35 protein-coding genes (2 of these 35 running past the window's edge) are annotated in these 57,671 nt (G+C 41.1%); 3 read left to right on the top strand and 32 right to left on the bottom strand.

The genetic code is table 11. From position 1 onward, the window contains the following. The 3 genes in view from pdxA to ACTB00_RS02210 are tightly spaced (at most 3 nt apart) and all read right to left on the bottom strand, a layout consistent with a single transcriptional unit that may run on beyond the window. Positions 1–139 carry the start of a 4-hydroxythreonine-4-phosphate dehydrogenase PdxA gene (gene pdxA / locus ACTB00_RS02220; protein WP_463298321.1) on the bottom strand. The gene continues 899 nt to the left of window position 1, outside the view, so the window shows 139 of its 1,038 coding nt (coding positions 1–139); its start codon is at positions 137–139; its stop codon lies beyond the left edge, outside the window. Then, positions 132–1,055, bottom strand: a complete 924-nt coding sequence (locus tag ACTB00_RS02215; RefSeq protein WP_463298320.1) for a dihydrodipicolinate synthase family protein — start codon at positions 1,053–1,055, stop codon at positions 132–134. Before ACTB00_RS02215 ends, pdxA begins: the two co-directional genes overlap by 8 nt. A gap of 3 nt (positions 1,056–1,058) precedes the next feature. Continuing rightward, a complete protein-coding gene (locus ACTB00_RS02210) occupies positions 1,059–2,204 on the bottom strand; it encodes an iron-containing alcohol dehydrogenase (protein ID WP_463298319.1) in 1,146 nt (381 codons plus the stop codon). Between the two features lie 735 nt (positions 2,205–2,939). Between ACTB00_RS02210 and ACTB00_RS02205 the strand changes: the two genes are divergently transcribed. The 3 genes from ACTB00_RS02205 to ACTB00_RS02195 all read left to right on the top strand — a co-directional run bounded on the left by ACTB00_RS02205 (position 2,940) and on the right by ACTB00_RS02195 (position 8,717). Continuing rightward, positions 2,940–4,511 (top strand): glycoside hydrolase family 28 protein, encoded by a 1,572-nt coding sequence (locus ACTB00_RS02205; protein ID WP_463298318.1) that lies wholly within the window; start codon positions 2,940–2,942, stop codon positions 4,509–4,511. 21 nt (positions 4,512–4,532) lie between these two features. Then, the gene (locus ACTB00_RS02200) at positions 4,533–5,714 is read left to right on the top strand and encodes a glycoside hydrolase family 88/105 protein (protein WP_463298317.1); all 1,182 of its coding nucleotides are present in this window, start codon (positions 4,533–4,535) and stop codon (positions 5,712–5,714) included. 162 nt (positions 5,715–5,876) lie between these two features. Beyond that, positions 5,877–8,717, top strand: a complete 2,841-nt coding sequence (locus tag ACTB00_RS02195) for a glycoside hydrolase family 95 protein (protein WP_463298316.1) — start codon at positions 5,877–5,879, stop codon at positions 8,715–8,717. A 69-nt stretch (positions 8,718–8,786) separates the two neighbouring features. On the opposite strand, the gene ACTB00_RS02190 is transcribed toward ACTB00_RS02195, so the two are convergent. From ACTB00_RS02190 to ACTB00_RS02050, 29 genes are all read right to left on the bottom strand, one after another. After that, positions 8,787–9,551, bottom strand: a complete 765-nt coding sequence (locus ACTB00_RS02190; protein ID WP_463298315.1) for a hypothetical protein — start codon at positions 9,549–9,551, stop codon at positions 8,787–8,789. 95 nt (positions 9,552–9,646) lie between these two features. Beyond that, positions 9,647–10,264, bottom strand: a complete 618-nt coding sequence (locus ACTB00_RS02185) for a hypothetical protein (protein ID WP_463298314.1) — start codon at positions 10,262–10,264, stop codon at positions 9,647–9,649. 138 nt (positions 10,265–10,402) lie between these two features. Continuing rightward, the gene (locus tag ACTB00_RS02180) at positions 10,403–11,398 is read right to left on the bottom strand and encodes a LacI family DNA-binding transcriptional regulator (protein ID WP_463298313.1); all 996 of its coding nucleotides are present in this window, start codon (positions 11,396–11,398) and stop codon (positions 10,403–10,405) included. 192 nt (positions 11,399–11,590) lie between these two features. Next, the gene (locus tag ACTB00_RS02175) at positions 11,591–14,326 is read right to left on the bottom strand and encodes a CotH kinase family protein (protein WP_463298312.1); all 2,736 of its coding nucleotides are present in this window, start codon (positions 14,324–14,326) and stop codon (positions 11,591–11,593) included. Positions 14,327–14,359: 33 nt separating this feature from the next. Beyond that, complete coding sequence (locus ACTB00_RS02170; protein ID WP_463298311.1) at positions 14,360–14,995, bottom strand: DUF2490 domain-containing protein; 636 nt, start codon at positions 14,993–14,995, stop codon at positions 14,360–14,362. Continuing rightward, positions 14,995–15,666 carry a DUF4956 domain-containing protein gene (locus tag ACTB00_RS02165; RefSeq protein ID WP_463298310.1) on the bottom strand — a complete coding sequence of 224 codons (672 nt, stop codon included), beginning with the start codon at positions 15,664–15,666 and terminating at the stop codon, positions 14,995–14,997. Before ACTB00_RS02165 ends, ACTB00_RS02170 begins: the two co-directional genes overlap by 1 nt. A gap of 12 nt (positions 15,667–15,678) precedes the next feature. Then, positions 15,679–16,356, bottom strand: a complete 678-nt coding sequence (locus ACTB00_RS02160) for a polyphosphate polymerase domain-containing protein (RefSeq protein ID WP_463298309.1) — start codon at positions 16,354–16,356, stop codon at positions 15,679–15,681. Between the two features lie 389 nt (positions 16,357–16,745). Continuing rightward, positions 16,746–20,282 (bottom strand): malectin domain-containing carbohydrate-binding protein, encoded by a 3,537-nt coding sequence (locus tag ACTB00_RS02155; RefSeq protein WP_463298308.1) that lies wholly within the window; start codon positions 20,280–20,282, stop codon positions 16,746–16,748. Positions 20,283–20,452: 170 nt separating this feature from the next. Further along, positions 20,453–21,919: a hypothetical protein gene (locus ACTB00_RS02150; RefSeq protein ID WP_463298307.1), complete on the bottom strand. Its 1,467-nt coding sequence runs from the start codon at positions 21,917–21,919 to the stop codon at positions 20,453–20,455. 39 nt (positions 21,920–21,958) lie between these two features. Continuing rightward, positions 21,959–23,479, bottom strand: coding sequence for an alpha-L-fucosidase (locus ACTB00_RS02145; RefSeq protein WP_463298306.1), 1,521 nt, complete (start codon positions 23,477–23,479; stop codon positions 21,959–21,961). A 299-nt stretch (positions 23,480–23,778) separates the two neighbouring features. After that, the gene (locus ACTB00_RS02140) at positions 23,779–25,365 is read right to left on the bottom strand and encodes a RagB/SusD family nutrient uptake outer membrane protein (RefSeq protein ID WP_463298305.1); all 1,587 of its coding nucleotides are present in this window, start codon (positions 25,363–25,365) and stop codon (positions 23,779–23,781) included. A 19-nt stretch (positions 25,366–25,384) separates the two neighbouring features. Further along, positions 25,385–28,621 carry a SusC/RagA family TonB-linked outer membrane protein gene (locus tag ACTB00_RS02135; RefSeq protein WP_463298304.1) on the bottom strand — a complete coding sequence of 1,079 codons (3,237 nt, stop codon included), beginning with the start codon at positions 28,619–28,621 and terminating at the stop codon, positions 25,385–25,387. Positions 28,622–28,810: 189 nt separating this feature from the next. Further along, positions 28,811–29,806 (bottom strand): FecR family protein, encoded by a 996-nt coding sequence (locus ACTB00_RS02130; protein WP_463298303.1) that lies wholly within the window; start codon positions 29,804–29,806, stop codon positions 28,811–28,813. Between the two features lie 63 nt (positions 29,807–29,869). Beyond that, the gene (locus tag ACTB00_RS02125) at positions 29,870–30,451 is read right to left on the bottom strand and encodes an RNA polymerase sigma-70 factor (protein WP_463298302.1); all 582 of its coding nucleotides are present in this window, start codon (positions 30,449–30,451) and stop codon (positions 29,870–29,872) included. A gap of 106 nt (positions 30,452–30,557) precedes the next feature. Beyond that, a complete protein-coding gene (locus ACTB00_RS02120) occupies positions 30,558–32,600 on the bottom strand; it encodes an aceric acid hydrolase (protein ID WP_463298301.1) in 2,043 nt (680 codons plus the stop codon). A gap of 12 nt (positions 32,601–32,612) precedes the next feature. Next, the gene (locus tag ACTB00_RS02115) at positions 32,613–35,321 is read right to left on the bottom strand and encodes a family 78 glycoside hydrolase catalytic domain (RefSeq protein WP_463298300.1); all 2,709 of its coding nucleotides are present in this window, start codon (positions 35,319–35,321) and stop codon (positions 32,613–32,615) included. Positions 35,322–35,391: 70 nt separating this feature from the next. Next, positions 35,392–36,684, bottom strand: coding sequence for an MFS transporter (locus ACTB00_RS02110; protein ID WP_463298299.1), 1,293 nt, complete (start codon positions 36,682–36,684; stop codon positions 35,392–35,394). Positions 36,685–37,133: 449 nt separating this feature from the next. Next, on the bottom strand, positions 37,134–38,180 hold the full coding sequence (locus tag ACTB00_RS02105) for an L-rhamnose/proton symporter RhaT (RefSeq protein WP_463298298.1): 1,047 nt from the start codon (positions 38,178–38,180) through the stop codon (positions 37,134–37,136). A gap of 32 nt (positions 38,181–38,212) precedes the next feature. Then, on the bottom strand, positions 38,213–38,539 hold the full coding sequence (locus ACTB00_RS02100; RefSeq protein ID WP_463298297.1) for an L-rhamnose mutarotase: 327 nt from the start codon (positions 38,537–38,539) through the stop codon (positions 38,213–38,215). After that, on the bottom strand, positions 38,536–39,582 hold the full coding sequence (locus ACTB00_RS02095) for a uroporphyrinogen decarboxylase family protein (protein ID WP_463298296.1): 1,047 nt from the start codon (positions 39,580–39,582) through the stop codon (positions 38,536–38,538). The genes ACTB00_RS02100 and ACTB00_RS02095 overlap by 4 nt, the downstream gene beginning before the upstream one ends. A gap of 8 nt (positions 39,583–39,590) precedes the next feature. Beyond that, positions 39,591–41,918, bottom strand: a complete 2,328-nt coding sequence (locus ACTB00_RS02090) for a DUF5703 domain-containing protein (protein ID WP_463298295.1) — start codon at positions 41,916–41,918, stop codon at positions 39,591–39,593. A gap of 96 nt (positions 41,919–42,014) precedes the next feature. After that, positions 42,015–43,214: a sialate O-acetylesterase gene (locus tag ACTB00_RS02085; protein WP_463298294.1), complete on the bottom strand. Its 1,200-nt coding sequence runs from the start codon at positions 43,212–43,214 to the stop codon at positions 42,015–42,017. Then, positions 43,214–43,450, bottom strand: coding sequence for a hypothetical protein (locus ACTB00_RS02080; RefSeq protein ID WP_463298293.1), 237 nt, complete (start codon positions 43,448–43,450; stop codon positions 43,214–43,216). The genes ACTB00_RS02085 and ACTB00_RS02080 overlap by 1 nt, the downstream gene beginning before the upstream one ends. Beyond that, the gene (locus tag ACTB00_RS02075) at positions 43,447–46,941 is read right to left on the bottom strand and encodes a glycosyl hydrolase (RefSeq protein ID WP_463298292.1); all 3,495 of its coding nucleotides are present in this window, start codon (positions 46,939–46,941) and stop codon (positions 43,447–43,449) included. The genes ACTB00_RS02080 and ACTB00_RS02075 overlap by 4 nt, the downstream gene beginning before the upstream one ends. Positions 46,942–46,961: 20 nt before the next feature. Further along, positions 46,962–50,255: a glycoside hydrolase family 2 TIM barrel-domain containing protein gene (locus tag ACTB00_RS02070; RefSeq protein ID WP_463298291.1), complete on the bottom strand. Its 3,294-nt coding sequence runs from the start codon at positions 50,253–50,255 to the stop codon at positions 46,962–46,964. A gap of 86 nt (positions 50,256–50,341) precedes the next feature. Next, positions 50,342–51,418 (bottom strand): mandelate racemase/muconate lactonizing enzyme family protein, encoded by a 1,077-nt coding sequence (locus tag ACTB00_RS02065; protein WP_463298290.1) that lies wholly within the window; start codon positions 51,416–51,418, stop codon positions 50,342–50,344. A gap of 16 nt (positions 51,419–51,434) precedes the next feature. Then, entirely contained in the window at positions 51,435–53,864 is a 2,430-nt protein-coding gene (gene galB, locus ACTB00_RS02060; RefSeq protein WP_463298289.1) for a beta-galactosidase GalB, read from the bottom strand. 13 nt (positions 53,865–53,877) lie between these two features. Continuing rightward, complete coding sequence (locus ACTB00_RS02055) at positions 53,878–55,002, bottom strand: glycoside hydrolase family protein (RefSeq protein WP_463298288.1); 1,125 nt, start codon at positions 55,000–55,002, stop codon at positions 53,878–53,880. 37 nt (positions 55,003–55,039) lie between these two features. Continuing rightward, positions 55,040–57,671 carry the 3' portion of a family 78 glycoside hydrolase catalytic domain gene (locus ACTB00_RS02050; RefSeq protein ID WP_463298287.1) on the bottom strand. Its footprint extends 167 nt past the window's final position, so 2,632 of the gene's 2,799 nt are visible here — the last part of the coding sequence; its start codon lies beyond the right edge, outside the window; its stop codon occupies positions 55,040–55,042.

Genomic DNA, 57,671 nt, shown 5'->3' with positions numbered 1-57,671 from the left:
TGGTATTTCCAACCAACAAAGGCTTGCAAATTTCATAGGTTTGCGGATTCGCAAAGGTTTTAACGGCAATCTCAGGACCTACCCCTGCGGGGTCGCCCATTGTAATTGCCAAAATGGGTAAATTATTTGAGTTACTCATTGAGCTGAATAATTTCTAATTTTTGTAATTCTTCTTTTATATTATTCTGAAATACTGCTTCATCGTGTAAACGATACATTGGTGGCAAAACCTTAGTTCCGCAAATTCCCATTACAGCCAGAATTGACTTTAACGCTGGAATAGATTGGCTTAGAATCCGGTCTTTTTGATAAAGCAATGATAAATCGTTTGTCTGCCGTTGCAGTTCGTCTGCTCGTTCAAACTTGCCCTCCAAATTCGACAGGTATAGATCTTGATAAAGTTCCGGCACAAAATTGCCGGTGCTTGGTACAATGCCATCGGATCCTTTTTTTAAAGCGCAAGCCGATTGAGCAGCCCAGCCTAAAAGGTGCACAAAATCAGGCCGATCTTTCCACAATTCGATAGAACGATCTAAACGATCCATATCTCGCTCCGAATCCTTGGTTCCAACAATATTTGAATGATGACTTAATTGATCCAGCACTTCAAGAGGAATTGATTGTTTAACTGTAGCCGGCATATTATAAATAATCAACGGGCAGGGCACCTGATCAGCCAAGTCGTTGAAATATTTTAGCATTTGCTCGTTGTTCATCGGGTAGTAGGCCGGAAGTGTTGCAACAACGACATGGACTCCCATTTCATAATATTTCCGAGCCATTGTTACCGACTCTTCAAAGCAGTTGGAGGAAATACCCGCATACACCGGGCAGTCTGCTCCGGCATATCTTACAGTCTCAGCAACCATTCGGTCTTTCTGCTCATCCGAAATAGACGGAGCCTCTCCGGTAGTTCCTAAAATAAATGGATACACGCCAGCATTCTTGAGTAGCCCAACAATGCGCTCAACCGATTCTCCGTCAATCGTATTATCTTCTTTAAATGGAGTAATCATTGGCACAATTACTCCATGGTATTCTTTTTCGGGTTTCATTCGTTAGTATGCTTTTTTGTAGATCGAAACAATGTCCTCTTTTGTTAATTTCTTTACGTTATTATTCAAAAGGCGTTGAACCAAAATAGCTGCATCTGCCATCTTTTCAATGTCTTCCTTTTTGATGTCGATTTCAGACAAACGACTTGGCAAACCGCAGGCAGCAATCAATTCTTTAATCTTTAATACTCCGGCCAAGGCCAGCTCCGAATCAGCTCCGGATTGAGTAACACCTAACGCTTTTGCGACTCCGGCCAAACGTTCGTTACCCTCAGGCATGTTGTACTCCATCACATAAGGCAACAGCAGGGCATTCGACAATCCGTGTGGAACTTCGTAAATACTTCCCAACGGATACGCCAACGCATGCACTGCAGCCGTATTAACCGGCCCCAGGCACATTCCGCCATATACACTTCCTAAAGCAACTGCCGTGCGAGCGTCTATATCGTTACCGTCTTTACAGGCTTTCTCTAAATTTTGACTGATTAACCGGATTCCTTCCAACGCCCACAAATCAACCATGGGATGAGCAAACCGATTAACGTATGCCTCTAAACAGTGTGTCAAAGCATCGATACCAGTTGCTGCAGTAACTGCTGCCGGAACTCCAACTGTTAAGGCTGGATCTATATATGCGCCATCGGGCACAAGGAACGGACTGATTACGCCCTTTTTGCCACCATCTTTTTCATCAAGAAATATCGCATTTGGAGAAACTTCGCTTCCAGTGCCACTGGTGGTTGGCAAACAGGCCAAATAAGTTCTTCGCTCCTTGAGCAAGCCTATTCCTATAACGTCTGATATATTTTGGTCATTTTTCAGCATTGCTGCTAAAAACTTTGCGACATCCAAAACACTTCCACCACCAATTCCGACCACGCTATCGGCTCCGAAGTTTCGAGCTTCTAATAGAACCTTTTCAAAATCACTAAACGAAGGTTCTCCTTCTATTCCGGTATTAATTTCAACCCGGATTCCTTCTTTTTCAAACGTCTTTAATAAACCGCCCAGCAAAGGTAATACCGGACTAATTGTCAACAGGTATAACGATTTATGTTTCATATTTAAATAGTCTTCCGTAAATTTTACAAGACTATCTTCGCCAAACACAATGCTTGACGGTTGTTGAAGTAAAATTCTATTCATTTTAATTTATGTTCGAAGATGAATAAGCACACCTACGATTAACGCCTCTACTCAATTGTTAACCTTTTTTTTAAAAAATCACAAGCAAGCAACGTCCACAGCGCCAAACCCCTGAAATAGCTACAGTTAAAAAAGTTTGCAATCACGCCATGTAAACGTTTACAGCGCAATTTATACCTTTTTTTAATTTTATGCAAATCCAACTATTGGCAAGCATAGCAAGCTCAACACATGTATCTCAAAAACTGGATGTTAACATCACATCTAAATTTCAACGATTAATTAGTGGTAACTAAATCAATCCTGAACAAATTGTCAGCTTTTACCTGTGAGTTCACCATCTGGATTCTTAACCTTTAAGAAATAGCATGTGAAGAATACTACTCAACGCGCTTTTATTTCCACTTCAATAAAATAAACATAGTCACACACAAAACACTGACTACACGTACATTAATCAAATTCCAGATATTGACTCAATTAAACTAAAAATAAGCTTCTGGGTATTATATTAACATCACTCCGCCAACAACAGCCAACCACGACTTCGTAACAATCAACACACACAGCATCAATAAATGTGTAATCGTTTTCATTGTTTTTATATTTTTTACATTTATATTTGTCTAATAAAATCAGTCTGAACGACAAAACGAAGTCTTATGAATCCTTCTATCTCCTTCTCAGGCTGCTAAAATCAGGCCAATTAATATTGATAAAACGAATCGACAAACTATGATCGCAAATCAAGCAAAGCACAAACTATTACTGACCTTATTTACCCTTGCCATAGGATTCTCAGCTATTGCTCAAAACAGCTTCAACATTCTTGATCATGGGGCGACCAATCAAGGGAAACAAAAAATAACTGATATCATTGAACACACAATTGAACTTGCCAGTAAAGCAGGTGGAGGAACAATCTATTTCCCGGCAGGCGAATATCTAACCGGTCCAATTGTGTTAAAAAGCAATATTACGATCCATTTAGATGCGGGTGCAATATTGAAATTTTCTGACGATTTCAATGATTATTTACCCATGGTACAATCTCGTTGGGAAGGTATCGATGTCGTTAATTTCTCACCTCTTTTTTACGCATTCGAAGCCGAAAATATTGCAATTACCGGACGAGGTAAAATCGATGGTCAAGGAAAAAAATGGTGGGACTATCACCACTGGCTTTATTCGCAACCCAAAGACTTCAAATCGGAGTGGCAGCAAGAGTTTGCCAAACAAAATAAAGAAATATTGTACCCCGATGAACCAGGAATGATCGAACGTGGTTTTCTTCGTCCTCCATTTATCCAGCCTATGTACTGTAAAAATGTGCTGATTGAAGGAATCACCATTACCAACTCCCCTTTTTGGACGGTAAATCCACAGTTTTGTGATAATGTAACCGTAACAAATGTAACCATCAACAATCCGGATTCTCCGAATACAGATGGCATCAATCCGGAATCATGCCGAAATGTTCATATATCTGACTGTCACATTTCAGTGGGTGATGACTGTATTACCATAAAATCGGGCAAAGATCGGGCAGGGAGAAAAATGAATACGCCCTGTGAAAATATTACCATTACGAACTGTACGATGCTCAATGGACATGGAGCAGTCGTCATTGGTAGTGAAATGTCAGGCGGAGTAAAAAAAGTAACAATTTCCAACTGTGTGTTCGAAGGTACAGACCGGGGCATCCGAATCAAATCGACTCGCGGACGTGGCGGAGTGGTTGAAGACATCAGGGTAAGCAATATCATCATGAAAGGAATTCGCAAAGAAGCGATTAAACTCAATATGTTTTACTCAAAAACGGCGGCTGAACCGGTGTCAGAAAGAACACCCTCATTCCGGAACATTCATTTTAGTAACATCACCGGTGAAGCCTACCAGGCTGGATTTTTACTAGGTCTTGAAGAGCTAAAAATTAAAGACATAACATTCAATGACATTCAACTAAAAGGAGAAAAAGGATTCTCAATTGAAGATGCGGAGAATATTGAATTTCATAATGTAAAAGTTGACACAAAGGATGGGCCATCGGTAATGGCAACAGATTCGAAAAATCTGATTATCGATAATGTAAAAACCGAAACTCCTAAAAATGGAATCCCTGTCATTAAATTGACTGACGTTCAGAATTCATTTATTTATAATTGCTTCCAGACATATCCGACTGATATTTTTCTTCAATTAGATGGAGAAAAGACAAAAGCTATATACTTAAAAAACAACGAGCTGGTTAACGTGAAGAATCAAGTTGTAAAATCAACAGACGTGAACCTAAATATAACTGAATAATCAAGCTAAAAGACAGAATAGATGAAACATTTAATTTTTATTGCCATCGTTGCTATTTTAAGCAGCTGTAGTTCAAAAACAAATAAGCAACAAACAGAAGTCACTCAAGAAAAATGGAGCCTAAAAATGGCTGATGCCATTATGCAGAGAAACGATAGTTTAGGCTATTACAATGGTCGTACCCGAATGGGCTGGTCGTATGACGTAGCCTTGCTTGGAATGGCCATCAACAAACTTGGAGATGTTGACCCTAAGTATTCTGACTACATGGAAGCCTACATTGACCAAATGGTAGAAGAAGATGGGACTGTTCCACGATACAGCATGGAAAAATACAACATTGACTTAATCAATCCGGCCAAAAACCTGATCATTCTTTACAAAAAGACTGGCGAAGAAAAATACAAGAAAGCATTGGGGCAATTTGTCACCCAAATGGAAAACCATCCAAAAACAGAGAGTGGTGGCTATTGGCATAAAAAGCGCTATCCGTCACAAATATGGTTGGACGGAGTTTACATGGGCATGCCCTTCTTAAGCATGTATGCTCGTGAATTTGATGCTCCTAAGTGGTATGATGTTGCCACGCACGAAATTAAGCTGGTCTATGAAAAAACACGCGACCCAATAACCGGATTGCTTTATCATGCCTGGGATGAAAGTAAAGAGCAAAAATGGGCTGATCCGGAAACGGGCCTTTCACCTCACTTTTGGAGTCGCGCCATGGGATGGTATGTTATGGCCATTGTTGATGTTTTGGACGACCTACCTGAAGATCATGCAGATCGGGCTGACCTGATCGAGATATTGAAAAATACAATCGATGCCCTGCTCCAGGTTCGAGATGAGGAAAGCGGCGTGTGGTATCAGGTACTCGACCAAGGAAATCGCGAAGGAAATTATTTGGAAGGCTCGGGAACTGCCATGTATATTTATGCAATGGCAAAAGGTGCCAACAAAGGTTATTTGGATAAAGAGTACTTCGATATTGCCAGCGAAGCTTTTGACGATATGGTTGACACTTTTATCATCGAGGATGAAGACGGACTGCCCAGCATGGTAAACATTTGCGGCAGTTGTGGGCTGGGCGGCAATCCCTATCGCGATGGAAGTTACGAGTATTACACCACCGAAACCATTGTTAAAAACGACTGCAAAGGAGTTGGTCCATTTATTTTAGCAGCAGTTGAATTAGATAAATAAGAAAATCTAACAATTCGGTTCGGGGATGCGCCCTCTTGATTGTTTATTTTATAGTATCCATTAAATGAGGCTTCAAAATCAAAGCTCATACACCAAATAAAAATAAGCTTTTAGCAATTCATCCGATTGTTAAAAGCTTATTCGTTTATTAACCCAAGAACCATGAAAAACGTAACATTCAATTATTCTCTTATTTTTATTCTCTGTGGAGCTTTTATTTTTCCGGCCTGTAGGCAACAAGAACAGGAAGAAACACTGGAGCTATGGTATAACAAGCCTGCGCAAATATGGGAGGAAGCTCTTCCTATTGGCAATGGACGTCTTGGTGCAATGGTTTATGGAATCCCTTCCGAAGAGCACATCCAGTTCAACGAGGAAACGCTTTGGGATTGCATGCCCAGAACCTACTACCGGGAAGATGCCAACAAGTATCTGGGTGAAATTCGCCAATTGCTATTCGACGGAAAACAAGACGAAGCGGAAAAACTCGCCAACAATGTTTTTATGGGAAAACGAGCTTATGAAGAAGATTTCCCTGAGAAAAAGAAACTTTGGGCGGATAGCCTGCTCAACCTCCCGAAAGTACAAACAGCTTTTCAAGCTACTTTTGATGATTCGGAATGGGAAACCATGCTGATTGACTACAAAAGTGTTTGGGAACGAAAGGGCTTGCCCGACATGAACGGCTCAGTACTTTTCAGAAAGACAATTGATGTTCCGGAAAATTGGAAAGGGAAAAAGCTATTCATTAATCTTGGAAAAATCAAGGATCAGGATTTCACCTATTTTAATGGTCAGCAGATTGGCTCAATGGATGAAAGTAATACCAACCGTACTTATACGATTCCGGGTAATCTGGTCAAAAAAGGCAAAAATGTTATTGCTGTTTTAATCAACAACTACGTCTCAACAGGTGGTTTTAATGCCGTCCGAACCGGCTCAAAAAAAATGCACCTGCTGCCAAAAGAGCTAAAGGGCGATACAATTTTTATTGAAGGCGATTGGAAATACTACGTAATTGATGAAGATCCTCCATTCTACCCACAATATCAGGCCGACTATCAACCATTTGGAGATATCAAAATCGCATTTGACGGACATGACCAGTTTACAAATTTTAGGCGGAATCTGGATCTTGAGAGTGCTCTTGCAAATGTTACTTATGAAGTAGAAGGAGTTACTTACAAACGTGAATTCCTCGCCAGTCATCCTGACGAATTGATCGCGGTTAAACTTTCGGCTGATCAGAAAGGCAAAATTTCATTTAAAGCTACTTTTGAAACCGAGCACCCGATTCACTCATTCTTCAAAGTAGACGACAACACCATTGGCTTCTCGTTAAAAGTAGAGGATGGCGAAATGAAAGGAACAGCCTTGTTAAGCATTTCGACAGAAAGCGGACAGGTAAGCACGACCGATAATGGAATTACGGTTAATAATGCCAACGAAGCTACGCTAAAACTAGTTGCTGCAACCAACTATAAAAGCTATAAAGACATCTCTGCCAATTCGAAAACTCGCTGTAACGACTATTTAGCGGGTGCAACATCAAAAACATACGAGACAATTAAAGAAGCACATTTAGCAGATTACAAACCTCTTTTCGATCGTTTTAGCGTTGAATTTGGCGGAAAGGAAAAACGACAACAGCCAACTGACGAACGCATTTTCAATATTAAAAACGAAGCTGACCAGGACTTGGCAGCCACCTATGTGCAGTATGCCCGCTATCTGATGCTTTCTTCGGGGCGCGACGGCACCAATCCTCCAAACCTACAAGGAATCTGGAATGATAAAATCTATCCAGCATGGGGCAGTAAATACACGACCAACATCAATTGCGAAATGAATTTCTGGCCGGTTGAACCATTAAACATTGCCGAATGCCACAACACCTTATTCAAGCTAATTGATGAAGTATCGGAGGAAGGAAGCAAAACGGCTAAAGCCCATTATGGAGCCAATGGCTGGGTGCACCACCACAATACAGACCAATGGCGGGGAACTGCTCCCATCAATAACTCGAACCATGGAATTTGGGTTACCGGTGGGGCCTGGCTTTGTCATCATTTGTGGGAGCACTATTTATACTCGCAAGACAAAGAATTTTTAAAAGACGAAGCTTATCCGCGAATTAAAGGATCCGCACAGTTTTTTGTCGATTTTTTAGTTGAAGACCCAAAAACTGGTTTTTTGATCAGTACCCCTTCAAACTCACCCGAAAATGGTGGGTTAGTTGCCGGACCAACCATGGATCATGAAATTATCCGCTCGCTGTTTAAAATTGTCATTGAAAGTTCAAAAATATTAGACATTGATCATGATTTTGCCAAGCTTGTAAAAGATAAGCTCGACCATATTGCCCCCTATCAGGTTGGACAATACGGACAGTTGCAGGAATGGATGGAAGATATTGATGACACAACCAATCATCATCGACATGTTTCTCATTTGTGGGGCGTTCACCCGGGAAGTGAATTTACCTGGGATGAAACACCTGAATTGATGAAAGCAGCACGCCAGTCGTTGATTTACCGGGGCGATGCCGGCACCGGTTGGAGTTTGGCTTGGAAAATAAACTTTTGGGCTCGCTTTTTAGATGGCGATCATGCAAACACAATGATTCAAATGCTACTCAGCTCAGCCATTGACCCCGAACGGGAATCATCAGGAGGCTCCTACCCCAACCTGTTTGATGCGCATCCTCCTTTTCAGATTGATGGCAACTTTGGAGGAGCTGCAGGAATTGCTGAAATGTTGATGCAAAGCCATCAGGGTTACATTCAGTTATTGCCTGCACTACCCAGCGATTGGTCTGAAGGAAAAATATCAGGGTTAAGAACCCGAAACGGTTTTGAACTGAGTTTCTCCTGGAAAGATGGACAACTTCAAACAGTTCAGGTGAAATCGACTGCCGGCAAACCATTGCGCTTAAAATATGGCGATAAAATGATTGAACAGGAAACGCAAAAAGGTGAAGTTTACGAATTTAACGAACTATAACATCCTACTATAATTGAGAGAGATGGCATTTTTTCAAAAGGTGCCATCTCTGTTTTTTTTAATAACCAATCAAAACCGAAGGAATACCCCGACATCTGCTTCTACCCAACTAAACTCACGAGTATCTCCCTTAACCTCCTGTTCTGCGGTATTCCCCAACCAATCAAGTTCTCGTTGGCGATAATCAATTTTCAGATCGCTAAAATGAAAATCAGTCCGAACCTGTAGTCCAAGTTTCGTTTTTCCAAAGGAGCAGCAATCAAGTTGCAACAGAGAATTTGCCCCCCACATAAAATCAAATCCCGGATCTGCCGAAAAATCTACTCTCACTTGCTTATTGTTGTCACGCAACTTATATTCAAAATGATCATCAAAACCAGGGCGACGGGTAAAACCTGCATTTATGGTTGTTCGCCACAACACAGGCCCAAAAGCTAAATTAAAAACCGGCCCCGCATAATACGAAACGTTATTTAAAGTCGTGTATTCATAGTCAGAAAAGTAGTAGATCAAATCAGGTTGCGTTATTCTAAAATACTGTTTCCCATTATCCACATCAGTATGAAAATTTTTAAATCCACCATGTACTCCCAACCATTTCAGTAGAAAATATTGTACCGAGAGCTTCAGATTAAGCGGCAGAAAATCATCTTGCATCGTAAGTGCCATATCTACTTTCCAATTTTGGTACAAATCGAAACGAGCTCCCCACTTCACGGTAATAGCTTCGGCATAATTTTCATCTCCAATATAATTTGCCCAATCAATGTGGTTCTTGTTCGATAAGCTATCGGCATTGTAATCTGCTATACCAATTGAAAACGATACTTCCATGTTTCGGATTGGCTTTTCCTGTGCATGCGAATTGGAACAAAAAAAGCAACCAAACAAAACAAATAACCAAGACCTGGGAATAATAAAAAGCATTCTCATTGCAAATAGATAAGATCAGTGGTAGTCGTTAAAATCATCCCATCGTTAAACACAACCTCAATCTCAAATTGAGTCGAATCGTTTTGGATTTCTTCGGTGCAAAATAAATGAAATCGAATTTGCTGATCGTAGCTCACTTCATATTTAGGCAGTTCTGAAACAAATTCATCAATTGTTTGATAATCATCAACCTTTGAGCCTCCCCAGGAATTCTCTTTAGCTCGAAATAAATCATTTACGATTGTATTTCCTTTTGCAGTCTCTGAAAGATCGTATTTGGTAAGAATATGGACATTCTTGATATACTGATTTGGTTTAAAAGCCGGATCGCAATCGCATTGAAAAGCAGACGCAGAAGAAAAGCCCCAGCTACTCCTTTTAATTAAACCTGCATAATAGTATTCTTCCGAAGATAAAATGAGCTCGAACGCCACTGCCGCTCTTTTCATCGTTGTTCCATCAAGGTTTGTGGGATACGATCCGGAATTATCCAAATTAGTGATTTGAATTTGATTGAAATCGAATTCAATCGTTCCGGAATTGCAACTACAACAACTGACTATAAGACGCGACAAAAAACAGACTGCAAAAATGATATAAACTTTTCGAATCATCGGCAATTGGTTTGAATATAACCAGCCGCTAACTTAGTAAAACAAATATTAATGTTCGATTACTTTTCTAAAAAAAAGCTAGTGTAACTTTAAGAAAAACAATATCGTTCCTCGTAAATCATGCCTTAACTTGCCAGATCAGCAAGAACTTCGAATCATTAATTGTGTATTCAAAATCATTTGGATGGAAGGACGTTGAGGATCTTTGATGCGTTGAATCAACAACTCAGCACATCGTCGCCCTATTTCATAGGCTGGCTGATAAACTGCTGTCAATGGTGGATTTAATGAAATTGACCAATACATGTCATCAAAACCAACAATCGCAATATCTTCAGGGATCTTCAATTTTCTTTTATGAATCGTTTCCAAGGCACCAAGAGTAATCAGGTTGTTTCCTGTAAATATAGCATCTGGAGGATTTTCGGAGCTTAATAACTCGTCGCAAAGACGTACCGCACTTTCGTGTTTCGAGTCTCCATGCTTAATCAATTTTGGATCAAATGAAAGTCCGTTTTCTTCTAACGCCTCACGATAACCTTTGTCGCGTAGTTGGCTCGAAGGCAAGTGCTCCAAACCAGATATAGCAGCAATACGCTTATATCCGGCCTTCGCCAAATAATCTACCGCTTTAAAAGCTCCCTCGCGATTATTCACCAACACCACATCAACATCAACTCCCTGAAGTCCGCGGTCGAAACAAACAATTGGCAATCCTTCTTTCACTAAACTAATGACCTTTGCATCTTTCTCATGAGCTGGTGCTGCAATCAATCCATCAATCGATTCTGATTGCAAAATATCAAGGTATAACTTTTCTTTCTTTTCATCCTGTTGAAAGTTGCACATGATCAGTGCATAATTATTTTCATAGGTAACATCTTCGATACCACGAAGCACATCAACATAAAAGGGGTTTTGGATATCCGGAATAAGTACTCCAATTAGGTTGCTGGATACACTCTTTGAACGGAGTCTTTTAGCAACACGACTGGGCTGATACCTAAGCTCTTTAATTGCGTTTAATACTCTTGCTCGAGTAACTTCATTTACATTCGATCCATTATTAATAACCCGGGATACAGTAGCAATTGAAACCCCAGCCTTTTTTGCAACATCGTTTAGGCTCCCCATATTGAAACAAGTGTCTTATTTAATTTTGCCAAAGATAACTTAAATCTTTGGACAATAACTTTTAACATCTCCCGAAAAGCTTCATAAGCATTCCGCAACTATTTAATTGGTTCTGAAGGCAAGTGTTAAACATGAAAACGTTTACAAAATAAATGTACATGTTTTTTTTTACTTTTAAAATTCTCGATAAAATTAGTTTCTAATAATTTTACCGACGTAGTTGTAATTATCGATTTGAATTTGATAAATAAACACTCCTTTAAGAGAATTAGTCGGTGTCCAAACAACCTCGTGTTTCCCTTGGGAGTCATATCCGGAATAAATTTGATCGACTAAACGTCCGTCAATGCTTAAAATACGAATAACGACAGGCGCGTCGTTGGGCATTGTATAGAAAATAGTAACAGTTTGTTTAAATGGATTTGGATAGCAGCCGGTCTCAACTTCAGCTGTTGGAATTTCAGGTATTCCAGTCACGCCATCAAAGTTAAATTTAGCTTCAGTAAGAGCGGACCATTCATCACCAAATTTTGCTCTTGCTTTAATTTTCAGATTGCCGGCAATCCTTAATACCCCCTGATACGAAATAGCATTATGGGAAACGTTACCGGTATATCCTTCTCTCGGATCAGAGCCATCTGAGGTATAATAGACATTCCCCGAACTTGCAAAAATCTCTAAATCAATGGGTTCGCTATATTCGTCAGTATAATGGGTAAACTCTGGGGCATCAATCGTAGGAAATAAACCTATCTTTTTAAATTGTTGCACCACAATATCCGATCGATATGGAAAATAGTCATTCATTAACCGCTGGTTTTCCACGTCCCAAAATTCATTTTTTGTATATAAAACACGATCGTTGTCCGATGGTTGAATATCTCTCCTGTAATCACCCCATCGCGCTGTTTCTGCAATTATAGCCAGATCAATCTCTTTAGTCAGCTTTTGATACCTATCTGCGCATGCCTCCGGTGACAAGGATCCTTCGTTAAAAAAGTGTTTCTGAATGTGATCGGCAAAAAGCATTCGGAAGTCTGGATTACCTTGTAGATTATGGTAAATCCAGCTCGGATTTTGTTCATTATTTTCATCGGTAATATTCTCATTTACATTGATCATTGAGGTTTCTGCATCCCAACTAAAAAAACGAAAGCCGGCTTCATTTGTAATCCTATTCCGGGCAGCAATCCAGTTATTATGATCCCAATCAATATTACCAATGTACATATTGAAAAGCATATAGTCGATTAGGTTATCAACATCTAAAAGTTTGTTATATGATGGATTGATCGTTCCATCAGGATTCTTGCCCTGAACCTTTTGGTAATTTTCATTGCTGGTTAATCCAGCAGTGGTTTGATTGTAGAGTTCTACCCATGCCTTAAAATTGCCATCAACCGTTCCGCCATGATCCTTAATCACATCATAATCATCTTCATTACCTCCCAGGTAGGATTCCATAAAATCATTGGTCAGCTTTTCAGAAACATTGTAAACACCCCAGTACAAACCGTTTAAATAGAGATGAACGAACCGTTCGTGTGCTGATGGTCGCGCCATAGCCAACTGTGTATTTTTTGCAAAAGAATCACGCATGTACTGAGCTGTTCTTCTTGCAGTTGCTACATTAGTCAGCCAAGAGTGATTATAGCCTGCGCGCAACACCAGACTATTAAATTCGTTCGCAGCTGTTTCCTCGTCGAATATCCTATAATTTAACTTCGACGGACCATATGTACTTCTGAACGATAATCGTAAAGAATGCTTGGGACTGTTGTCGGGTATTCGGCTGTTGCCTCCATGCATTCGTACGCCACAATTAACCTGAAATTCCTGATCACTATTGGGATCGAAGTACTCAACCGAAACCGGTCGTTCCCAGTCCAATCCCATTCCAAATGCTCCTGAATTACCGGTATAGATATAAATACCCCCATTCTCCCGATCTTTTTCGTGCGAAAATAAAAAGCCGCGATTTGTAACAATGCTTAACGTTGGAATCTCCTTCAACGCCTCATTCAAAAGATCTTTATATTCAGGCGAGTTGCAAATTTCCGGATCCATCTCATAGTCAGCCGGAGCATTTTCCGACTTAAACTTTAGAGGTCCCCATGAGCTAGGAAATCCTTCGGGATTTTTGGGTTGCGCAACAACTCCATCTGTGAAAATATAGGTATGGCTAATTATCTCACTATATACTCCATCGTTATTCATAGCCACTGCACTTAATGGAGTTGTTTTAGAGATATTCACTGGGCCTTGATATAATGTACCTGAATCGACCGTAGGACGAGTACCATCAGTGGAATAATAGATCTTTAATGAATTATCAGCAGTACTTAGCGAAACAGAGAATGAACTCTCATAAAAGCCACGGCCTTTACTAAAATGCGGAGACAAAACCTGATCGCTCAATACATTTTCGCTACCCGGTGTTGGACTTTTAAAAAAAATAAGCTGCTCCTGATAGAGACCATAAGACTCGTCGGCTCGTTGAGCAGGATAGGAATCACTGTAAGAATAAGAGATTGTAGTTCCGTCCGATTCTACTAACGCTAAAAATTCGCCTGAACCCGACAATTTAAAATTAGTATGCAGGGTTGAAGAAGGATCATTTCGCTTTTTTTCGGATGCAAACACCACTATATATTCATCTGCTCCAAGCACAACTTCTGGCAATTTCCATTTGGTCAGGTTATCAGTTTTATCAGTTAAGTACCAGCCTTTCAGATTAACCGATTCTTCTCCCGGGTTATATAATTCCATCCAATCTGAATAATCACCATCTTCATCGGCCAGAATATTGTCGTTGATAGCCATAAACTCAGAAATCACTACTTTTTTACTCTGCGCATTTCCAATTAGTTGAGTGATACTCAAGAACAATAGCAGTGCAAATTTCAGAAATAAGTTGTTCGAATTCATACTTTCAACTAAGTTTAGATTAAGATTTCCGAATTAGAGGTCCAGACTATATCCGAATCCGACAATATGCAATACCTCTTCCTTTTCCCAAAAATCCTGATAACGATAAAATAGGCTAACACTGTGCCTATTCGTAATTTCATAATTTAATCCCCCCGTATATCGAATCTTAGTAAAATCATCTTTCTTCAAATCCTGATAGGTTTCCACATGGGCATACGGTTCAAAATCAGACTTTTTTATATTGTATTTTACTTTTAAACGATACCTCAGATAGGGTTTTGCTTCGTCAACATCTTCTGATTTAAAATAACTGATATATCGAATACGCCACTGCAATTCAAAACGATCGATTTCTAATTCAGGCTTGACGTCAAAAATATAACGATGCCCGGTCTCATCATTCTTTTTCTTATTTTCCTGATAAAACCGATATGCTCCACCAACTTTCAAAAATTTGAACAGTTCATATTGGATACCAGCTTCAATAAAATATTCATCCCATTCAAGTTCAGGAGAAAGGCGATACTCTGGTACTAGCTCAAAATCCAATTTTGAGGTGATTTCCTTCTTAAACTCCAATTCAAACCACATGGCTGGCTTTTCCTGAGCAAAGGTTGCTGTAGACAATAACAAGAGAACAAATAGACTAATTTCCTTTTTCATCATTAACCGCGAATTTTATAATCATGATGTGCATCATAGAAAATATCGATGTAGCAGATGTCTCGCATAAAATCAATCTTTTTCACTTCGTAATGCTTTACATCAATTCCAGTGCGATCCTTTAAATCAGCTAACAGAATCTCCTTTTTGTCTGCCTGTAGATTTTCAATCTTCTCATAAATAACGAGTTGAGACAGTTCTTGTTTTAGATGAAGCACCTTTTCTAAGCCCCACAGTCCAGCAATAATTATCAGATTGGTGAGCACTAATTCGGCATGGCTAATTTTCTTATTAGCAAGAGCATTAATTACTGAAATGGCAATAATAACAAATAAGTATGTCATTTCTTTTATGGGGATCGGATCTGTCCGGTAACGAATAATTCCAAATATGGCAAAAAGCCCAAAGGCAAAGCCTAATTCCATTTTCACACTTTCGAGCAAAAAGCACAGTAAAAAGATGACGATGCTAATAGCAATAAAACTAAAAAAGAAATCCCGACGTTTACTATTTTTTGCATACAACCCGGCGACAATAACGATGATAACCGCCATATTTAAAAGAAGCCGCACAATCAGTTCTGTAAAATCTTCCACATTGATTAACTTAATGTCGAACAAGCGATATGCTTCAATAGATTGATCAACTTGCGCCAGTATATTGAGTAGAGTCATTTTCGTAATCCGTTAATTAAATTCATTTTGCAATCTCATAATGCGAGATTTAAACCGATTCTGCTTCAGTCCACCTTCCAAAAGTGCTCTTCCAATGCAATACTTACTAAAACGCTGTAACCTGACTCTATTTTTTTTGAGCACCTTTTTGATTTCCGAGGTCTGCGCTGATCTTTTTTGCTTTATTTCAACAATGACCAAATTTCGCAATAAAATCTCCCCCTTTTCATTTTTAAAAGAAGGATGGATATCAATTGTTACACGTTCAGTAAACCCTTTATTGACGAGCGTAATCCGACGAAACCAATTTTTTATCTTTGGTTCCAACCCGGCCGGATGGTATGGCATTTTCTGATTCAGAAATTTTTTTTCTTCATCCGTGAAATCAATTTTGTCTTTCTGAAATCCGATACGACTTTTAATGCATCGTCCTTTGTTCGTTTTAAATTTGACTTCCAGAAATTTATCATTTGAAAGTTCATATTTCCTAACCCGAACCTTATGACGATTTAACCATCCATTTTGATGTGCTAAATACATTTTATCATCCGGTGTATCCAGATAGGTCGTCTGGTAAGGATGCAGAAGCTCATTTTGAATTTCCAGAACAAAATAATCCGCATCAATATCATTCAAAATTGCAGGCAACATTGACTTGTTCAAGCAATACTTCGTGTCAATCCTATTCATCAACCGAACATTATTGATGTCAGAAAGTTTAACTATTTCAAATGACTTTAAAGCTTTTCTTATTTCATCCATTTCAAATTTCCAAAACTGCTAGCAAATATATATTTATTTGCAAGAAATGTAATCGTTGTATGTATGTTTCGTAATGAATAATTAATAGCAGTGTAATATGATTAGTTTAATATTGGTTAGCCTATTACACTATTCATCAGTTACAATTGTGAAAGTCACGCTACTTGAAATAGCTTTTTAACAAAAAACATTTTTCTAAAGAAAAAAGAACAATTACCTCTATTTATGTAATCGTTTTCTTAGCAAAATTAAACTGCAATCGTAAAACAAATACAACTCAACCAAATGCTCAAACTCTTTTACAATTCGTCTCCAGGCTACTGAATTTTCATCCAATCAAAATAAAAAGGGCCTTGCTTCCGAGGTTTCAATCTCAACGTATATTTTCCGGCATTAATAGTGGTTTGGGTGTCGGTCCTTAAACTTTTCCACTTGATATCAGCAACGGGAAACACCCACTCCCCGCTCCACACCATTCGTCCGTCGGCAGCAACTATTTCTCCATCAACGGTGATATCCTCTGTTCCTTTGTTCATGTAGCGAAATTCCAATCCGTATTTTGAGGCCAATCCAACATTAAAGGTCCACTCAATCGCATCACCTTTTCCGGGAACAAGTTTACAGTCCTTCTTTAAAATTTCAGTATTCCTGGTGTTCCCTACATCTCCAGCTTCCTCAGCCTCATATTTAAACGATGGCCTTAAATCAATTGGAGCATCCAAATTGGTTACTGGAACGGCAGCAACAACATACATGGGCGAATTGGATGAATTAAGCGGAAGCAACTCCACGCTCTCGCCTTTTGCATATCGTTTTTGATAGATCTCATAGTTGGTACCGCTATTATATGTCGACCGCAGAATATCCTTTCTTTTTGTAAACTCTTCAATCCATTTTGGCTTATCTGTAATCGACTCATCAATACCAATTATTAAATCAGACTCTTCATTAAGCTCGAATGTACCGATTGAATTTCCACTTATAATTTCAGGAAATGCAGTTGTTTGTACCCACTCGCTACCGAATAAGGATGGTGGCAATGAAATAATTTTGGCATCTGCATCTGAATAAAGCAGATCTCCATTGTTCATCCAACTTTTTGCACTCCAGGTCGAATTATTTTCACTCGCAACTTGTAGATTTTTAAACAATCGACTTGAAGACTCCGCAGGCTTAACACTCTCATCAGCTGTTGAAATGGCAATTGCTGAAATCACAGCCTGCGCAGCTTTCACCTCAGGAAATGAAATTTCCAATTCGCCTCCTTTTACTGAAACAGCAACGGTTTTCTTTAACAAGTTGTCATGACCAACTTCTTCCCAAATATCCAAATCATCAATAACGACTTCGTCATTTACCGCAACATCAAAGATGCGCCAGTCGTTGCAATCCAATCCTCCTCCGGTTCCATACCAAGGCTCAAGGAAATACATTTCAAGCTGATAATCGCCATCAGGAATAGGAAATTTGTAAGCCAGTTTGTGACGGCCATAGCGGAAAGTTTGAATAAGCTTCCATTCATCGGTGCCTTGAATTGGATCGTAAGTGATGCGTTGACTTCCATAAAATGCCGGCAAATCATCATAGTCATCGGTCCAGGATACCGATCCCCAGCCCGACTCGTCTTTACGAACATCAGCTTGCCAGATATTTCCTTCTTGATCAAGATAATCCGGGCCACCGCAATTCACACGATATAAATAGTTCTTCCCCCCATTATCCGTGAGTGGTTTTACTTCTCCTGCTAATTCTTTTATATCTGCTGCTTCAGGCAACAAACCTAAAACGATATGATCTTCGGCAACCTCCTTGCCATCAACATATCCAACAGCATAGAGCACATTATTTTGAATATCCACCTGATCCCATTTGAAATGAGTACCAATTGGTCCCTGCTTTTTCCGGCCAAGTGAGTTTTTACGCACTCCGTTGAAGAGCTCAACTTCATCGCAATTGGAGAAAACCCGAATGCCATCTTTAATGCCCGGTTTTTCCCATCGATTAGGCCAGGTATGCGATACAATGTAAACCATCGGATCGGTTTCCCTGGGTGCATAATTCGACCTGAACATGTAAAAAACATCCAACGGTTCACCCCAAATGGTTAGTGCTCCTTTGTAATTTACAGGACCAACCCGATCTATATCGCGAAGGCCTTCGCCAGCCTGTGTTCGTCCTGGATTATCGTGCGATGTGAGCAGCCAGTGGAATTGTCCGCAAGACTGATCGCTGGCAGCTTCACCTAAACGTACTTTCGACTCCATTAACTGCCAAAACCGATCTTCGCTTAAAGGCCCTTTGTATTCAAAATCGCCCTCGGTGTGCAGATCGATACTTCGCCATGCTCCGTATTCGCCGTTTAGCAATTGTTCCGAAAGTTCTTCATCATAAATATCAGGATTTCCACCGTAAGTGCCCGACCAGTTTTGAATAACGTTCCAATCGGTTCCTGTTCCACCATTGCAAGTGGTCACTAGCCTTTGGCTCGATGCTCCCGGATCAAGTTCACGAATTAATTCGGTACACTCCCGCGCAAACTCAGTTGGCATGGTGCATTCGTTTTGCAAGCCCCACAAAATAATTGATGGGCAATTTCTACGTTCTTTAATCCAGTCGTGTAATAGTTGTTTAAAATTGGCCTGAAATTCAGTATTGCCGAACCAAATATGGGCACTCATTTGCGGCCACCATAAAATTCCTAAACTGTCCCATTGTTGTTGATAGCGTATATTATGTGGCTGGTGTCCATCCCGAAAAGCATTATATCCCGCAGCTTTTACTTGCGCTACTCTCGAAAGAACCTGCTCATCAGAAAAAGCATGCCCCTGCCCCATCATGTGTTCATACTCAGCGGTACCGTTTATAAACACGGGCTTTCCGTTCAAATAAAAACGATTTGTAGGATTATCTCCCTTGATATCCCACTTCGTCCATCGAATTCCATAGGGCGTTTCCAGCTGATCAACCAGTTCTCCATCCTGTAACACTTCGGTAATGACCTTGTACAAATACGGATCTTCAATTGACCACAGATGCGGATTCACAACCCGATCAATATGTTGCCGGACGGTATCAACTTGGCCAGGAGAAAGATGAATAAAAGTGGCGACTTCTTTTATCAGCCGACCACGCTCATCAAACAATTTATTAATCACTTCAACTTTTGCCACCTGTTTCTTATTATTCTTCACTTCGGTGGTTAAATGGAGGTCTGCAAGTTCGGTAGTAATTTTATCATCGTTCCAGATATGAACTCCAAATGGTTCAATGCGAATAGGATTAGTCACAATCAAATGAACCGGACGAAAAATACCCATCGGCTGACTACCCTCAGAGAATCCCCATTCAGGGCTACAGCCACCGCAAACCCAAGGTAAATCCCGAATATCTGAAGGATGGTCTGCTCGAACTGCCAAAATATTTTCTTTATCAAAACGAATATGGTCAGTGACATCCAGCGTAAATGAAGTCCGCCCTCCGGCATGGTAGCCGATTGAATCGCCATTTAGCCAAACTGTCGCATAAGAACCTACGCCTTCAAACCAAAGAAAGTACCGTTTGCTATTTTGCTCTTCAAGCTGAAATGACTTCCGGTACCACGCATAACCATGCCTATTGCCATGCCTTAGTCGGCGATAACCGCCATAGTCATCCCAATTGTGCGGAACATTAACTTCCTCCCAGTTTTCAGTTGAGTAAACCGGAGACTCAAATCCATTATATGCAAGTTTATTTGTATCGTTGGCTATGGAATACCACCCCTCATTTAAGGAAATATCTTGTCGTACAGGATGTTGATCAGAACAGGAGTATAAAAACGATATGAAAATAAGCCAAATCAAAAACTTTCGCATAATTAAATTTCTATGTTGTGGGTTTTACTATTGAATTCAAGCTGCTACATACGAGTACAAATTTATGTAAACGTTTTCAATTCTACTAAATATTGAAAAACAAACATCACGACTTCGCAATTAATTAGCCAATCACAAGACGGTTTGTTTTTGTTTCCTGATTGAAAACATCATTGAACTTTCAATCTCAATAAAACAGCAGATGCAGGCTGAAGATTGATAGTGAGACTATTGTCAACAACCTGAGATTCCGGCAATTTCTGCCAATGACCTTCCCACGTTCCATCATGTTCTATTTGAGAATTACCTAAAACCAGGTCAGAAGATGTGGCTGCAATATTATTTGCTTCTGCATTTAAAAAAATAACTTCTACGTCAGAATCGATTATCGAACGATCAAACTGAATCGAAATTTCTTTGCTTTGTTTGTCCTTGTGCGCTTTATTGATTAGAGTTACCAAGACTTCATTTGGGGGGTTGAGATTAGCATATGCAACAAGAAGATGATTTGATGTAGAAGAAATGTCAACCGGGAGTGACTGACCTTTTCCTCCCAAACTAAATAACTTCATGCCGTAAGCCAGGGGCTTTGCTTCGTAACCAATACCAGAACTTACGAATGCAGCGTAGCGACAAGGTAAAATGATTTCGCCACCGGTTAGGTCTCCCGTATGAAAATTCAGCCCCTCTGCACCATGCGAAGTCCACCAGTGCATATAGTCGAGTGCCCACAATGCAGAAGCATAACGATCGCTAGCGCCTTTTAGTCCACTATACCAAAAACTGTTTGTTTCTGAGAGCCGAAAAGTAATCGGTGTTCCCTCAACAGCATCAACCATTCCTTTTAGAATATCTTCGTAAATAGCATATGCTGTATCGGCTAACATTTTGTCTATCGATTCTTCTGCGTCATAGGGAACCAACTTAGTAACATCGCGTTCACGATAATTTTGATACGAACAGCCAAACGGATAATTGTGCTGAGTAAGCTGAACCAATCGTCCCTCCGGATATCCAAAATCGTCGACCAGTTTTTTTAACCTTTCAGCATCAGGATTCTGGTCTGGTCCGCAAAACACCGCATCCGGATATACTTCCAAGATCGCATCGCGAATGGCTGTCCATTTAGAAACATACACCTCGTAATCCTCATAGTAACTCGGTTCATTGCCAATGGCTAAACTTTCTAACACATCTGAATAATTCTCATTGATAACTTTGGCTATCTGCTGAGCACTTTTTGGATCTCCATCCTGCAAGCGCACCGAATAAATCACCTTTACTTTTGCAGCTTTAGCAAATTGGAAGAAGGAGTGTAAATCGTCCTCGTCTGGAATCGGAATATTCGAAGCATCTACAGAATTTCCTCCTATACGAAGATTTCGAACACCCAATGTCTTGAACATCTTTAGTAAAGATGTATTATCTTGGCTGAAGTAATGCACTCCATTTTCGTCGGGCAATAGCTGCTTTGTTTCATAACTCAAACCAACTGATTCTTCAGAAATATTTTGCCCGGGCTTATTGGTCGTAATATTAACCGCTATTTGCTCCTTGTGTTCGGGCACACGATTACATGATTGAAGAAGTAAGCCGGAAATAAGAATACCAGCATAGAAAATAATGTTTAAGTTCATATTTTCAATTTTAGCATATAACTCTATCGTTTTGTACCGTTACTCTATTTCAATTTTAAAAACGACTGCCATTTTATCTACAACGTCCGGAGTTTTTACCCACAGGCCATCATCTTTCATTTCATATTCTATTAGTTGAGTTGAGCCAGGAATAGCTATGTTTTTAATTTTTAGTTCTCGAGTAACCTTCGACAGACTGAATGCTTTAAAAACGATGTTTTTATTTGGTTCCGGACTTCCAAGTGTTATTGCGTAAATGACATTTTTTGTGGTGGTATACCGAACATCCTCTGCCGAATACTTCACCTTCTTGAAATCACTATGATTCTCAAAATCGCCCTCAGGTTGCAGGGTTGGACCTTCGCCAAATATATACCATGGTCGGGTATTGTAAATCGCCTCTCCATATTTGCCCAACCAATCTCCCATTTTCAACAAAACATCTTTCTGATTGTCAGGAATAACTCCATCCGATCTCGGTGAAATATTCAAAAGCAAAACTCCATTTTTACTGACAATATCAATTAAAACATGCAAAATATCTTCTGCTGGCTTAATTACTAAATCGTTGGTATATCCCCAACTTCCGGTACTGATTGTTTCATCAGTCATCCAGACATGTTCGCCCATTCGATTCATGCGTGACTTTTCCAGATCGTTGATGCTCATGCTGAGCGGTAAATCATCCTGCTTTCGAACAATGGCTACACTTTTGTTCCAATCTTCCGCTTGATTTAAGTAGTACGCCGCAAATTTTTTCCTGTAATTTTCGGGAATCAGATCCAAGCCCGAATCAAACCACATCATATCCGGATTATAGTTATCTATGACCTCTTTGAGTTTGGGGAACCAAACTTCACTTAACCATTGTTGTTCGGGTATATTTCCGTAAAGGTACTTTAACTCCGGGTCGTCTGAAGTAGGCGGCATTCCATTGATGTATGGATAATAACTATTTCTAAAATAGGTTTCTTCAAGCTTATCGCGATAGCGCTGTAAATTCACAGCATGATGAAAAGTCGTTATAAATTTTAAGCCCTGAGCTCTAATCGTCTTTTCCAGTTCTCCAACGATATCCTGGTGAGGCCCTTTGTCCAAGGCATTCCACGGAGTTACCTTGCTAGCCCACATCGAAAAGCCATCACTATGTTCGGCAACCGGCCCGGCAAATTTGGCTCCTGCCTTTTTGAACAATTCAGCCCATGCTTCGGGATCAAATTTTTCAGCCTTAAACATCGGAACAAAATCGTGATACCCAAACTCTGAAGGACGTCCATAAGTTTCCAGGTGATGTTCATAGATATCACTCCCAAAATATTTATCATTCTTTTTGTGCATCAAGCGGGGATACCACTCAAAGCCAAAAGCCGGAACCGTATAAACGCCCCAATGAAAGTAAATGCCAAATTTATCGTTTTCCAGCCATTCAGGAGCAGACTCGTGCTGACTTAAGGACTCCCAGGTTGGTTCAAAATGAATCTCTTTAGATTCCTCCTGTTTCTTAGTTTTACAACTAAACGAAGCAATACTGAAAAACACGATTAATAGTATCAATCTCATAATTCGTCTTATTCTCTTGATTTATTATTTGAGTTGAAAATCAATTCTTTGTATTCAATCAAGTCAAATAAAAAACGACGACACACGAAGTTAACACAGACTTGAATTGGCAAAAAGAACTACTTGTTGGATAAATAATTCCTATAGCTCTGGGAGAATCTAAATGGGGTTGAAACCTGCGGCAAGATGCGTTAAGACAGGTCTTCCATACGTATGTCTGATATTGGATTCAAAATATGCACAATAACAAACAAGAAATGTAAATGGAGGAAGCATTAATGCTTCCTCCATTCTATAATCTATTCAGCTGATACATTATCTGGATTTTGAACTAACGCAGGATTCGAATCTAAATCGTACTGAGGTATTTTAAATAAGAAGTCCTTTGATGGAACAAACTCCAATGGAGCATCCACATACATATAGATTCCTTCATCATTTCCCCATTCTACGTGCTTCTTAACGTTCTCTCCGATTCTATCAGTTCGTATTTCATCAAAATACAGGAGACCTTCCCCAACAAATTCCCATCCTCTTTCACGGTAGATTGAGTCTGCGAACTGTTCTTTAGTTAAGTTGGCAGGCAAATCATCTAAGTCTGCGCGATTACGAACATCATTAACTGCTTTGTAAGCAGAAGCCGTTGGTCCATTTAGCTCATTTTCTGCCTCCGCATAGTTTAATAAGACATCAGCGTAGCGAATAACATATGAAGTTGCTTGTGGCTTTTTCAAGGTTGCTGATTCTGGTGTTCGATCGTAAAACTTAAGGTTTCCAGGACTTGCTGTTTTCCAACCTCTGGAGCCTGGATAGAAACCTTTGTCCTCAGGAACGAAAACCAGCGTATCTAAAATATGGCTTGGATTTCCTTTCTCAGTAGTATTGAAACGAGTCAGGAAACTTCCTTCTTTACGGGCATCCGTGTCACTGTATGATAAGTAGTGCGAAATTGAAGGTCCGAAACGACGATACATATAACAACCAAGCGTGTATTCAGTAATATTCACTCCAAACATGGTATGTGTATTATTGTACTCACTGTCAACCCCACCATATTGGATTTCAAAAACAGATTCCATTCCGTTTTTATTATTTGTGTTCCACCAATACCACAAGTCCTTAAAATCAGGTTCAAGTGCATATTCGGCAGATTGTATTACCGCTTCGGTATAATCTTTAGCTTTCTGAAAGTAAGTTTCATCACCGGTCATGCCTCCTCTTGTTAAATAAACATCGCCAAGCAATGACTGTGCAGCACCCTTAGAAGCTCTCCAAATATCATTTGCATCATATTCTGATTTCGTAGGTAAGTTTTCTATTGCATATTCCAAATCTTTAATAATATATGTATAGGTTTCATCAACCGACTTTCGGGGAATCTCAAGTCCTTCGAGTCCTTCTGTAAATGACTCTGGAATAGGAAGTCCTCCGTATAAGCGAACAAGATTGAAATAAGTTGCAGCCCTCATGAATCGAGCTTCGGCAAAAAACCTTGCTTTTAGGCTTTCATCCATTTCAACATCAGCTCCCCGACCAATAACTAAATTTGCACGGTTAATAATATCATAGGCATCATCCCAATTTGTGATAACCATTTTATCAGCATTATTTACATCATTCCACACATTCCAGAGGTGCATGTTGTCCTTTGCATATGCTGGTGATCCAAATTCGGTCCTCACTTCCAGGTACATGATGTATTTATAATAGCCATTGAACTCTCGTTGATAGCCATCATAAACACCTACCAGTGCACGACCAAGTTCCTCTCCATTGTTGTAGTAATTGTTTGGAGACAAAAAGGTGTAGGGTTCTTCAGTTAAGTCTGTACACTGAGAAAATATAAGCACTGTACAACTTAAAATTATATATCTAATTAATTTCATTGTTATGAGAATTTAAGGTTTAAAATTTAGCTCGGATTCCAAATATCATTGTTTTTGCATAAGGGAAATCAACCTTCCCGTTTTCGGGGTTGTAACCCCGATGGTTTGCGAAATTCAAATAGTTCTGTGCATTGACGTAAAAATTCAGATTACTTACCCAATTTAAATTTCTGATCATTGAAGAAAAGTCATAGCCAACTTTAATATTTTTGACGATAAAATAATTCCAATCTCCATTGGTACGGTCTGACAATGATATTTCCTGAGCACCCGCACGAGGGAATGTACCGGTTGGATTTTCTTCACTCCACATTCTGTCATAGGCATATCTTGTTGGCAGGTAATTTCTGTTCTGCACCTGGTTTTCTCCGAATGTTAAGTATCCCGTGTTTTCATCCTGTGCAGCAAGACCTGTTGCGCCTTGACCATATATATCCAAACTTAGATTTTTATATGCCAGGGAAGTTGAAACACCATAAAAGAAATCAGGCTCAGTTGAACCAATATTAATGTAGTCTTCACTATTGATGCTCTTGTCATCATTTTTATCGATGTACATTTCTTCACCTAACTCGGCAGACGATCGAATGGTCTGGTAAGCCGTAAGTTGATCCTGTGTTGTAATAATTCCGGCAGACTCGCGAGCCCACAGGCTATTTACTGCTTCACCAACGATCAGATAGCGAGCAATACCTCCTGTAGATGAACCTAAATTAATTTTTTCAACATCGCCATAAAGTTCAACAACTTCATTTTTGTTACTGGAGACATTAGTTGTCACATCCCATTTAAATTCAGAATCGATGATTCGAGCATGAGCTGTCAGTTCAAGTCCAACATTTTTTACTTCACCAATATTCTTCAACATACTTGAATAACCAGACGTTGTAGGAATGGGTACATTATATAACAAATCAGAGGTTTGGCGAGAGTAATAATCCAAATTCAAATCCAATCGGTTCCAAAAGCCAACATCTACTCCGACATTGTACTGAATATTACGTTCCCATTTCAAATCCGGGTTACCAATGGTTTCAGCAAATCCTAGAATTGGGACACCATCAAACACATAATAGGCAGTGCTTAAAGAAGCAAGTGATTGATAATCACCAATTTCCTGGTTTCCTGTAACACCATAACTGGTTCTCAACTTCAGGTTAGTAATGGTTTCATTCCCGGCTAAAAATGGCTCCTGAGTAACTCTCCAACCAAATCCTACTGATGGAAAAAATCCCCATTTGTTGTTTTTTCCGAATCTGGAAGAGCCATCATATCTTCCTGTAACGGTTAGTAAATATTTATCATCATAAGAATATGAAGCTCTGGCTGTCCATGAAATCAGTCGATTTGAAAATTTATCAGAGTTAATAGAAATACTCTCAATACTTGCATAGGACATATCATTTGCGCCAGTTGCATCATTCAGAAATCCAGAGCCGCTGGTTTCCAGATCTTCATAAACGTATTCCTGCCATGAGTATACACCAGTAGCTGTCAAACGGTGCTTATCCCAAGTATTCGAATAAGTCAGGATGTTATCAGTTAACCGACTTGTTTTTCTCCGATAGGTTTGTCCACCAGTACCTGTGCTTCCAGATCCAATACCGGCACTTGATTTAGACGTATAATATTCGTATTGCTTTTCGTTGGCAATATCAACCCCGAAATTTGTCTTGAACGTTACATTCTTAACAGGAGTAAATAAAGCATAGACATCTCCAAGTAACCGATCAGCACTCAGCTCGTTTGTTACTTCCGACGCTTCTGCAACCGGATTCCAGGTACCTTCGAAATAAGAGCTGATTGAAGGATCTTCAGTGGCATAATACCAGCTTCCATCAGGGTTTTTAACAGGCACAGTTGGCCAACCGTAACGGAAAATATTACCTGTTGGGTTGTCGCGAACATCTCGTTGCGACCTGCCCACTTGCATGTGAGTTCCAACAGTCAACCAGGGTTTAAATTCATGGTCTAAATTTACACGCACAGTAAACTTCTCAAAGCCAGAAGCTTCAACCATCCCATCCTGCGAAAAGATATTACCTGACAGCATATAAGATGTTTTATCCTTTCCTCCACTGAATGCTACAGAATAGTTTTGCACCTTGGAAGAGTTCCTGATAATTTTATCGTGCCAGTCAACATTATATGAAGGAGCTGGATTAGACGAAGAATAAACCGGAGTTCCATTTGAATAGGTATAAGCATCATTAATAAAATTAACGAAATCTTCCCTTCCTAGCATTTCAGGCACCCTTGCAGGAGTTGCAATTCCCAACGATCCGCTTACCTCCAGATTATTTTGTCCTCTTTTCCCTTTTTTAGTTGTAATCAAAATAACACCGTTCGCTCCTCTCGATCCGTAAATAGCAGCAGATGAGGCATCTTTTAATATCTCCATTGATTCAATATCGTTGCTGCTAATATCATTCAGATTATTATTTACCAAAGGAAATCCATCCACAACAATGAGTGGTTCGTTTCCAGCAGTAATTGACCCACTGCCACGAATTCGAATAGTTGGTGAAGATCCGGGAGAAGCATCGGCATTTATTACTGCAACTCCAGATGCTCTACCTTGCAATGCTTCGATTGGGTTTGACGCAGAAACACTAATCAAATCTTCAGCCTTAACCTGAGTAATTGAGCCTGTCAGGTCACTTTTCTTCATGGTTCCATACCCTACTGCTACCACCTCTTCAAGCCCAATGGTATCATCATACATAACCACATTGTTGGCATTCGAAACGCTTACCTTCTGCGTTTGCATTCCGATGAATGAAAACATCAGAAACTCAGCATCAGCTGGGACTTCCAATTCATAACTTCCGTCCAGTGCAGATATCGTTCCTGTTTGTGTCCCTTCAATTACGATAGTCACACCAGGAAGAGGATTTCCAGCATCATCTGTTACAACTCCTCGTATTTTACGAGCCTGTCCGATGTTAGTAACACCATCTGTTCGGTTAACCACAATTGTTCTTCCAATAACCTGATAGTTATACTTATCCACATCCAGAAGTCGGGTCATCACATCCTCAATTGAAGCATCATTAAACTCAACTGTATATTGCTTATTCATATCCAGCTGGTCGCTTTTGAAGAAGAATCCGTAATCGGAAACTCTCTCAATTTCGTTAAAAACATCGATAATACTATTGTTCTCAATTTTGAGACTAATGCGTGTGCCCTGCGAATAGGAGCCTGACGCGATAGAAACAAAACTAAGAAAAAGTAGAAAAGCAGTTAGTTTCATAACAATTAGAAATTTCATTATCCCGGACCTTATTGGCACAGGAGAAAATAGATTTTTTTTCATAATTTTGGAATGTTTATAGTTAATACTCAATAGGTTTTCACAGAAAGCTTATTGAACTATTCTAAACCGGGTTGGATGCCGCCTTCCCGGTTTACTTATTTTCAACAAGTATCCCTCTCTGAGAGCCTAGTAAATGATTATTTCATCGGGTTCATATGGTTTGTTATTTATTTGATATTGAATGTTAGTTGTTAGTTTCAACATTTTTAAAACATAAGCTACAGTTGTCGTTTTATCAATAGCGCCCGAGTAACGGAAATCCTTCAATTGTTTATCCTCAAACCGGAACTTCACATCATACCAATTTTCGAGTTCATGACAAATATCTTCCAAACGTTTATCTCTAAACGCAAATTTCCCATCAATCCACGCTGAAATAAGTTCCACATCAACATTCTTTATATTGAGGCTTTTATCGCTTTTCAGATAGGTTGCGTTTTCCCCGGGTTTCAGTCTTGTGATTGCCGCATTATTACTTTTCAGAATATCGACAGCTCCTTCCATCAAAGTAGTTTCTATAAAGTCATCATCTGGATAAGCTTTTACATTAAATGAAGTTCCGATATCCTTTATTTTCAAATCACCTACATTCACTAATAATCCGTGCTTATCAGAGTTCTTAACTTCAAAGTAAGCTTCTCCTTTAAGTTCGATATTTCTTGTTCCCTCTTGATCTTCTGAAAAGATAATTTCAGTTTCTGAATTCAGCCACACAACGGTTCCATCATCCAACTCAAAATGAGCCATACTTCCTTTTTCTGCGCTAAACTTTTGAACCAAATGGTTACTTGCTTGATCTGAATTTAATAGCAGGTAGGAGGAAAGACTACCTAATCCGATCAAAAGAATAGCAATAGCAGCATAGCGCAACAAACTAAAGAGTTTTCGCGAAGGTTTGTTATCTTGTACTTGATGATTGGTTTTTGACCAAAATTTAGCAAACTCCTGATCAACCGTTTGCTCTGGAATTTTATTATTTGCAGCAGTTATAACCCATAGCTCTTTGGTTTTCAAAAATAACTCCCGCTCGTCCTTATCTTCTGCAAGTAAACGATAGTAAGTTTCTTTCTCTGCTTCAGATGCCCGACCTGTAAGTATTTTTGAGATAAAATCCTTGTCCATTATTGTGATTCGTTTATTACTAAACAATCCAATAACAGTAACCCCTAACCGAATTTTGATATTTTATTGAAAAAGGATTGAGATTAATAATGGGAGATAATCTTTTAGCGCCACTCTCAGACTTTTAAGCGCTTTTGTCATATGAGCTTCAACTGTCTTCTCTGATATATTCAGCTTTTCTGCAATCTCCGTATTTTTAAAGCCCTCATAACGACTCATGCAAAATACCTTGCGGCAGTGCTCTGGTAAATTACTTACAGCCTCCTCAATTTTATTCTTCAACTCTTCAATCTCCATGTAGTCAAAAGACATGCGAGATAAAGATTCATACTGTAACTCCAACTCCCTTTGCTTGATGTTGTTGTTGTGATTATTGACGATCTGCTTCCGTTTTATCTGGTTCAGGCAACCATTTTTGACCAACGTATACAGGTAGTTCTTCAAGTTGGAATTATCCTTGAGCTGACCTTTTATTTCCCAAAGCTTTAAAAAGGCATTCTGCACAATTTCCTTTGCATCATCGGCATCATCAAGGTACTGATAAGCTAAGTTAAATAACATCGAATAATATTGGTGATAAAGATGCCGATAGGTCTCTTTAACACCATTACGTAAATTTACTATTTCTAGATTTACACCTGCCATTAGCCTTTATTGATTGTTATCCTACGAATCTATTCAAATAGGAACCAGCTGATTAATAAACAACCATCAGTTGTTCAACTCCAGAAGCTCCTTTTCGGATAGCCGATCATCGTGCCAACTGCAGCCAAACGCTCATATCGCACTTACCTCGATTATCCCAGGCATAATAAGGAATTAGCGTGATTGGAACATTCCGGAGCTCCTTTGCCGATATTTTTCGATATAACTTGTCCTGATCCCAATCTGCTTCGCGCACCAATTCAGCTTTCCCCTTTAGAGCGACTAGCTGGCTGTTGGCTATTTCAGTTTTCTCGGGGGTGAATGTTTGTTCCGGAGAAATAGCGACTTGAAACAGATCAACACCTTCGGGCAAATCGACCGATTCAAGACAATAAACTACCGGTCCTCTTTGCACAGCAACCTGATTTCTGGTTTCTTCAACCAAGGGATTAGCCTCGATAAAACTAACCGGCATAGCCAATTTGATTTGAATGACATCTCCCTTTTTCCAGTTTCTTGCTATTTCCTGATAGGTTCCTGAAATAGCGTCGGTATCAATACGAGTTCCATTTATTACGATTTCGGACTGATCGCACCACGAAGGGATGCGAATATGAAATGGCAAATCTCCTTTGGGAGCTTTAGTAATTTTCAGGGTGACATCGCCACTCCATGGATAGTCCGTAATTTGTTCCAGCTCCAACTTTGAGCCATCTTTCAATTCTGTCTTCAAATGGTTGCCGGCATAAAAATTAATCCAAAGTCCATCGTCAGACATGCTATACAGGTAATTGTGAATTTCTGCAACTGTACGAATCGTATTCGGCGGACAGCAATTGCAATATCCGATGTATTCTTCACGATCCTTTGACCAGCGAAGTTCAAAAGGTAAATCGCTTGAAACTGCCAGCGGATTGGTATAGAAATAACGCTCACCGTCCAAGCTAACTCCGGCTAATAAACTATTGTACATCACTTGCTCCATAATATCAGCATACTCAGCCTGTCCGGTGGCCAAAAGCATTCGCCAGTTCCAAAGCAGGTTTCCAATATTAGCGCATGATTCGTTATGTGCCGAAAAGTTAGGCAGCTCATAGTCTTGGCCATAGGCTTGATGCACCTGTTGAATTGAAGGTTGATCGTAGGTTGTACCGTTTGGAGAAACGCCATCATACAGAGCCCCGCAGGCTCCTGTAATGTACAGCTTAGTTTCTACCAAATCATGCCAAATAGCATCCAGCGCATTCATTAACGACTCATCACCTGTTTCAGCATAAACATCGGCAACACCGGCGTATAAATAATTTGCACGCACTGCATGACCAATTGCTTTTGTCTGCTGACGAAATGGAATACGATCCTGATTATGATCGTGTCCGTCTTCAACCATGGCACGAATATCGATTAAGCCTTGAGCTAGCTCTAAATATTTTGGATCACCCGTTGTTCGGTACATTTCAGTTACACCCATATAGTGCGAAGGACAAATGGCATTCAACGCCAGCTCTTTCTTATTTCGTTGATAAAAATCGTATAAAAAATCGGTGGCTTTAATGGCTATATCCAGCAAACTTCGCTTTCCGGTTAATCGATAATGAATGCATCCAGCAGTCATCAAATGGCCCATATTGTAGGTCTCAAAATCAAGTCGCTCTGCAAACTCATTCTTTTGGCCTTCGTTTCCTAACTGCTCAATCACAACAGGCGTGTGAATATAACCGTCCTCGCGCTGAGTTTTTCCAATAATATCAATGATCGAGTCAATCTCATGTTCCAGTTCTTCTTCCTGATTCATGGAATAAACCACAATCAAAGCTTCCAGTATTTTATAAAAATCACCATCATGAAACGGAGGACCAACATGCTCCCCCTCTTTCAAGCCGGCAGCAATCTCAAAGTTGGCAAAGCCATGGCTAATCGAGTCATTCATATACATGCCCATCATGTGCGGAACCATACTTTGTTCGCAAACACGAAAACGCTCAGCCCAAAATCCATCCGTCCAATTTACATCGGTTAAGTTAACCGGAGTAAGTTTTGCATGCGGGCTTTTTGATGTATTGACCAAACTCTTTTCCTGAGCTGATAATTGAAATACGAACAAGATCATCAGGCTCAAAAAACCGCTTCTTCTCATTATTTTATTCATCGCCATTTCCTTTCATTTTGAACATTCAAATTTATAGTCACCAGAACCAATTTCCAGCAACAGTCTGCCATCCTCAAATCCCATTATTTCAATCTCTTGAATTTGATCGACCGGAATTCCACCTTCTTTCAATTTTGAAAAATCAGCTCCGGGTATTTCAATTAATGCTTTCGTATTAACTGGTACTTTCACGTTCAATTTAAACGTGTTGTCGTCTTGCTCCCAATGGCTGAGAATTTCGCCATACATAGAATGATATTTTGCCTTAGCAAAGGTCAATTCTTCGGTTGGATAAGGTTTTATATTAAATTGCTTGTATGCCGGAACCCTTGTGTCCAATTTTAAACCTGCCACCGACGAATAAAGCCACTCTCCCACTGCACCATAGGCGTAATGGTTAAACGAATTCATACCAACATCCTGAAAACTTCCATCGGGCTTAATGCCATCCCAACGTTCCCAAATAGTTGTAGCACCTTTGGTAACTGCATACAACCAAGAAGGGTACCGCTTATTGAACAGCAATTTGTACGCTATTTCGGGATAGCCGGAATCGGTCAACGCCTGACAAAGCATTGGAGTTCCTAAAAACCCGGTTGTTAAATGCCCAAAATGATTGACATCATCCACCAGACGTTTGGCGGCTGTCTCCACCAAATTATCCGGGATTAAACCAAATGACAATGCCAAGACATAAGCAGCTTGCGTATTGGAAGTCAATCGGCCTGTCTGCGTCATAAACTCAGTTTGAAAGGCTGCTTTTATCTTTGGTCGTAATTCGGCATAACGATCGGCATCAGCGGTCTTTTCCAGAATCGTTGCAATTAGTTGCATCAATCCGGTTGTGTAATAAAAGTAGGCTGTAGCCACTAAATCTTTATCGGTGTGCGCGCCTGCATACCCATAATCAGGCGCATTATAGTAGTACGAATAGTATTCGGCAAATGAAAGCCAATCGCCAAAATGAAATACAGTATCGTATAAATAGCGGTCGCCCGACTCTTTGATCATGTATTCTTCCCAAGCTTTCATGGATTCGTATTGCTCTTCCAAAATCCGTTGATCACCATAAACCTGATAAACGATCCATGGAATAATCACGGCAGCATCAGCCCAGCCAGTTGCGCCAAATCCGTCGGACCAGCCGGTACCTCCACCATCTTCAATTACATTTGGAACAACCCAGGGAACACTGCCATCTTCACGTTGATCCGCAATACAGTCTTTCATCCATTTGGTGTAAAAACTTGCGGCATCGCGGTTAAAGCAAGCAGTAGGCGCAAAAACCTGCGCATCGCCTGTCCAGCCCAGGCGTTCGTCACGCTGGGGGCAGTCGGTTGGAACATCCAGAAAGTTTCCACGGAGTCCCCAATCTATATTTTTTTGTAGTCGATTTACCAGCGGATCGGAGCATTCAAACTCACCTGCCAGTGGCATATCCGAATGGACAACACGTCCTTCAATATCATCCAATGAAATATCTCCCGAATAATCGCTCACCCGTACATAGCGGAATCCGTGAAAAGTAAAATGAGGCTCGAATTCTTCAACACCATCGCCTCTGAAGATGTAGGTATCTTCAGCCTTTGCGGCTCGCAGGTTATCGGTATAAAAATTGCCTTCCGGATCCAGTACTTCCGCATGATGCAATGTAATTTGATCTCCCGCATTTCCTTTCAACCGGAAACGCACCCAGCCCACGATATTTTGACCCAAATCAAAAACCAACTCACCTTTCGGAGTGATGATCTTTTCAATCGGCTTGATGGTTTCGGTAATACGAACCGGAACACCTTCGGAAGAAACAAGATTTGTAACTCCGTATTCTTTAATAGTGACTCCGAACCAGTTTTGATCATCAAAGCCAGGCTTGTCCCATGCTTCATTTTCCAGACGGGCATCGTAAGTTTCACCATGATAGATATCCGATTTTAGAATTGCCCCCGTGTTCGATTTCCAACTATCGTCGGTTACAATCATTTCATGGCTTCCATCTTCGTAATCAATTCGAATTTGGCAAAGTAAAGCCAGCTTTTCGCCGTACAAATTTTTGTTTCCCTGCCATACCAAATAGCCCCGATACCAGCCGTCGCCCAAGACAACGCCAATGGCATTCTTGCCGAAAATCAGTTGCTCGGTAACATCGTAAGTTTGGTATTGCAATCGCTGTTCGTAACTGGTCCAACCGGGTGTAAACAAATCCTCGCTTACTTTCTCACCATTCAACGACAATTCGTACAATCCGTGACAAGTCAGGTAGGCAGTTGCCTTCGCAATATTTTTTTTAAGTTGAAATTCTTTCCGCAAATAAGGTGAGGGTGTCGAATCCGAGGGATTCTCCTTGTAGGCAGGTTCTATCCATTGAGCTTTCCAATCATCATTATTGAACAGTCCCATTTCCCAAAATGCCGGGACACTCCACTCTGATTCTTCCTTGTAATTGTTCCACACTTTAACGGTCCAGTAAACCCGCTGACCCGACTGAAGTTCCAGCCCACCATATTCAACATGAATAGACTGATCTGAGTCAATTCTTCCTGAATTCCAGATCAACTTGCTTTCATCCTGAAGATCAAGCTCAGAAGCTGCACATTTCACTTGATAAGCGTTCTGAGAAACATTTCTTTTCTCATCAATTATTTCCCAGCTTAAGCGAGGGCTACAGGCTTTCAAGCCAACAGGATTGCTTTTATATTCCGTCTTTAGGTTCGTTACGTTCAAATCTTATTTTTTAACTTTTGGTTACTTTTCTTTTATTCTGTTTTACTGAATAAATTTCTAAACACAATTATCAACTCCGCTCTTTTGCAATCTGTTCCAGCGATTTTCCGGAAGTATCAGGCATGAAAAAGAAACCAACAGCTCCACTTATTATGAGAAAGAAGGTTAGCAAGCCCGCCACCGGCTTTATCCCCACATTTGCCAACGCAGGAACAAAGAAACTCCAAACCCCCAGTAAAGTCCGACTAACTCCAAAGGTTAATCCCTGAGCTGTTCCGCGGAAAATAGTTGGAAAAATCTCCTGGCTAAACACTTTATAAAAGGCCTCACCGGCTAAAGCCGCACCTGAAGAAAACATCAGAATATTTAGAATAATAACCGGTATGGTAAACGGTAAAAAAAGTAATAAACCATAGGCCACAACCTGCATAATGGCACCAACGGCCCAAATGGTTTTTCGCGTCTTAAAACTCCGATCTGAGTGGGGCATAAAAACAACTAGCGTAACGATAATAAATATCATAAACCCTGCACTTGATAACCCAACACTCATGGCCTGACTTCCTGCTCCAAGTGTTTTAATGATATATGGATTAAAAATCCCGGCAGTACCTGCAGCTAAGTTCCAAAAAAGATAAATAATGACTGTATAAGCCAAACCTTTTAAGTTAGAACCTGAAAATAGCGTCTTTAATTTAACTTTAGTCGCTTTTGCCGCCACCTGCCAACGGGATGACTCTACCAAATCCCGACGTAAATACCAAGTAATCATGGACATAACAAAAAGATGAAGGAATACCAGTCGAATTCCAAGAACTCCAAGATCCGCAAGAAACATAGCCATCCAGAGCACAACCACAGGTCCAAATCCCCAAGCAACTTGAGTAAGGCCTAACAATTTCCCTCTTGCTTTATCTGGAGCAGCTTCACCAACATAGGAAAGTGATGTTGGCACATCAGCCCCAACGGCCACGCCAATAATAAAGGTACCTAAAAACAACATGACCGGATTCATTGTAAAAACAATTAAAAGAATCCCTAAAGCATACACAAGCAGGTCAATCTGATAAATACGCTTACGACCAAGCTTATCACCAAGTCTACCTCCAATAAAAGCACCTATAGCACATCCTACAGCATTTGGGCCAATCGCAGCAAGTAAGCCAATTGCATTATTCGATAAATCAAGATAAGATTGAAACAGTGATAGTCCTGCTCCCAATGCAACGATGGATCCGGCATCAAGATAAGAAGCCATTCCAGCTAGAAGCGAAGCTTTCCATTGCTCTCTTGTTATTTTATCTACATCTGGAGCATCGCTCAATTTATTTTCCGATAACCCATTCATATTTTGTTCCTTCATACAAAAATTTGTTAGTGTTTAGTAACTCTACTATTAGTACAATAGCATTATCCCATGTGATTTTTTTTCTAAAATAACTTCCCTGTCGCGATCATATTCATACAACGAATCAAGCCGATCTATAAGAGTTGAATTTGCGCCTTCAACTGCAGGCTGAGGATTAGTCTGCATAATTCATTCAATATTAGTTAGGTTTATTTTCTATTTCTATTCTCACTCATTCCAGTTTGCCAAAAACAACTGCCAAAATACACAAAAAATAAGAAATCACTTAATCTTAGCTTTCGTTTTTTTTCTTTTATTTTCGTTTTAATATAATAAACTGAACGATAATCTTGCATTTAGAAAAAGAATGAAAAAAACATTCCCTGTTAAAAGCACACACTAAGCCCGCAAGAAACCCTTCATCTAGTTGCAAATCAACAACATTGTACAAAACCTTAGGATCGTTAGCCCTGCATGCTTCCATAAGCAATCACACAAAAAGAAGAAACTAAAACCAAAAGAGCGATCACCAACAAAATATAGGTGTTGCGATTTACGTTTTTCCATTCCTTCATAATTACACCAATAATATAACTAAAGAAGATGAGCATAGACATGTGAAGCACCCAACTGGCAAATTGAAATTTTCCCATATTCACATGTCCCAGTCCGTAAAAGAAAAATTGCAAAAACCACAGAGATCCGGCCAAAGCCGACCACAATATATTTTTCGTAATAATGCTACTTTTCAGTCCGCTTTTAGTTGTAAATTCTTTTAACGTTTTTTTTCGCACACCCAGCACGATAAACCAAATTACATTCACCACCCAGCATCCGGCTGTTGAAACAATTAATTTGGCATTTCCCTCGAAATGACCAGCTCCGTGTTCCGCAGCCATATCGGCAATGGGTTGTCCAAATTCCAATGAAATATTAAATACCCCTGAAAGAACTCCCGCAATTATTGTTAAAACCAAACCAATCAACATATTGGATCTTTTCAATCCTCCTTGCGCCATAGTCATTTCGTGCTCTCTTCGAAAACCGGCCCAGCCACATCCGGCCACACCCAGTATCGAAATAACCATACCAACCAGAACAACCATACCACCGGGAGCTGTGAAGTATTCGACTAATCCGCCGAAGATCATCAAAGGCAAAATAGTTCCCACGATAGCTGAAATACCGATAGCCAGCGTATAAGTTAATGAATAGCCAATATACTGTATAGAAACACCAAACGACATACTGCCAAAGCCATACGCAGCACCCAAAAGAAAAGCAGCCCAAATTGGCTTTGAGGGAGCGTGCTTTAAAATGAAGAAGAAATCAGGAACCGTAATTACACCAATAAGTATGGGCATTAAAATCCAGGCAAACAAGCCTTGTACTAGCCAGAAAGTTCCCCAGGACCAATTTTTTGTTTTCTGAAAAGGAACATAGCATGATGAGGCAGACACGCCTCCGATGGCGTGCAGCATTGTTCCGATTATCGGGCTGGTTGGTACCATAGTTTAAGTTCTTTAGTCTGTTAGTTGTTTATTCAATCCAAATGAAATATTTCTTCCATCTCGCTCCAAAACTCTCCGGGGCTTCGATTTTCCAGAGGGCTCATTAGCGGTTTCACCACATCCCACCAACGCTGTGTTTCTTCATCAGCGGCCATTTTTGCCATATCGGTATCAAAATCATCTCCCGCATATTCGAAATAAGCGAACAGGTAGTCATCGCGAAAAAAGATGGAATAGTTTTCTAAATTACACTCTTTGATTTTTGCCAACACTCCCGGCCACACATTCGCGTGCTGCCGGATATATTCTTCAGAACCTTCTGGTTTTAACCGAATCATTTGTCCAAAGCGTCTGTTCATTTCGTTTTATTGATTGAGTTAAACATGGCTTGAATATTTACAGGTGGAATATCGGGTAATATGGCTTCATGACTTGGCGAGATGACCAAACCGGTCGGAAATAAGCGTTTCAGTTCTTCAACTTTTCCGGCCACCAACTTTGCATCTCCTTTAACAAGCAAGTACTGGGCATCGACTCCACCACAAAAAGCAATTTTTCCGTAGTAGTGCTCTTTCAGATGTGCGGCATCCATATCGGCAGCCAAGGCTTGAATGGGGTGAATAACATCGACTCCCAATTCAATTAAATCATCAATAATTGGAAAAATAGAACCACAGGAATGATGAATAACTTTCAGCCCGTAACTTTTCGCCTGATCAATCAACTTTTTAGTTCCCGGAAAAACATGTGTTCGTAGTAATTCAGGATCGACCATCAAACCGGTTTGACTGCCAAAATCATTGCCAATCAAAACAGCGTCCAAATATCCTTTTGTGGCTTCGTAGAAAATCTCATTGGCTTTAAGGTAAAAATCAGTAATCCGGTCAATCACAGCCTGAAACATATCCGGAGCCATTAACATGGTCATCAGCGCCTGTTCCATTCCGAAAGCTGAACAAGCATCCTGGAAATGGGCACTCCACATCACCCCCATTCGCACGTAATCCGGATCAACAGCCTTCACCCGTCTCAGCGATTCTTCCCGATCAAGGTATTTTACCGGATCAGGCCAATCAAATTTATCGACATCGGCCGGATCGGTATAATCCTCAAAAAAGCCGGGAGCCGTCAGAGTTCGCTCATCGGGCGAATCCAAATGATCAACCTTGGCAAACTTAAAAGCACAGGCGATATGGTTCGAGGGCTCGTAATTGTATGGCACTTCAATAGGATAAACATCATCGTCAATCTTTGTACGCAAATCATCAATTGACTTTACCTCAAAGTGTGTGGTCAATGCGTTTTCAGCCTGAGGCACCGGCAATCCCAGCCACGATGCCGGACGATCAACTGGCCCATAGCTGATCGTGGCTAAAAAGCGTTCTTTGTGCGTTAGTTTCATTCAATTAGTTATTTATTGGTTTCGTAGCAATTAACGACATCTGCAGTTCTGCTTTCAGGAAAAACTTTTAGCGATTCAATTTCTCCCTTTTTCAAAACGACTTCTATTGTTGTTTGATCCGGAGCATGCAGTTTGAAATGCACATCCCATTCTTTGGGCCATGCAGGAAATAAGTAGATTTTATCATCCACGGTTTGCATCAGCATTTCCTGAACACCAATCATGCCCGATCCGCCCCAATTGTGGTCGGGAACCCAATCGAATCCGGGCCCCCAGAAAGCAGGAAATCGCCTGCCGGAATCTTTCATTTTCGCAACACACAAATCTGCCGCGTCATCAGTCAATCCCATTCGAGCAGCAAAAATCACGTCTTGCTTCCATCCTACATGACTGCGGAATTTGATCGCATCAGGATCATATTTCCACGTGTTGATGGCAACTTCCAGATTGGGTTTGCCAACGCCATACATACCCCACGGATAAACCGGATATAATTGCGGAACTTCGGTATTATTCACCCGCTCCCACAACTTAGCCGGAGCAATAGTTTGATGGCCTTCATGCTCCGTAAAACTGATTGGAGGAATCCGATTCAGCATCGCCTTCCATCTTTCACGATCAATTTGGTCATCATATTTATTGGGCAATGCAATCAAACGTTCCAGCACTATTTTCAAAGCGGCAACAGTGGTTGTCGAATTATAAGCCATTTTATACGTTTCGCAGGCCGACCCGGGATAAAGTACCAGATGACCACTTCCATCGAGTGTTTGACGCCCGCGCTGCATCGCCAAATATTGGTAGTGCTCGTCAAAAAACGTCAGACAACTCTTGATCAAAGGCAGATATTCTGAGATGTCATTTCCATTATATCGAGCGGTCTCCAATATCATAAAACAAAATTCGAGCGAGGTATCGTACTGATATTCCAGCCAGGCATTGTATTGTCGTCCTTTCGGATAATCTTCAGGTCGATCCCAGTTATACTCGCTACCATTTGGCAGGCCAAAATTTTCTATTTGCTCGGTAAAACAAGCGCCATTGTGTCCCCAATAAAACTGGCTTCGCAAGGCCGCATTGTGCAGTAACCTCTTATAGAAATCGAACTGCGGTTTCATCAGCTCAAAATCGCCACTCTTAAGCATGGGGAAATACACCAGTCGTTGATTTTGGGCTGTAAAAGTTCCACCGCCCCAATTTCGAAAGTCGGGTGTAAAAGCACGTGTAGAGTCTGTAAAAACAGGATCGACGGTAAAAAGTCCGCCATTAAATTTTGTGGGATAATTGCCATAAGCATTGCACCCAAGCATATAACGAAACAACTGATAGTTTCGCCCGACCTGCCAAACCGTATCTGCTTCATCGGCATCACCTGAATTGACAAACACAAAACTTCGTTCCCAAAACTGCTGCCACCAGGCCGTTGTATTTTCAAAAGCAGTCTTCCGGTTATCACGAGCCTCCTTTTGCAATTGATCTATTTTCGAGCGCCATTCGCTGCGACTATCAGCAGTAGTCAGAAAAATTTCAATTTCATGCGACTTTGACGGTCGTTTGCTTTCCAAAACCCAGGATTTGAAATTCGTATTCTGATACCTTCCATTTTCATTCCCCGCAGCAATCATGTTCTCGCCAGTCATAAATCCGCCAAAAGTCAACCCGGCGATTGGATTATAAAGCGAATCTTTAACAGCTTCCATTCCTTGCTGTTTCACCGTCACATCAAAAACAGTCTCCGAATTATTCTGATGCATAAACTGCACGCCTCCATCTGAAAAGAGGATTTGATCAGCATAGGTTTTCAACCCTTCAGGGTTTACCCATTTGTAGGAATTTTGAAAATTCTCCAATTTCCGAAGAAAGCGATTCTGATACCGCCAACTTTCGTAATGAGCTTGTGCGTTGACTTTTTGAGAGGCATTAACCTCAACATGAACAACAGGCCGAAAGACATCAACCCAAATTGTCACGTCGGCTGCTACATCTCCTTTTTTAGCACTCAACGAAACATAGCCATCTTTCAAATGAAGTTCTTGTTTAAACACGCCTCCATCAAACGGATTGGGGGTCAATTTCAATCTGACCCGGCCAAGTTTCAAGAATGTATTATTCTCATCAAACGTACCACTTTTAGATAGGTAAAACAGCACATCGCCATCTTCCGACCACACATTCAACCCAATATCTCCACCTCCACACGGCATCGATTCAGAGGCATTTTCACTTGGTGTATTCCAAACCGCATTGTATTGCTTCAATTGACTTGGCTGAGCACTCACGCTTAACATTGCCAAAACACAACTTGTGATTATCAGTATTGAAAAGTAGGTCTTCATAGTTCAGATCGTTTTTTAATAACGGTGAAAAGATAAGATTATTGAATCATGGAATTTTCATTATTCACATTTTCTCACGCTTTCATTTTCTCACCGTCACCAGTCGTCGGTTCTGAATGAAGAAACAGGCAATCCATCAGTTCCATATAGTGTTCCTACAATAAAATCTTTAAAAGCATAGCGCACAGCAACCGGATTTTCAACTCGTGGAGAAGACACAATCACCGATTTTGTACGCAAAAAGACGTCGGCGGGATAAAACACTTTATTTTCTCCGGCAATTTCAAAACCAGTAAGCTCTTTGCCGAAGGTAGTCAACCCATTTGCTACATCTTTAAACGAAACAACAACCTGACTGCCTTTTACTTCGAAAGCATCATAAGCCGGGCTTTTGTAGCTAAAATCGGGTAAATCGTATGTTTCTCCCAAGGCCCATAAAGCAAGTCGTTCACCGCCTTCTTGTTTATGCATGGGGTGAATACTAGTCTCTTCGCCCACATCCATCAACACTGCCATTCCACTGTTGGGAATTTTATCCAATGCTTTTCGCTGGGCATCGCGCAAATAAGCCGAATTGTATTTCTCTTTGGCATCTTCGGAACTATAAAAAACCGAATAATCGAAAGGAGCGATCTGTGCGTAATAGAAAGGAAAATCGCCAATTCCCCATAATTCACGCCACTCGTTTACCATTGTTGGAAAGAGCTCCTCATAACGATCTGGTTCCTGATAGTTTGTTTCACCCTGATACCAAATACATCCTTTCATTCCATAGCCAATTACCGGATTCAGCATACCATTAAAAAGTACGGTCGGAGTGCGGTTGGGAACCGGAATAGTATCTCCGGGCGCAGGCACTTTGTTACCTTCAAATGCCACTGATGTTTCGGGGCTCATCCAAGCCTGAACACAGGAGCCGCCGTAGCTCACTTCAATTAATCCAACAGGCACATCCAGCATTTCATTGAGCAGCCGTCCGAAATAATAGCCTGTAGCACTAAAATTACGAATTGCTGCGGCATCGGCCACTTTCCATTTCGCTTCAAAATTTTCCTGAGCAACAGTTTGTGAACTACGTGGCACGGTGATTACACGAATATTCTCGTTATTTGATTTCAGAATATCCATATTGGAACCAAGCACCGGCTGCCCGCGAAAACCTTTCATGGGCATTTCCATATTCGACTGCCCCGAACACAACCAAACCTCGCCAATCAGAACATTCTCGATGGTTAATGCTTCACCATCACTAACGGTAATTTCATAAGGTCCTCCCGCTGCGGGTGTTTCCACCATCAACTTAAATTTACCATCCTTTGCCGCTTTTGCGGTATAGGATTTATCGTTCCACGAGTCGTTACGCTTACTTCCGATCGGGCATCAGCCCATCCCCAAATAGCAACTTCGGACTGCCGCTGCAACACCATGTGATCAGCAAATAAAGCGGACATTTTCACTTTGGCTTGCACTGAACTAAAAATGGCAACACAAGCAAAAAACAGGAGTAAGAGTTTACATGTAATTTTATTCATTTTGAAAATTTTGATATTGTATTTTTCCATTTTGACTGACTAATTTTTACCGGTCCAAACAAGCCGGCCGGCAGCAATGGACGGCCCTCCAATCGATAGGGAGCAGTTGTCCAGCTTACCCGTTCCTCTTCGGGCAAATCATGGTCACCAATCAGGCGATTTGCCCACGTGTTGGTCACTTCAATTTGCAAAATATTTTCGCCTTGCTTTAATGCATCATCAATCTGCAAACGAAATGGTGGAGTCCAGCTTACTCCAACATTTTTGCCGTTCAACTTCACTTCAGCGATGTTCGCAAAGTCTCCTAATTCAATCCAATAACTGGAATTCTCATCAATACTTCCTCCAAATTGAAAAACCTTGGAATAAGTTGCCGTGCCTGAATAATAGCGAATCCGGTTATCCTGATTTTTACTCCAATCGGTTAACCTTGAAAATGCGACTGTTTTTTCAGGGCCGCCAAAAGCCGGATCAAAATTCACCTGCCAAAAACCATCAATCGTTTCAATGGTTTCCGGTTCAATCCAGTTGTTACTACCTACCGTATTTTCTGAAGATATTCCTCCTTTAAAAACCACAAACAATGACTCATTTGGATTGAATTTATAGGTCACTTTTGTACGACCATTTTCATTCACCCAATTATTAACGTCAACTGTATCTCCAGTAACCGGATTAAAAATATTCGGTATTTTATTTTGAATGCGGAACGACAATTCCAGCACTCTTTTTTCGTCCAGCTGATTCGCAATGAAATAAATATCCTCATCGCCTTCAGTTCGGTGGTTCCAGGCCATCATTTTTGCGGCTTTATCTGCATGGCCAAAGGCTTGAAAATCCTTCTCAATTCCGACCAGATCAAACGAAGAAGCCCGATATGGTCCTTGTAAAATTCTCCCTTTGCCTTTTTCCCACATCTCAAATTGGCGCCCGTCCGCATCTGAAATCATTTTACGATCGCCACGAAACAGCTCTTCAATTATCGTTTTCAACTCCTCATCGTTCGACGATTCCGAAGTCACCCCAATTGTGCGGGTTGGCTTATCCATCATCAAAATAGTTGCTCCATCCTTGGCTAGTTGCAGTAACTTTTGTGCTACCTCAACACTCATTTGCTCACCACCGTGGGGAGCCATTTTACGATTACCCGGAATAACCAGCATTCCGTAATTTGCACCACCCGGCAACACAATCCGGCCATCTTCAACCTCCGCTAATCTCAATAAAGCGTCTTTATTGAAAGAATCATACGCGTAGCCATTCAGCGGATCAACCCATTCTTCAGGGTTCGCCATATTTTCTTGTGTGGTTACTCCCTGGGGACGCACCCATGTAGGAGTTCCTTCGTTTGCTAAACGGATTTGCTCAATCTCAACTCGTTCCTCACCCATAATTCCCGGCAAAATATCAACCAAACGATCCGGCAACAAAGCTCTTCTGGGAACTTCCTCTCCAGTAAACACGGCAATATCAACAACCGGGTTTCCTTTTTGCAACTGGCGTTGGCAATTAGTTAGGTAGGTGAAAAAAGCACGGCCGGGTTTCCACCAGGTTTGATCGCGTTGAAAGTACGTTCCAATCTTATCCAGAGTCATTCCGGGCTTTCGATCGAGCCAAGGATTATGCGCATAAACATGAGGAACAATCCGATTAATCCCCGCCGCAAAATTCCGATCAACAGTCGTTTTCATCATCCCCGGGTGCTCATCCCAGTCGAGTCGTATTTCAGTAAAACTTTCGGCCTGAATAATCTTTTTCCCATAAACATGGGCACCGGAAACAGCATCTAAAATATCGTTTGGCTTGTCGTGCGAAGGACTACGAAACCAGAACTCCCCCATCGGAATATCAACTTCTTTAAAGTGCAACATTCCATCGGTCACGCCCACCGGAGCAACACTTTCAGCTGCAAACAAACATCCTTTTGCATGAACTTCATCAACCAGCACCTTGTAAAAATTATCATTAAACAGTTCGGCAACCGTTTTCCGAACATCAGCCAAAACCCGTTCCGAAAAACCACTACTCTGAATGGCAACGCCAGCCATGAGAGGTAAACAGGTCGTAATATCGTAACCTCTGCGTTTTTTAAATTCATTCTGAAAAACCGGAGACCAATTCTGACTTCCACATTCCCAACTATCGATCAGAAAATTCTTCAATACTTTTGGCGCGAGTTCCGGCCCTATTTGTCGGAAAGCTTCACCAAACCAGTGATCAAAATGTAATCTCACCACTTCGGGATTAAACTTATCGCATTCCAAACCTTTTCCGGCACCGCCAACGTAGTTTTCATGACCGGTTGATGTGTGTCCCATCCGCAGGATCACCCATTTCCCATCAGGAACATTCCAATTCAAACGGCCATCAGCTTGTAGTGATTCGCTGATATTGATCAGTTGATCCTTTGGAATGCAGGCTGAAGCGGGTAATAGCCGATCGTCCGTTTTAGAGCTGATTCGCCAAATGCTTCCATTCTTTCCTTCAAACTGATGAATTTTAGCTTCTCCAGATAATTCCAGTCCTTTAATTCTGAGGGTTGGACTCCACTTGGCATCATCCAAATCCTCAGCACCCGGTTCAGAACCATCGGGATCATAAACAAAGCGAAAATAGCGAGCAGTTGCCGGCTCAATCGTTTGAGTGGCATCAGCATCTAAATCCAACCAACCAGCGCGCGGAGGTACCAAGCGGGTATGCCTTTTAAAATGAGTGCCGTCATTGCTCGTTTCAATAATCAAACGATTCGACTGGTAATTATTCCATCCGGTATTAATGACAACAGAACGACAGGTAAACGGCTCATCAAAAGCAAACTGAATCCAGCATGGTTCATCGGTTGAAAATTGGTTGTCATTGTTTTTTTCTGCCAAAAACTGAAGATCTTTCCCTTTTAAACTGGTGGTTACAACAGGGTGTAGATTATATGAACTCATCCCTGCCCCATCAACAGCCGGATAAGCAAACGTGGCTATATCTTCATAATAGCCTTCATACATTTCAGGTTGAGGCAACTTGTCATTAAAGATTTGCGAACCATCAACAACCGTATCAGCCCAAACGACTTTCTGCATCGACATTTCGGGTGTAATCCATGGACCACCGGCACAGGTGAAACCGTCAGTTCCGTTCATTCCTAATTCCAGACCCAAACGATCGGCCTCACTCATCGCATGTTTTATCATTCCCCACCATTCCGGAGATAAAGTCTCTACCGAAGGTTCAAATAAAGGGGGCTCAGTAACTCCGCGAATTGAAAATATATAAGCACCACCAAGTCCGGCACTTTTCATAGCTTCTAAGTCAGCCGTAATTCCTTCTTTCGAAATGGCTCCATGTATCCAGTGCCAAAAGACTAGTGATTTCGCATTTTCCGCTGCTGTTCGCTGCTCCAATATGGGTTTCTCCGTTGAAGAATAATTTGCACATCCCTGAAGCAGAATTGCGAGAATTGAAAAGATGACGACTTTATGAAGCTGTATGTTTTGCATATTTGATTTCAAAAGCTAGTTCAAAACTTAATTTTCCGGGCTGTTTGACTGAGTTTTTCAGCCTTTAGCTGCGTTGGCAACAAGTAAAAACTGTAAGCATATCGCTGAGCAGGTATTTGGTATTTCGCCAGTGGTGCCGCAACATCCGACCAGCTGTCGTTTCCTCCCACGCCCATTTGTATCAAATCAATATTGAGGGTAATAAAACCGGTATCTTTTAGTTCATTCGTGTGCTTGGCTTCGTTGATGTTTTGTTCGGTGTACGGCCACGCACTCATGCTTAGCAGACTATCGGCAACAACTAACAACCCATTGGATTGTCGATCGGATAAATACATCCAGCGAACATCGGTGCGGTTACCATTTTCCTGTGGCATCACGTAAGGTTCCATGAACAGCTCAATAGGCAACTGATAGATTTCCGCTGGAAAGCCTTGACGGCGATCGATGTAGTTTTCGTAAAGCCCGCGTCCGTACCAGGCAATCTGATCATAGCTTCTTTTAATTCCGCATTGCATGCCCACCTTTGGGAGATTAGGCAAACGATCAAGTGGCTTCAACAGGTAGTTCACCTTTACGACACCATCGCCATTAACCTGATAGTTCACGGTAACAGTTGCCTTACCATCAACAAGTGAGTAGATGGCTTCAATAGCGACCATACCCTCCGATTTTTTCTCGGCAGTTAACGATTTCAGGTCTGGGGTAGCTTCGTACCATTCTTTCAATTTCTCCTGCGGTTTCCATCCTCGTTCGTCATTATCGGTCAAAGGACGACTAAAGTTAGGAAGCAATGGATGATATATTTGCTCCACTTCTTTTAATTTGTATGAGGTGAGTGCTCCATTGGCTTTATCAATCAGCAACTGAAAATCATCTCCAAATACCGAAATTGACTGATCGTCTTGTTTCATCCGAACGGCGGAAAACTTCTTCGCCTTGGTTTGGGTTTGAGGGATGCCAGTCAATGCGAATTGGTTCGAAGCCACTTCAAACCCGGCTTGTGCCCATTCTGTTTTGTGTGAGAGTGAAAAATGAATATCCGCTAAATATTCCAGTCCGGCTTTAAATCTTGGTAAATAAGACGACAAGTCGATCAGCGTATCTTTGCCAGGAGCTAGATCAATGGTAGGTAGATCTACTGATTTAATAACGAGTCCATCTTCTCTTATTTTCAACTGAACATCATAAGCATCAGTTGATTTCACCGAGTTCCGATTCGTAACTTTAACCAATGCCTTTTCAGCGTCTACCAACTCACATTCAACAGGCTGATAAACGTGCTTGCACTCGTAAATGGCCGGTTTTGGTCGCCCGTTGGAAGCAACAATTCCATTGATGCAAAAATTGTTGTCGTTTAGCCGGGCACCAAAATCGCCTCCATAACCAAAAAATTGGTTGCCCAACGAATCTGTTTTCAATAATCCCTGATCTTTATAATCCCAGATACAACCGCCAATCATTCGTGGTTGAGAGCGAATTTGATCCCAAAATTCTTTCATATTACCCGTCGAGTTCCCCATTGAATGAGAATATTCGCACCAAAAAATCGGACGATTGTCTCCATTATCCTGATTAATTAAAAGCGGCCCGGTGTAAAGTGCCGGATACATGCGACTGATCATGTCAACGTAAGGTTCATCCAATGGTGTTTGAATACGGTGTGAATGATCTTTCGGATAATTGGGATCACCAAACGGGATGTAGCCCTCGGCATGCTGATCACCCATTGCCGGCTCGTAATGAATTGGGCGGGTAATATCAAAATCGCGTGCCCATGCCGCCATCGAAGCTGTAGCCGGGCCGCGGCCTGCTTCATTCCCAAGGCTCCAAAAAATGACGCTTGGGTGATTCTTATCTCGCTCAACCATTCGAACAACCCGCTGCATATGTGCATTCAGCCATTTCGGATCGTTGGCTAATTTTCCACCCAAACCGTGTGTTTCAAAATTGGCCTCGTCAATTACATAAAGTCCGTATTCATCGCACAAATCATATAAATACGGATCATTTGGATAATGGCTCGTCCGCACACAATTAAAGTTGAATTGCTTGATTTGTTCGATGTCTTTTTGAATATCTTCTCTTGTAAGTGCCTTTCCCTTCACCGGATCATGATCGTGCCGGTTGACTCCATACAAATAAGTGACCTTTCCGTTGATCAGCAACTTACTATCATCCTCAGCAAACTCAATTTCGCGAAAGCCAACTTTGCAACTTTTAGCTTCCAGCAAATTGCCATTATTATCTTTTAATGAAAGAACCAATGTATACAGATTTGGAACTTCAGCACTCCACTTCAGTGGATCTTCAACTTCAGTTTCCAGCATCCCAAACTTCACATTATCCAAGCGAGGATAGGCTTCTGTTAAAATCTCCTCAGCAGATTTTATTAGTGGTTGCTCAAGTACTTTATTGTTTTCAGGATCGTATAATTGCGCTTCGAGCTTGTAGCCTTCTACCGTGTCGCCGGTCAGGTTTTCCAAACGCGGACGGATGCTTAAAACCGCATCTTTATAATCCTCATCCAGATTGGTTTGATAATGAAAATCAGCGATTCGCAACTTAGGTTCGGCCAGCAATAACACTTCGCGCTGAATACCGCTTACATGCCAATGATCCTGATCCTCCAAATAAGCGCCGTCGCTCCATCGAATTACCTGAACCGACAGTCTGTTTTCACCTTCTTTTAAATAAGCCGAAATATTGAATTCGGAAGGGAGGAAGCTATCTTCGCCATAACCCAAAAATTGGCCGTTCACCCATACTTTGAAGGCCGAACTGACAGCGCCAAAGTGCAAGGTTACATTCATATCGTTCCAATCGTCAGGAACCGTAAATGTCCGTTGATACGAGCCGACTGCATTATAATCGTTCGGCACGTATGGCGGATTGACTGGACGAAAAGGATAAACCGAACTTTTGTAAACAGGTGCATCGTAACCTTTCAATTCCCAATTCGATGGCACATCTATTTTATCCCAACCCTCAACACGAGATTTGTAAAAATCGCTGGGCGCATCGGCTGGTTTTATAGCGAAATTGAAATCCCACTCCCCATTTAAATTGAGGTAACGGGAAGTTTGCTCCCGATCACCAACCACTGCTTCCGATGCAGTTTCAAAAGAATAGGACGTTGCACGAGCTAAATCTCTGTTTATCTCTGTAATCCGGGGATCTTCCCATGGTTTCGTGTTGTAAACATGCGGAACCGGAGGAATGGCTTCGGGCAATTTAATCAATCTTTGTGCGGAAGAATTTCCGGCGAAACTAAGAATTAAGCCAAACGCAAATATTGTAAATCGAATCATCATCAATAAGTTTTAAAAACCAAAAGCAAGAGTATCATCATCAACTAAAAATCTTGTCCATTGAGAATAACTCCTGTATTTTATCTATTTCAGTCAATTTCAGTCAAACATTCATCTTTAAAAGAAAATCCCCACCCCGGACGATCATGAGGTCGAGCCATGCCATTCTCGATAACCAATGGGTTATCAATTAATGGGTCGATCCAGTCAAATGACTCAGCTCCTGCACCGTTTGGTATGGTGCACAACAGGGGAATATCGTAATCTTTGTAATAATGCGGCAATACCGGAACGTTAAAGCTTCCAGCCAAGGCGGCGCTGTCGCGCCAAGATTCCACGCCGCCGAGCCGCAGGATATCCGGCTGCCAAATGTCGATTGCATTACGAACAAGCAATTCCCTGAGTGGAAGTGATGAATACTCACGCTCTCCCATGGCCAATGAAATACCCGCCTGATTCCTCAGCAATTGAAAACCTTGAAAATCGGTGTGGCTGATCGGTTCTTCAAACCAAGTAATTTGCAATTTCTGTGTAGCTTTTGCCAGTGATAAAGCCGAAGCAACATCCATCCCCTGATTGGCATCCATCATGATATCAATCTCATTTCCAACAGCTTCCCTCACTAGCCGAAGTCGCTCTAAATCCTGTCGCCAGTTAGCGCTTCCAACTTTAATTTTCACCGCTTTGAACCCACGATTTTTATAATCAGTTACTTCATCAATCAATTCATCAATCGTGTAAGAAAGCCAACCGCCACTTCCATAAATCGGTACTTCAGTTCTTGACGTCCCCAGCACTTTCCAAATGGGCTGACCCAGTTTTTTACACCACGCATCCCACATTGCCATATTGTATGCTGCCTGCGCCCAACGATTAACACCTTCCAAACCAAAATACTCATTGGCCTGATTGATCTTTTCGAAAACCTTAACCGTATTGAAAACATCTTCTCCAACAACTAATTGAGCAACATCTTGAAGTGCGCCTACAATGGCTTTCGGACTGTATTGAAAACTTAAAAGATATGACTCTCCAACTATTCCACTTTCAGTTTGAATTCGAAGAACAATGAATGAAATTTCGGTTAGCCTATGCGTTGCATCTGAAATAGGCTTCTCCAGCTGCGCCTTCGCTGAGAATAATTGATAGTCTTTAATTTTCGTCATCTTGATAAGTAATTTTCTAATTAGTCGTTTTAATCTCGATATTGGTCATTCCCAGTCCTTCACCCGAAGCAGAAACAGCTATTTCACCGGCATCTTCCGTTGCTTGCACAATCAGCAAACACATGCCATTAAAAGCTTTCCGATAGTTCGCTTTGAACGGTTCCAAGCTTGCCTGGTAACCATTATCAACTCCGGCATTAAACCCATTTCCATTTATTTCAAAATTGATCAGGTTATCAGCATCAGGAACCAAATTGCCATTTTCATCCAGCACTTTTACCGTGATAAATGATAAGTCGCTACCATCTGCCGAAATTGTATTCCGATCAGCAGTCAGTTCAATTTGACTAGGTTTTCCCGCAGTCTGAATTTCCTTTTCCATCACCTCTTCACCTTCTTTATAACTCACGGCTTTAATTCTACCGGGAGAAAAAGGAACACGCCACATCACATGAAATTGATCTTTCGGTTTGGATTTTCGCCCCTGGGATACGCCATTGACAAACAGCTCCACTTCATCGGCATTATTGTAATACGCCCACAGGTCGACCAACTGACCTTCTTCCCAATTCCAGTGTGGAAAAAGGTGAAGCATGGTTTTATCGGTCCATTCGCTTTGGTACATGTAATAAACATCCTTGGGGAAACCACATAAATCAATAATCCCCAAATAGCTGCTTCGTGCAGGATAAGGGTACGGCAATGGCTCACCAATATAGTCGAATCCCGACCAGATAAACATACCTGGAATGAACTCGTTGTTTTTAATCACAGCCCAGGTATCTTCATGAGTTGCTCCCCAATAAGCAATGGCATTATCGTACGAAGAGGCGGTGTAGTCGTCGTTCCCATCAAATGGCTGGTTATAGGCTGGCGGCCAAACTCGCACGCTGTCCGATGGCATATCGTAATGTCCACGGGTGGAAAGTGCCGACATATTTTCTGACGCCAGCATGCATTCGCCCGGATATTTTTCAGGAAAATCCAGGTAATCTTTATGCTTGTAATTAAAGCTCAAAAGATCTAAAGCACCTGATTTGTAAATGTTATTTTTCTCCGGGTCATTCTCGGTCAAAGCACTGGTCACCGGCCGGGTTGTATCCAATTCTTTCACGATAGCAGCCAGCTCTCGAGTAATGGTGATTCCGGTTGTATCAAACTGCTCAGGAATTTCGTTTCCAATGCTCCAGGCGATAATCGACGGGTGGTTGCGATCACGAAGAACCATGTCTTGCAAATCACGAACATGCCACTCATCCCAGTAAAGATGGTACCCTTTCTTTGCCTTGGTTTTCTTCCATTCATCAAATGACTCATTAATTACCAGAAAACCCATTTCATCGCACAGATCCAATAATTCAGGTGCCGGTGGATTATGCGCCATTCGAATGGCATTGCAACCCATTTCCTTCAAAATCTCAAGCTGACGCTCCATCGCACGAGTATTTGCAGCCGCTCCCAAAGCTCCTAAATCGTGGTGTTGATTCACGCCATAAATTTTAAGATGCTCACCGTTCAAAAAGGACCCTTTGTCGGGCGTAAATTCAAACGAGCGAATTCCAAATGGTGTTTCATAACGATCAACCAGCTCGTCCTGCCAGTAAATTTCAGTAATTGCATGGTAACGAGTTGGCGAATCAACCGACCAAAGTTTTGGATTGGGAACTTCAACTATTTGAGACAGTGCGGAAATGGAATCAATGGCTTCTATCTGGCTGGTAGATTTTACAAGCTCAACTCCTTCAGCATCGAAAATCGTAGTTTTCACCCGAATGGGCTGAGCTGAACTGGTTGTATTTCGAACTTTAAGATCAAGCTTAACTTGTGCCGATTCCGTATTGATTTCCGGCGTTGTAACAAAGGTTCCCCAATGAGCGATATGCACTGCTTGCTCGGGAACAAGCCACACATGCCGGTAAATACCCGACCCGGTGTACCAGCGCGATGCTGGCTGAGCCGAATTATCAACTTTTACAGCAAGTACGTTTTCTTCGCCTTTCGCATTTAAATAAGGCGTTAAATCATATCGAAAAGAAATGTATCCGAAAGGCCGCTTGCCAAGATAATGCCCATTGATCCACACTTCGCTATTGCGCATCACCCCATCGAAATCGATGTAGTAATTTTCAGCTTTTGACTCCGGATCAAGCTTGAATGTTTTGCGATACCAGGCAATGCCTGTTGGTAAAGCTCCACCTTCCGGGTTTGCAGGATTATCTTTGCTGAACTCGCCTTCAATGCTCCAATCGTGTGGTAAATTCAATGCCCGCCAATCCTGGTCATTATAATCAGATTGAAAAGCCAGCGAATCATCGCCTAATTGAAACTTCCAATCTTTATCAAAATTTTGACGCGATTCGGCCAAGTTATCAGAGCATGAAAAAAGTCCAATACTAATGGCCAAGCATGCGATAAGTTTTATGGTTGTTTTAAAATGGTTAGTCATCGTTAATTGTTATTTATTTGATCTCCGATTCTTCGGCTGAGTTAAATATCATTTCACTTTTACCAATATCTTTTGAAGTGGCTAATGCAATCCCGCGGTTTCCCAATTTATCCACCGCATTGTAAAAGTGGTAGACAATCCCATCATGCTTAATAACGTAGGCTTTGTGTGCAAACAGATTGTCGTATTCTTCTGATGGTTCAATCAAATGAGGGCCTTTCCATTCCGTCCAATTCATTAAATCGTACGAACAGGCAAAACTGTTATAAACAACCGTTTTTCCGTCGGGCCAATAAGCTCTGAAATAAAACAACACGTAAATGTCGTCAATTTTCTGAATCACCGCATCTCCGGTGATTCCTTTGTGGTGATTCAAAATTGGCTCCTCACTAAAGCGTTTCCAGTTTACCATATCGTCCGAAACAGCCATACTAATGCGTTCAGCTCCGCGGGCAGGATTAACACTATCGCCGCGGGCATTGTAATACATCACAAAAGGATGCCCGGTAAGCTTTCCTTTATCTTCAATCACAAAACTTTTATAAATGGTGCTATTGTCGTACCAATGAGCAGCAGAATCGGTTGGCATCATTACCGGCTTGTCTAAACGTTGCCAATCGTGCAAAGTGGCAGGATCCTGATCCGTATAAGCCATCCCGATTGAGAGTATGCCTTTTTCGTAGCCGGTAGAATTTCCACCAAAATAACTCATCCAATATTTACCATCATATGAATTGATGGAATAATCACCACCCCACTCATAGTCGATTAATGAAGGATAACCGGCTTTTTGGTTAACATCCCAATCGGTCGTATCAGAAAATTGCATGATTTTACCTTGCTCTTTCCAATGAATCAAATCGTCGCTATTAGCCAAATGGGTTTCATAGCCACGGCCATCAAAAACAATGTAGGTCATTACCCACTGGTTATTTTTTCTGAAAATAGTCGGGCAATCCATTTTGTACGAATTGCTATCAGGTACCAATACCAATCCGTATTTAAAAGGTGTTTTCACTTCCTCGTAAACCGCCTGCATTCTCTCTTCGGAAACGGTTTTAGGCAACTCCTTTTTCGTCGAAGAGCAAGCTCCCCAAAAGAGACCTGCTAAAATTATAATGACTAATTCTTTTTTCATTCTTCTGTTCTTGTATATCCGTTTTACTTTAAAAGTCCTATTTGCCATGCTGAACCGTAAACTTATAAACGCCGGAACCGATTTCGTAAACCATTCGATTCCCCTCTTCTCCCAAATACTTATAGGTTCGGTCGCTTCCAGAAACATCACTTCCATTCTTCACTTTTACTTCTCCACTAAATGGTAGGTAAATTTTCGCGGTTGTGTTGAAAGGAATTTCAACATTCAAGATAAACTGATCGGCTTTTTTCTCCCAATTGCTTTGAATTGTTCCGTAGGGAGACTCATACGAAGCTTTCACAAAATCAATATCTTCAACGATCTCAGGATGAATCACAACGTGCTTATAGCCCACCGATTGATCATTCTGACGAATTCCGCCCAGCCCTTTGTAAAACCATTCCATAAGATGCCCCAGCATCAAGTGGTTCATCGATTTTGAAGGCAGAGCCATCCATGATTCAGTCAGAGCTGTTGCTCCCTTTTTCAACTGGTAGCCATATCCGGGAACATCATCGCGGTTATTCATCTCAAAAAGCAATTCCGAAGCTCCATATTTGGTTAAAGCATCTACTAAATAATGAAAACCAATATCTCCCGCAGTAATCTCGTTATTATTCGAATGAATTGAATCGATCAGGTTTTGTAAAACCTGTTGCTCATCTCCTGCAGGTACCATTCCCAAACTTAAAGGCATGGCCATGGCTGTTTGACTTCCTGTCGAATAAAGCTTCGTTTCAGTTGTGTAAAACTTCTGATTGAAAGCTTCTTTAATATTTTCAGCCAGCGAATGATACTTTTCCACTTCTTCGTTTTTATTGAGTACTTCGGCCATTTGAGCCATTTGCCTCGCCGCATAAAAATAAGTCGCCGTAGCCACCAACGGAACTGGCGTTAGCTGCGCAAACCCCGGAGGATTTGATCCAATATCATACCAGTCACCTAATCCGTGCGACAAGGTATAATCAGATGACTTGCTCTCCAGATAGCTCATATAATCTGCCATCATTGGCCAGGCATCTTCCATAACCGACGGATCAGCATACCACTTGTAAATCTTCCATGGAACAACAACAGAAGCAACACCCCAGCTTGGAGAATCGCTAAAATCGGTATCGTAATAATCGAAATTAATATATTCGGGAACAATATTGGGGACCAGACCAGCTTCGGTCTGTGCATCCTTCATATTTCGAATTAAGCTCTTATACAAATGATAAATATTGAAATTGAAATGTACGCTCTCTCCCATCAGGTAAGTCTGCTCGATCCAGCCAAGCTTTTCGCGTGTAGGGCAGTCGGTCGAAACGCTTTGTGAATTGCTTTTAATGGCCCAATTTATCAAGTCGAAAGTTTGATTCATCAACTCGTTGGAACATTCAAATTGTCCGGTTTGGGGCATTGAGTTGCGGGTATGCAAAGATTTCAATTTTATAATCTCAGGCAAATTACCGGTTTCTTTTTCATCGTTTTCAGGTGATGCCCCGGTAACCTGCACATAGCGGAAGCCATAATAGGTGAAACGCGGCTGCCAGCTTTCTGCTTCGCCACCATTCAGTGTATATGTATAAAAATACGGCGAACCGGAACCTCGCTGATCAATAAAGCCATCTTCCTTTAAAACTTCACCCGGCCGAAGCTGCACTTGTTGGCCTTTCTCTCCTTTTATTTTTAACGAAACAATACCGGATACATTTTGCCCGAAATCGTAAATCCAAACACTATCGTTTAGTTGATTAACAGCAACCGGATCAAAGGTCTCCATTACCCGAATCGGATGATTATTATCAGCAGTCAATTTGCCTGATGGCGCTTTCACTAACTGCACCGGCTTCCAGTCTTCGGCATCAAAACCTGCCAGATTCCAACCATTTTCTGCCAAGCGGGCATCGTAATCTTCGCCACCATAAATACTCGAAAAAGTAATTGCCGACGGCTTGGTCATCCAGCTTTTGTCCGAAACAATCGTTTGTGTTTCTCCATTTTTATAGTTGATCAACAACTCACAGATCATCTTTGGGAAACCATAAGCGATAACCAATTTTCGGTAACGCTCGCGATTGTTATATAAAAAGCCATTGCCAACAATCACACCGATAGCATTTTCTCCCTGATTAAGCTGCGAACTAACATCGTAAGTATTGTAAAGTACCGTCTCATCATAATGAGTCCAACCAGGTGTCAGAAAATCGTTGCCTACTTTATCTCCATTAATTGAAGCTTCGTATTGTCCCAATCCTGAAATAAATAAAGTAGCTGATTCTATTTCATTCGTCAGGTCAAACTCCTTACGAAATAAAGGAACAACAGCCCTTTCTTCCACTTTATTTTTCGAAAGATTTCCATAACCTGTTACTCCTTCAACCACACGTTTTGATGAGTCCATCTCTTCAAAGCCAATCCATTGAGCATTTTCCCAATCAGAATCGGATAGCAAACCCATTTGCCAACTAGCGATCTCACTCCAATCGGATTCGTTGCCATGATTATCCCAAACCTTGACCTTCCAATAGTATTTTTTTGCTGACTCGAGCTGCTCTCCAGCGTAAGAAACGTTTATAGATTGATCGGACTGTAGCTTGCCCGAATCCCATAAATTTCCAGCATTATTAGCAAGTTGCTCGCGACTATCTGCAACCAAAATCTGATAAGCAAACTGACCTGCCCCG

Source organism: Sunxiuqinia sp., assembly GCF_055140945.1.
This window is presented reverse-complemented; position numbering and strand designations above follow the sequence as displayed.

Excerpts from the sequence above, each read along its gene's own strand:
- ACTB00_RS02075 (WP_463298292.1), bottom strand. The coding sequence starts at position 46,941 with ATGCAAAACATACAGCTTCATAAAGTCGTCATCTTTTCAATTCTCGCA.
- ACTB00_RS02195 (WP_463298316.1), top strand. The coding sequence starts at position 5,877 with ATGAAAAACGTAACATTCAATTATTCTCTTATTTTTATTCTCTGTGGA.
- ACTB00_RS02210 (WP_463298319.1), bottom strand. The coding sequence starts at position 2,204 with ATGAATAGAATTTTACTTCAACAACCGTCAAGCATTGTGTTTGGCGAA.
- ACTB00_RS02130 (WP_463298303.1), bottom strand. The coding sequence starts at position 29,806 with ATGGACAAGGATTTTATCTCAAAAATACTTACAGGTCGGGCATCTGAA.
- ACTB00_RS02105 (WP_463298298.1), bottom strand. The coding sequence starts at position 38,180 with ATGGTACCAACCAGCCCGATAATCGGAACAATGCTGCACGCCATCGGA.
- ACTB00_RS02200 (WP_463298317.1), top strand. The coding sequence starts at position 4,533 with ATGAAACATTTAATTTTTATTGCCATCGTTGCTATTTTAAGCAGCTGT.
- ACTB00_RS02205 (WP_463298318.1), top strand. The coding sequence starts at position 2,940 with ATGATCGCAAATCAAGCAAAGCACAAACTATTACTGACCTTATTTACC.
- ACTB00_RS02155 (WP_463298308.1), bottom strand. The coding sequence starts at position 20,282 with ATGCGAAAGTTTTTGATTTGGCTTATTTTCATATCGTTTTTATACTCC.
- ACTB00_RS02140 (WP_463298305.1), bottom strand. The coding sequence starts at position 25,365 with ATGAAATTAATTAGATATATAATTTTAAGTTGTACAGTGCTTATATTT.
- ACTB00_RS02080 (WP_463298293.1), bottom strand. The coding sequence starts at position 43,450 with ATGAATAAAATTACATGTAAACTCTTACTCCTGTTTTTTGCTTGTGTT.
- galB (WP_463298289.1), bottom strand. The coding sequence starts at position 53,864 with ATGACTAACCATTTTAAAACAACCATAAAACTTATCGCATGCTTGGCC.
- ACTB00_RS02065 (WP_463298290.1), bottom strand. The coding sequence starts at position 51,418 with ATGACGAAAATTAAAGACTATCAATTATTCTCAGCGAAGGCGCAGCTG.
- ACTB00_RS02095 (WP_463298296.1), bottom strand. The coding sequence starts at position 39,582 with ATGAAACTAACGCACAAAGAACGCTTTTTAGCCACGATCAGCTATGGG.
- ACTB00_RS02070 (WP_463298291.1), bottom strand. The coding sequence starts at position 50,255 with ATGATGATTCGATTTACAATATTTGCGTTTGGCTTAATTCTTAGTTTC.
- ACTB00_RS02085 (WP_463298294.1), bottom strand. The coding sequence starts at position 43,214 with ATGGTGGAAACACCCGCAGCGGGAGGACCTTATGAAATTACCGTTAGT.
- ACTB00_RS02110 (WP_463298299.1), bottom strand. The coding sequence starts at position 36,684 with ATGAAGGAACAAAATATGAATGGGTTATCGGAAAATAAATTGAGCGAT.
- ACTB00_RS02180 (WP_463298313.1), bottom strand. The coding sequence starts at position 11,398 with ATGGGGAGCCTAAACGATGTTGCAAAAAAGGCTGGGGTTTCAATTGCT.
- ACTB00_RS02190 (WP_463298315.1), bottom strand. The coding sequence starts at position 9,551 with ATGGAAGTATCGTTTTCAATTGGTATAGCAGATTACAATGCCGATAGC.
- ACTB00_RS02145 (WP_463298306.1), bottom strand. The coding sequence starts at position 23,479 with ATGAGATTGATACTATTAATCGTGTTTTTCAGTATTGCTTCGTTTAGT.
- ACTB00_RS02165 (WP_463298310.1), bottom strand. The coding sequence starts at position 15,666 with ATGACTCTACTCAATATACTGGCGCAAGTTGATCAATCTATTGAAGCA.
- ACTB00_RS02125 (WP_463298302.1), bottom strand. The coding sequence starts at position 30,451 with ATGGCAGGTGTAAATCTAGAAATAGTAAATTTACGTAATGGTGTTAAA.
- ACTB00_RS02160 (WP_463298309.1), bottom strand. The coding sequence starts at position 16,356 with ATGAATAGGATTGACACGAAGTATTGCTTGAACAAGTCAATGTTGCCT.
- ACTB00_RS02185 (WP_463298314.1), bottom strand. The coding sequence starts at position 10,264 with ATGATTCGAAAAGTTTATATCATTTTTGCAGTCTGTTTTTTGTCGCGT.
- ACTB00_RS02215 (WP_463298320.1), bottom strand. The coding sequence starts at position 1,055 with ATGAAACCCGAAAAAGAATACCATGGAGTAATTGTGCCAATGATTACT.
- ACTB00_RS02170 (WP_463298311.1), bottom strand. The coding sequence starts at position 14,995 with ATGATGAAAAAGGAAATTAGTCTATTTGTTCTCTTGTTATTGTCTACA.
- ACTB00_RS02090 (WP_463298295.1), bottom strand. The coding sequence starts at position 41,918 with ATGAAGACCTACTTTTCAATACTGATAATCACAAGTTGTGTTTTGGCA.
- ACTB00_RS02120 (WP_463298301.1), bottom strand. The coding sequence starts at position 32,600 with ATGAATAAAATAATGAGAAGAAGCGGTTTTTTGAGCCTGATGATCTTG.
- ACTB00_RS02100 (WP_463298297.1), bottom strand. The coding sequence starts at position 38,539 with ATGAACAGACGCTTTGGACAAATGATTCGGTTAAAACCAGAAGGTTCT.
- ACTB00_RS02150 (WP_463298307.1), bottom strand. The coding sequence starts at position 21,919 with ATGAACTTAAACATTATTTTCTATGCTGGTATTCTTATTTCCGGCTTA.
- ACTB00_RS02135 (WP_463298304.1), bottom strand. The coding sequence starts at position 28,621 with ATGAAACTAACTGCTTTTCTACTTTTTCTTAGTTTTGTTTCTATCGCG.
- ACTB00_RS02175 (WP_463298312.1), bottom strand. The coding sequence starts at position 14,326 with ATGAATTCGAACAACTTATTTCTGAAATTTGCACTGCTATTGTTCTTG.
- ACTB00_RS02055 (WP_463298288.1), bottom strand. The coding sequence starts at position 55,002 with ATGAAAAAAGAATTAGTCATTATAATTTTAGCAGGTCTCTTTTGGGGA.